A 57,671-nucleotide genomic window follows, 5' to 3' on the forward strand; every position below is an offset into this window, starting at 1 on the left:
TCGGTCTACGAACGTGCTGACTGGAGAAACCTGCAACATAAGGCGAGTGATGCCGTGGTCCAGCATCATCTGATCAATAAGATTTTATTTGCCGACATCGGTTATGGTGCGCCAGACGACGTTATTCCGCCGGCCTGATAGCTGCCTCAGTTTTAGACCATCAGCGCACCAACCTTAACCTTGCTTATACCTTTAGAATTTGCCTGTCCAGTGGGCCGATATTTTATAGTTTCGTCCGATCCCCGGTACACCAGCAAAGACACGTTCGGCACGTGTATCTCCAACATTGTCTACACCGGCTTCAAGCCCAAAACCCTTTAAAGGGCCAGACTGTGGCGACCAGACAGCAAATAGATCAAGCACCGTGTATCCGGGCCGCTTTTCCTCCGCAGCATTAACCCGCGCATGCTTGCCCGCCATATCCAGCCGGGCACCAATCCGGGTACCACCTGCACCTAACTTTATGCCCGCGGTCAGATAATAGCGATCAGGGGTCAACACTCCGACATACGTATCCGTATCCCGATTGCGGCCGGTAATTGTGCTATAACTGGCACGGGCGAATACAAGAGGACTGTCATAGGAAGCCTCTAGCTCTATCCCTTTTAGGCGGGCACGGTTTTGATTCACATTTGAGCTGGTACCCGATGTACAAGCCCCGGCTCCGGGCACAAAACATCCGGGCGTAAACGCGAAATCCACCTGCAAGTCGATCATATCCTTTACAGACGACTGGTACCAACTGGTCTTCAGAGAAAATCTGTCACCCCGCATCAGAATATCATCAAACCGCGTTCCAAAGCCTGCTTCAAACGTTGTCGACTTCTCAGCGAGCAAGTCTGCATTATTGACAAAGAAATTAGGCGCGATCACACCGGGCCCCAACGGGATTTGAAAATGGACGCCATCGGCAAATATTTCATTGAAGGATGGCGCGCGAAAAGCCTGCCCGTAAGCCCCAAACATCATCAGCCACTCGTTCGGTTCATAGGTAACACCTAGCCTGGGGCTAACGCTTTGATCACTGGTCTTCGGGCCACCATCCTCTGAACTGTTTTTGAAATTGTCGTAGCGTACCGACGGAATAACGAGCGCACGCCCCCAACTGCCTGATGCCTGCATTTCAAACTGGGCATACGCGCCAAATGTTTGTGCCTGCGCGTTTGGAACCCCGCCGCGGGTACCATCTGCCGTGTCGGTATCGGTACCAAATTGCCGGTCTTCATAATATTCTAACCCCGCGGTAAAGGCATGTTCTATCACCCCTGTGGTAAATCGTGCGGTATTGAAAAGTGAGATACCGTTAGTGCGCACAGCACGGGTAATTTCGCGCGGTGTATCCTGATCAGCCTCGCCCACCTCTGCCTTTGTGTGATAGGCAATTACGTTAATGTCCAAAAGCCTTTGATCAACCGGTGCATACTGTAAACCGAACCGCAGCGTATCGCTGTTAACATCTTTTGCCATCAGGTCCCCTTCATTCAGGCCCTGACCGTTATTTGGCTCGATGCTGTCGCCCCTATAGCCAATCCAGGAACCAGTCAGTGTCAGACCGTCTGCTACCTCCTTTCTGATCTTCACAAGGCTACTGGCAATGTCATCATCCGCCGCAAGGGTACTGCCGTCTGACAGCTCCAGATCATCACCGCGCCTTAGGGTGACACTGCCGACAGCTTGCAGCGAACCATCCCTTGATTGACCAAAAACATTCAGACCAGTAAGCCATTCTGAACTTGCGCCCTGAAAGCCGGCCCGCAGCTGGATTGCGGCTGTCTCCCCTTTAGACAGCACATCACTTGCATCCAGCGTACCAAGGGAGATCACCCCGCCCATCGCACCTGATCCATAGAGGCTTGAGGCTGGGCCACGCACAACCTCCGCGGACTTTAAAAGACTTGGATCAATGAAGAACTGTCCATCATGGGCGGACAGAAAATTTTGCCGAACACCGTCAAATAGCACCAGGACCCCCACACCCGATGTTCCCCTGATGGACGGGACCTGCCCATTGCGGCGCGGTCCACCGCTGAACTGCACACTGGGCACACCCTGGAATATATCAGAGACAGACAGGGCCATCTGGTCACTGATCTCGTCCTTGCCAATGACAGAAACACTGGCTGGCACGCTGAAACTGGACTGTTCTGTGCGTGTGGCGGTTATCGTGATTTCTTCAAGGGGGGCAGGTGCCTCCGCCATATTCGGCGCCGCCGTCGCAGCGCCAGAGAGCATGAGACTGCTACTGGCCAGTGCGCTGGCCGACATAAGGAATCCCTTTAAAGACGATATAGTGAAATCAATAGGATTATTCATAAGTCTACTTCCAAGCCTTTATTTAATAATGATTATTAATATCATTGTTGACTGTTAGCAGAAAATCCCTTAATTGCAACTAAGAATCATTATTATTTATCAATGTCATTTTTCTTCAGGGAGCTATTAATGAAAACTACAGGGATCAGAAAACTTGCCGTAATGGGGGCTTTGGCCCTCTTGACGGCATGCGGTGTAACATCAGGACAAGATCATGCGATTGCGCCGTCTCTAGGCAATAATGCCACAACGCCACCGCAGGCAGACAGGGACGCGATCTTAAACATGGCCGGCTCCTACCGCGTCACCTTTGATTTCACAGAGACAGTCTCCCTGCAGGAAGGGTATGAGCTGAAGCCACAAAAAATCTCCCACGCACGCGAGGTTGTTTTTGTCATTGAAGACAGACCTGATTTCATCAGTCTGCAGCATATTCTTGTGGCGGCAAGCCGCGAGGAACCGAAACAATATTTCCCGATCAAACACTGGCGTCAGGACTGGCAGTGGCAACCAGACACCGTGCTGTCCTTTGTCGGCGGCAACGGCTGGGAAACACAGAAGGTTTCCACTACAGAAAGCATGGGAAAATGGTCGCAGACCGTTTATCAGGTGGATGACGCACCACGATACAGCGGTTTAGGCGCTTGGCAGCATACGGAAGGCAGAAGCGTATGGGAAAGTGCCCGGTCCTGGCGTCCGTTGCCGCGCCGCGATGCCACGACCCGCGATGATTATCAGGTCATCAGTGCCGTCAACCGCCATGCCATTACCCCAACCGGCTGGGTTCACGAACAGGACAATACCAAACTAGTAACAGACGGCATGACTATCCGTGCACTAGCGGTGGAAGTTGGCGTCAATACCTATACCAAGGCAGATGATTACCCTGTTAGTGTGGCAACCACATATTGGCACAATACCGCCTCATACTGGGCGGATATCCGCACAAAATGGCAGGAAATCGCCTCCAACAAAAACAACTTTTTTGCCCTGAAAGTACAAGGCGAGCCACAGGAACTATATATGCCGCTTCTGGAGCTGGCTTCCACCATCAAGGCAGACGGGTCCAACCTGGATACCGCCATTCGAGATGCCCGCGACATCATTGATGACTATGTCCTGATCACACGGTCCACCCTGCAATCCCGCCTGAACACCGACATAACGTCAAGGTAAAGGGAGCAGGAACCAGTACCCATACCGGGTGCTGGCGGGGGGCAAGGGGATAGTGCAGGTCTCTCAATAGGCACTATCCCCATTGTTCGCTATTATACCATTCCACAGCCTGCCCTGTACTGATTCTAAAATTATGTTTGATTATAAAATTTTAGTCTACTACATGTATAGAAAGAGCAGGAGAGACACATGACCGGGTTACGCGCGCGCCAAAAAGCGGAAAGAAAACAAAAAATTGAGCAAGCTGCCAAGGCACTGGTCGAAGAGAAGGGCTTTACCCTAACCACCATCGAGGAAGTAGCAGCCAAGGCGCTTGTATCCCCTGCAACTGTTTATAATTATTACGGGAACAAGGGCGAATTACTTCTGGCCTTAGTCGCCAAAGGGGAAGAAGGCACAAAAGCACGCCTGAGCGATGTCGAGACACGCGCAGGCAATGAGGCGCCTGAAGTCCTGCTTGCCGACATTATCTGCTCTAACATGCGGGATACACTTGCCTATCTATCGCGGGAAGTATGGGGCCATGTTGTCGCCTATGTTGCCACCACCCCGGACCCGCAAGTCGGCCCCAGATATATGGATGCCATCGCAGACGATCTGGCAAACGCACTGGCATGTGCGCTGACCATTTATATGAAACGCGGTATCCTGAAGGAACTGGACGCGGACCGGTTTGCCTACATGATGACACGGCTTGAGCGAAACCATTTCCTTGGTTTCATCTACCAAAAGTCCTTAACCGAAGAAGATCTATATCAGGGTGTCCGGGAAGAAATTGCATTCCTTATAGAGGCTATCAAACCCTGACGGACCGTAATCTGCGCGGCAAACCTTTGTAGCCCAACTTTTCAGAATTGAACTAACCGATTGATGTTGCTGACTTTTATCAGTGCAATCATTTTTGCATGCCTGCTAATTTAATAGTAAAGATTAATTTTATAGTTGACTAGAAGTTTTGATATGGCACTATTTCAAAAATTTTACAAAGTTGAGGGAGGCCTATATGGCACATAGTAACACCAACATGTCTAAAGCCCTGTTGTCCGCCACGGCACTTTCCACCGTTCTGATCTCTGGTGGCAGTGCTGTATTGGCGCAGGAAGACGGTCAGGTCGTACTGGAGGAAATTCAGGTTACAGCAACACGCCGTGTAACCAGCGTTCAGGATATTCCATATAATATTTCTGCCATGTCCGGTGCTGACATTGACGCTGCTAAAATGGTGGATGCGGCAGAACTGTTGCGGGCAATGGCTGGTATCGCAACCGCTGACCGCGGTGCCCGTAACGCATCGCAAGTCAACGGCATCCGTATTCGCGGCCTGAATGTTGATAGTGCCTTTCGCGGCGATGTGCCTGTAACGTCCGGGCCAACCGTTGCAACCTACATCAATGACACACCGATCTTCTCCAACATGATGCTGAAGGACCTGAATAGGGTAGAAGTACTGCGTGGACCGCAGGGAACCTTGTACGGCTCTGGCGCTTTGGGCGGTGCGGTACGTTACATTACCAACCAGCCAAATTTGGAAGAGTTCGAAGGATCTGTTGCTGGCACCATCAGCACAACGGACGGGTCTGGCGGGCTAAGCTGGACAACCGATCTCGTGCTTAACATCCCTGTTTCAGACAGTTTCGCCCTGCGCGCTGTTGCCAGTCACGTCGATACGGCCGGTATTATTGACTATGTAAACATCTACGAACTGGACGGAAACGGGGCCCCTGTTGTCCCGGGCGATGTCACCGATACAGACGCACGCTATACCTCCGTGAAGGATGCCGACGAAGCAGAAACAGACTTCTTACGCGTTACAGCACTTTTCAAACCAAGCGATGCATTTGACGTATCTTTGTCCTACACCCATCAAAGCGATGATGTTGGTGCCCGCCGCGGCTCTGCCGAAGGGGCTGTGGACGGTGACGGAAATGTCTATGGTCGCTATGAAGCGGGCGCGGTACAGCTGGAGCCAGCAGAAGCAGACCTTGAAATGTTTGCTGCCGAAGTCAATGTCGATATGGGTTTCGCTACCCTGACCTCTTCTACGTCCGTTTATGACCGCGACGGCAGGTCGATCAGCGAAAACACTGGCTTTTACGCACAAAAAGGCTGGCTGGCGAACTTCTACTACAACAGCCCAAGGCCGCTTGCGCGTGCTGACCGTGGTTTCCGTGACAAAGCCTTCATTCAGGAAGTCCGTCTGGTTTCAAACAGTGACGGACCTTTGAACTGGGTTGTCGGCGGTTACTATCAGGACCAGGACCTGGAAGCAGATCAGGTGTCAACTCTTGCTGGCTACAAGGCATGGGCGTCCACCGTTTTTGGCTGGATGTCTGACGGTTACGGTTATTCCGACACCGACAATGACTTTGACTTTGATAGCCTGACACGGGTGAAAGAAAAGGCACTATATGGTGAAATCACCTATGACGTGACCGATGCATTCCACGTAACTGGTGGCATTCGGTATTTTGATAGCTCTGTATCGGCCGATGCGCGTGTTGATCTGCCTTTCTGGAACAGCCTCTTTGCCCCGGCAGAGATTGTTGATCAGAAGTCAGGCAAAAAGGACGCGTTGTTCAAACTGAACCTGTCTTACGACATGAATGACGACACAAAACTGTATGCCACGGTCTCTGAAGGATATCGGCGTGGTGGCGCGACCGCCGTTCCAACAATCGGCTATTTCGCCGAAGATCCGGCATGGCTGTCTTTTGGATCAGACAGCGTCGTCAACTATGAAATTGGTGCCAAGGGTGTGTCGGATGCATTCCGCTATACAGTCAGCGCATTCTATGTTGACTGGACCAATCCGCAAATTAACACGGCAACGTCCAACTGGGGCTTTTTCACTGTCGCAAACGGTGACAAGGCACGCAGTTATGGCCTCGAGGTTGAACTGGAAGGACAGGCAACAGAAGCCCTGCACTACACCGTTGGGTATGCGTATCTAAACTCCAAATTAAGCGAAGATTTTCTTGCCCCAACGGGGTCTGTCATCGCAGCCGACGGCAACTCCCTGCCGGGTGTCCCAAAACATATGTTCAGCGCAAGCGCAGACTATACTGCTGAGATTGGTGGCTATGAAACAATCTTCCGCATTGATGGGTATCTGCAAAGCAAGACCAAAAACTATATCGACAATGATCATCCGTCATTCGGTCAAACCCACAAAGGCTTTGCCCTGATCAATGCCGCAACCACAGTGCGCGTGTCCGATGTTGATATCACGCTGTTTGTGAAAAACCTCTTTAACAACAGAGGTGTAACCGCAAGATACAGCGAATCTTACATGGGAACAGACCCTGCCCAGAACTATTTTGGTAGCGGCGCCAAGGCAGAAATTACTCTGCCGCGCACCTTCGGTCTGGCTGCTAAATACAGCTTCTAAGCAAAGAGTTTGGCGGGAAGGGTTTTCTTCCCGCCTCAATATAACGCATTATCGGTGCCTTATCAGGTATCAAGCGTTGGATCAGACATGCAAATATCGTCCGTCATACCCCAAATCACCGGCCTTGTACGGTCCGGGCAGATCTCAGCCGCCCAGTCGCTGGCAGCAGACTTGACCGCGTCCTATCCCCGGGACAAGGACGCGTGGCTCTGTCGCGCACGGGTGGCCAAAATTGCGGGCGACTTTCAAAATGTCCTTCAGTCCTGTGATCATTTACTGGGGGTATTTCCTGAACTGGATGCCGCGCATATTATGCGGGTTGAAGCCTTGATACAGACAGGGAATATTGCCGCAGCTATCCAGTCCCTTCTCGACCTTAAAAACATGCCGTCCGCCAGTGCCGGCTTTCTGGTTCAGGTTGGTGACCTTTTGACAAAAATGTCGATGTTTGACGAAGCTTTCCCCTGTTATGAAAAAGCCGTGAAGCTGGCACCAGATAACAATGCCGTTGCCTTCAATTATGCTGTTGCCCTGAATTACCGGGGCGATATGGCAGAGGCCGAAAAACAGTATGATACAATACTTGCCCGCAACCCCGCAGATTATGACGCTTACTATAACCGCGCGACCCTTCGAAAACAGACACATGATAACAATCATGTTGCTGAGCTGGAACAGCAGCTAAAGGGCGACATTCCAAACCATGCTGGCCACATACAGGTCGGCTATGCGCTTGCCAAAGAACTGGAAGACCTCGGCGAATATCCTGCCTCTTTCTCCCACTTGCAGGCAGCAGCCACCCTGCGGCGCAAGCATCTGCAGTATGATGTTCGGGCCGATGTTGCGACCATGGCAGAAATCGCGGGTGTCATGGACGCCTCTTTCCTGAATGAATGCGACAAAAACCTGCCGTCACCAGAAGGCGGTCCGATATTTATTCTGGGTATGCCGCGCAGCGGTACGACGCTGGTCGACAGGCTTATCACAAGCCACTCGTCTGCTGATAGTCTTGGTGAAATTAATGATCTTGCAATGGCAATGATGATGCTGGCCGGGCCGGTTAACAGTAAATCGGATTTGATCCGCCAGTCTGCCAACATTGATTTCACAAAACTGGCCGAAACCTACGAGAAGACAACCCGGGCACGCCTGAAACCAACACCCTTTCTGACAGACAAAACCCCCGCGAACTTTCTCTATATTGGGCTGATTGCGCGCGCGATGCCATCTGCACGTATTGTCCATCTGGTGCGCGATCCCGTGGATAGTTGTTATGCCATGTATAAAACGCTTTTCGGAATGGGGCACCCCTTCAGTTACGACTTTGACGATCTCGCTCAATACTACGGCGCATACAGTCAGTTGATGGACCACTGGCGCAGCCACCTTGGTGACCGTATTCTTGATGTGCACTATGAGGACTTGGTCACGAACACAAAGGGCGAAAGCCAAAGGATACTTGGGTACTGTGGCCTTGACTGGGAAGACACGGTTCTGGACTTTCACCAGAACTCGACACCAAGCGCCACCGCCAGCGCTGCACAGGTCCGGGAAAAGGTCTATACGTCATCTGTTGGAAAGTGGCAGCATTATAAGGACGGCCTGAAACCCCTTATAGAGGCGCTCCACGCAGCAGGCATCAACACAGACATAAATCCTGGGGTGTCTCCATGATTGCGGCATCCTTATATCTCATGATGACAGTTGCACCAGGAGGGACCCAGGGGGCAATGCCGGTTTCCAGCCTGCCTGCACCGGTACCTGCGATGATGGCACAGCAATCTCACATACCCCCGTCCGACATGATTACGTACGGCGGTGTGATTGATGGACAGCACTATTTCGGCCCATGTCGCGGCAACCAGCCGTGTGACCGCTTGCCTCTGATGTCTTTCTCCCTGGCGAAATCGCTTGTGGGCGGCATTGGTTTAATGCGGCTCGAAAAACTTTATCCTGGGGCGAAGAACACACATGTTTCCGACTATATACCCGCCTGTGAAAGCTGGGGCGATGTCACATTGGCTGACCTTCTCGGGATGGCAAGCGGACATTTTGTGTCAGCTGCACCGCACATGGACGAGACAAAGGGTTTTGACGCATTCAACAGCAAAAAAACTGCCCCTGAGAAGCTGGATTTTGCCTGCAACAATTACCCCAAACAGGCTGAACCGGGGACGACCTTTGTCTACCGGACATCGGATCACTTTATACTGGGCGCGGCCATGCAGGCTTTCTGGCGGGAAAAGACAGGACGGCCAGAGGCAGATTTCTACCAGGACTTGATCGTACCGCTATGGCGTGCGCTTGATCTATCGGCTTTGACACATACCGTCAGACGAACAGACGACATTCCAAACACAGGCTGGGGTATGGTCTTCACCCGATCAGATATCGCGGCGATTGCCCATGCACTTGCGGCCGATGATCCGCGCCTCGTTGATAGTCTGGATACGGACATGCTGAATGAAGCGTTACAGCACACGGACCAGGTAGCAGGTCTGCCCGCAGGGGACACCCTCCGCTACGCCAACGGCTTTTGGGCATGGGATGCAACCGAGCACTTACAGTGTACAGACAGAACACAGATCCCCTTTATGTCGGGATACGGCGGCATTTCAGTGGTGCTACTGCCTACTGGCGATGTCTATTATTATTTCAGTGACGGCGGCGTGCACCGTTTTGCGGACGCAGTAGCTGCCCTGCACTCTCTGCGCCCCATCTGCAGGAGCAAAAAGTCATGATTGATACTTCAACCGCCCCGATCAAAACAAACCCCAGACATCTGACACCAGACGGGCTGGCTGCCGCAATATTTCTTGCCTTCCTGTCAACGGCTGGACTTTTCTATGTCAATCTGGGCGGGTCATTTCTTTCTGCCTTTGTCGACGGCCTGGGGCTCAGTCGGGAAAGTGCAGGCTATATAACCAGCTCCAACAAATATGGTGCTGCCTTTGGTGCCTTTATCGCTGTGCTATTAGTCAAGCATATGAACTGGCGGAAAACTGCCTATTTTGTCCTGCCGACACTGATACTGACCGATGTAATTTCTTTCCAGATTGCTGACGAAACCTTCCTGATAGCAATCCGTTTCTTTCACGGCTCTATCGGTGGGTTTCTGGTCGGGCTTGGCCTGTCGGTCATTGCACGGATGCAGTCGCCAGAAAAAGGCTACGGCATGTTACTTGCGGTTCAATATACGTTTGGCAGCGTAGGCATTTTCACTGTCCCCAAACTTGTTGGGCTTTTTGGACATGCGGCTGCCTTTGGCGCGCTGATTACCTTCAGCCTGATCACGCTTGCTATGGTGCCTTTCATCCCGGACTATCCACCAAGAGAGAAAGCACCTGCGCGCCCTGACGGTAAAAAGTCGTCTGTAATGCTCGTGCCGTTACTCCTGACGCTGGCGGCTATTTTCCTTTTCCAAACCGCCAATATGGGGGTTGCGGACTATGCTTTTGAGCTGGGAAAAGACAGTGGGTACACCATGTCGGAACTGTCAAATCTGCTGGCGGTTGCCAATCTGATTTCAGTATCAGGTGCCCTTCTGGTCTATAGTGTGGGTACCAGATATGGGCGCCTGCTACCCCTGATGGTCGGCGTCGGACTGGCCGCAACCTTTACTTTGGCCTTTCATTTTTCAGAAATACCTGCCGTCTACTTCATTGCCAATACCGTTACCGGTATGACCTGGGCTTTTTGCATGTCTTATTTTCTGGGACTGATTGCTGCCTTTGACGGCCACGGCCAGATGGCCGCACTTGGGGGAGTTATCTCCAAAATGGGGCTTGCCAGTGGACCGCTGATCGGCGCCATGGTCGTCGGCGAAGGTAATTTCACACTGATAATCAATTTGGCGGCAGGGGCACTTGTTCTGTGTGCCCTGTTCGCCCTGTCACCTGCTTTGCGCCTTGACCGCGCCAATACTTGATAAAGGAAATCAAACCATGTCCGTCTTTACTATCGCGTCGTTGCAACTTGATCTTGCCAGCAGCAACAATATGGACCTGATCCTGAAAAAAGTGCGTACTGCAGTTGCCCGGTATCCCTTCATTCAAATGGTCATGCTGAGCGAGCTGGCGCTGTGCGGTGCAGGCGCTAAATCCGGCACACCCAGGCTTGCTGATGCGCAGGACAGTCTATGCAACCTGGCCAAATCCCTGGGTATTTGGCTTATCCCCGGTTCGATCTTTGAGGACGAAGGGGGCAAGGTCTATAACACCACGCCAGTGATCGACCCGAACGGGAACATCATTGCAACATACCGCAAAATGTATCCCTTCTATCCCTATGAAGCTGGCGTTTCCGAAGGGCAAGATATCTGTGTTTTCGATATCCCGGATTACGGCCGCTTTGGCCTGTATATCTGCTACGACATGTGGTTCCCGGAACTGTCCCGTGCAATGATCAGCAAAGGCGCCGAAGTTTTATTGCACCCCACACTGACCGATACACAGGACCGGGAGGTCGAACAAGCCATGATCCGCGCAACCGCCGCACAGCAACAATGCTATGTCATTGATGTAAACGGCACCGGCCAACAAGGGCTGGGCCAAAGCCTGATTGCCGGACCTGACGGTGAAATTCTCCATAAGGCCAGCACCAAGGAAGAAATCATTCTGACCGAAGTGGACTTTGACCGTGTTCGTCGCGGTCGGGAACGCGGCATTATGGGACTTGGGCAACCTCTGAAAAGTTTCCGCGATGCCAGTCATATCTTCCCTCACGAAGGTATGAACAATCGCGATGAGTATTTCGATACGCTTGGCCCACTGGAAGTCGCAAAACGACCCTAGACAAAATAGTTATTCCTTAAGGTGATACCTGGATCCTGTGCGCTACCCTTAACCGGGCAGCACCCGAGCACAGGATCATTTTTTTATCTGCCAGGAAAAAACACTATAAATTCAGAAGATAGCAGCTAGACTGCCCCAAATAGTGTTTCACCAGTAGCCAAAAGGGTCTTTGTTATGCTTCGAGCGATTTTAATATTCCTTACAGGGGTGTCCTGTCTGATCAGTGCCTCTGTCAGTGCCGATGAACCAGCCTTCAAGAAAGGCCCCGTCTTCCCTGACTACGGAAAAATTGCGGTGGTCAATAACGAATACCCCCTGCCTGATGACTTCAAACTAAAAGTGGCTTTTGACATCATTCCTGCGGCGAAACCGGGGGAAGTTAACCGCGCGCTTGATAAAGCTGCACGATTTATCAACATGCATGTAGATGCTGGTGTACCGCTTGAGAATATTACCGTTGCCCTTGTTCTGCACGGCAATGCCACGCTGGACGCTGCAAATGCTGCCACGTACCGCGAAAAAACTGGACAGGAAAACGGCAATATTGATCTGATCAAGGCACTGAACGCGAACGGCGTTCATCTGTATCTTTGTGGTCAAAGTGCTGCATCCCGCGGCATCACAACGGATAATAAACTGCCAGAAATTAAAATGGCCCTCTCGGCCATGACCGCCCACGCACAGTTGCAGCAGGACGGATACACCCTTAACCCATTCTAATAGACAGTATCATGGTTGCACTCGGGCAGGGCCTTGCCAGCCCGGGTGTGGCTAAGCCTACAGGGAACGGATTTAAAAATCTGAGATGATACCGTTCTTTTCCCAGTCACCGTAGCGTGTTGGCTCTGGCCCTTTTTGGCCCCCAACTTCCCGTGGCTGGGTTCCGGATGTTGTATCCTGTTTGGGGTCTGCATTTACACCAGTGTCAGAAGAAGCAATATCGGCGTCGTCCTTGTCAGAGGGTGTTACAGTAGCTTTGTCAGTCATCAGTCTTTTCCCGCTGTGTCAGTGGATTGGTCCGCTGATACCCTCTTTTGATGCCTTGTTCCAGTAAAAGAGCGCAAAGAGCGCGATTACCGCCGGCAATATCAGCCCGAATTCCCCAGTATAGCGCACCGGAAAATCATACCGAAGTGTCAGCGGGTGAAAGAAAGACAGCACAAAAACATTGTGGGCTGCATGCATCAAAGTAGCAGGCAACACACTGCCGGACGTTATCCGGTAGTATGCCATGGGAAAAGACATGGACACGCACAAAATGGTAAAATTCACCACCTGTATCCAAAGCCCTTCTGGCCCTGCATTATAATTCGCGAAAAGAATGATCGGCATATGCCACGACGCCCATACCAGACCTGAAAATACCGCCGTCCAGAAGAAGGACATTTTGCGGTATAATTGCAGCACCAAAAACCCGCGCCAGCCCAGCTCCTCACCAAACGAAGTGGTGATGTGCCAAAGCATACCTATGGTCCCAAGCAATATGAAGCCCGTGATTATCAACCGGGTTTCAGACCATCCGGCCGCACCCGTTAAATAGGCAACTTCCTTGTAAAAACCTTCATTGCCAATAGCACCAAGTCCAAGCGCCCAGATCAATCCGTACGCCATACCGCCATATAGAAGCGGCAAAAGATACGACCAAAAGAGCGGCCGGGACCGGCAGGGTACAATACCCAGCATATGCCAGTTTTTCCGGAATAGTTTCATTGTCAGATAAGCGGCCAGCGCAGGCGTCCACATCAACAGCGCCAGATAAAACTTCTTTAATCCCATTTCGACAATAATCGTCGACACAATCGCGCACAAAAGTGCCGTGATTGCGAGAAAGGTTCCGATCGCCGGATATATTTTATCTCTATCAAGTAGGGACGCCTGGGTTAACGCCGACATAATCTTTCTCCCATTCCCTTTCAGGATACAAATTTACAATCGAAATTCCAGACAAATTACAGCTACTTGAACCAAAGTTGATCTTACCCACATTATAGAGAAGACCTATTTTGGCATGTTGGAGATTAGTTCGAATGAGTATGATGCGTACTGCAATGTTGATGGCGGCTATGACCGCACTCTTTCTTGTCATCGGCTTTATGCTGGGAGGCACGACCGGGGTTGTTTTTGCGTTGCTTTTTGCACTGGGTATGAACGCATTTGCTTACTGGAATTCTGACAAAATGGTACTTCGTATGCACGGTGCACAGCCTGCTAACGAGCAGAATGCACCTGGCCTGACTGCCATGGTTGCAGATCTAAGCCGCCGTGCAGCACTTCCCATGCCAAAAGTCTATGTCATCATGAGCGACCAGCCCAACGCATTCGCCACAGGCCGCAACCCGGAAAATGCCGCAGTTGCTGCCACATCAGGGCTTTTACGGCTGCTGAACAGAGACGAAGTCGAAGGGGTTATGGCCCATGAACTGGCACATGTGAAAAATCGCGATACGCTGACCATGACCGTTACTGCAACGCTGGCGGGTGCGGTCTCTATGCTGGCGAACTTTGCGCTGTTTTTCGGCAATAACCGGGATAACCCACTGGGCCTTTTGGGATCGATATTGATCATGATTTTTGCCCCTATGGCCGCTATGGTGGTGCAAATGGCTATTTCGCGAACCCGAGAATATGCTGCTGATAAAACCGGCGCTGAAATTTGCGGTAATCCAACAGCCCTTGCAAGCGCCCTGGACAAGCTTGGTCGCGGCACTCGCATGCGCCCGAACCCGGTCGCGGAACAAAACCCAGCGACTGCTCACCTGTTCATTGCCAATCCACTAAGTGGTAAATCGTTCGATTCGCTGTTTTCCACCCACCCAAGAATGGAAGAGCGGATCAGACGACTGACCCTACTGGCATCCGAAATGGGACCTGCGTCCCGCCGGCATCACGCCCCTGCACAGCAGAGGCCTACAAGCGTATGGGAAAACGGCCCGCGACCCGACACTGGAACAGCATCCCGTCCGACAGGGCAGTCAGGCGTCCCAACCACACACGGAGATACATCTGGCGACAGAAAAGGGCCGTGGGGCTAAAAACGCCCCGTTCCATCCCATAGAAGTAGTTACAACGTCTTCAGCAGAGCTTTCAGATCACTATCAGGGCGGGCACCCAGCGCAGAAATGACCTCCGCGGCAGCCAACGACCCAAGACGACCACTATCGGCCAGCGAGTAACCGTTTGTGACGCCGTACAAAAACCCTGCAGCAAACAAATCGCCTGCGCCTGTAGTATCCACAACCGTTGCAGGCGCGGCATCAATCTGGTGGGTTTCTTCTTTCGACAGAATGATACAGCCCTTCTCTGACCTGGTCAGCGCTGCGACCCGCACATGGGGGCGCAGTTTTTCAAGCGCTTCCTCAAAACTGTCAACCTGGAAAAGGGATGTAATTTCAGCCTCATTTGCGAATAGAATATCAATATGATTTTCTACCAGATCAATAAACTCAGACCGGAAGCGATCAACGCAAAAGCTGTCTGACAGGGTAAACGCAACCTGCTTGCCATTTGCTTTGGCAATTTTCATGGCTTTCAATACGGCTTCCTTGGCGCTCTCGCGGTCCCAAAGATAGCCTTCAATATACACCACATCTGCCTGGGCTACTTCGTCTTCATTTACATCCGAAGGCGTAAGCCGACCACAGGCACCCAAATAGGTATTCATGGTGCGCTGTGCATCAGGCGTGACCAAAATCATACTGGAGGCGGTCGACGGACCACTATCAGCAGACGGCGTTGTGAAAGCCACCTCAAGAGTTTCCAGGTCATGACGGAAAATGCGCCCTAACTGATCATCGCGCACCTTGCCAATATACCCTGTGCTGCCACCCATCATCGCGATACCAGCAGCCGTATTGCCCGCAGACCCACCGGACCGCTGTATAGCTGGCGGCATGGCACTATATATCCGGGCCGCTTCATGTTCTTCGACCAGGATCATTGCCCCTTTGGTACAGTCATGCACCTCCAGAAAATGATCATCGACCCGCGCAATAATATCTACAATCGCGTTTCCTATGCAAAGGACCTGCACCATATTCCCTCCAATTCTGTGTAGTGAAAGCCACTCAGACATTGCACAATGGGCACCGGCTTCCTATTTCTGTAAGTATAAATAGCCTAACAAGGCTGAAAATAAAGCTTAAACTAGACAGCAGGGTGGAAAATGATTGCAACAGCACTTAACCGAACATGGCAGCAATTGCTGCATCCGAAATTCAGAAGCGTTTTTTTAACAAGTCTTGCCGCCGCGGGCCTTAGTCTTGTTCTTCTGATTTCTTTAACTGTCGCATACTGGCCCGAAGAATATACATCAGGCTACGAATGGATTGATAATGCAGGTTTCTTTCTGGTTGGCAGTCTGGCTACCTATATCTTGTTTCCGGCCATTTCCACAACCGTGATGAGTATGATTGCAGACCAGATCGCCGATGCGGTTGAGGATGAATATTATCCGCACCGCCGGGCCGACCGCAAGATCCCCATAACAGACGTAGTGCTGTCTTCGGCAAAACTCATGCTGGTGGTAATCGTCTGTAACCTAATTGCCCTTGTGCCGTATATATTCCTGTTTTTCCTGACCGGTGGTATCGGCACCCTTGCCCTGTTTATCGCACTGAATGGCTATCTGATGGGTCGGGAATATTGGGAGCTGGTTGCCATGCGCCACATGCCCATGCAAGATGTCCGGCGTGGGCGGAAGAAATATAAGGAAAAAGTATTCACGGGCGGCGCGCTGATCGCCGGGCTGTTTCTTATCCCGTTCGTCAATCTGCTGGCCCCCATCATCGGAGCCAGCGTCATGACCCACATTTTCCACCATTTGGCTGATGACGCCTAAGGAATTATGCGCTATTCAGGATAGGTTCATCCATAACAGTATATCGCCGGTACTGTGGAATGACATAAATACAAACGAGAGGGACACCGTGTGACAAAAAACAAGATAGTGCTTCTGTGGGGGTTCGCCGCTGGTCTTGCTGCCTGTTCAACGGACACGCCTGCCCCGACTGTTGTGGCAGAAGCCCCGCCCGAAGTAGCCAAAGAAACTGAAAACACCGTTGATGGACCCATCATTGCCAAGGTGGAGACCGGTCAGGTTTTCGAACAAGCCGCCCCTCTGATGGATTTGGCGGACCCGGGCGAACTGCAGGGGAAAACCCCCGCTCAGGTGCAGACAATCATGGGGGAACCCGATCTGGTCCGCAGAGACGGTTCCATGCAGGTCATGCTGTTTGAAACAAATCAGTGCGTTCTGGATGTAGTTTTTTACGAGTCCAGCGTAGGGGAACATTTCAGAGCATCTGCTATTTCCGCCCGGTCGCGTGACGGCAAGGATGTAGATGCGGTCCAGTGTCTCGAAACCATGTCAAACCGTGCAGCCGGCCGTTAGGAGTATCCTGAATGACTGCCAAATTCGATGTCAAACTAATCGTAAAGCTTGCCGTATGGAGCTTGGTTGTTGGGGCCGTTCTCTATTCCTTGGAACTTAGTCCCGGTGAGATTTACGGCTGGATTGGTGACACGATCGCATCTCTGTGGGGATGGCTTGTGGGCACGGGCCTTGAATATATTCTACTGGGCGCGACCATTGTGGTTCCGATTTATCTGATCTCCCGCTTGCGCAGTCGCTCTTCCCGGTCCTGATTGCAGCCACATGCATACCGACCCCTTTGAGCCAGACGATAAAAGACAGGTTGCGCCAGCAACTGCGCGCAACCGCGATCCGATTTTGGCCGTCCTTCAAAAACACCTACCGCCATCTGGCTGTCTGCTGGAAATCGCCAGCGGTACCGGCGAACATGCCGTCTATATGGCCCCGCACTTTCCTGCGTATAGCTGGCAACCAACGGATATTGACCCGGCACGTCTGGAAAGCATTGACGCATGGCGAAAGTCGGCAAAGGCGGACACTGTCCAGCCTGCAAGAAAATTTGACGTGCTGGCTGATCCGTGGGACTTCCCCGACCTGGCAAAGCCAGTAACAGCCGTATTGGCCGTCAATCTCATTCATATTGCACCGATTGCCGTCACCCATGCCCTGTTTGAACAGGCGGGCAGAAATTTGCAGGCAGGCAATTTCCTGATTACTTATGGCCCCTATAAACGCGGAGGTGCCCACACCGCACCGTCCAACGAAGCCTTTGACCAGTCCTTGAAGGCGCGCAATCCCAATTGGGGAATTCGTGACATGGAATATGTTACGGAAACTGCGGCCGCACATGGCTTTGAACTGGCCGACTGCGTCGATATGCCGGCGAACAACTACACTCTGGTTTTCAAAAAAGTCTGACGTCTCTCGGGCATGGGCCCGGTACAGGCACACAAACCCAAATTACTGAGACGCGTTTGAAGCGGTTGCAGCCTGATCGTTTGCCTCTACACCGACGTCATAATGACGGCTGTACCGTTTGGCTATTTTTTCTACCGGCAGCAACACAAAGACATCTGTTGTACCGAACTGGGCATCAACCACCGCACCGTCACCGATAAAACAGCCGATACGCAGATACCCTTTCACCAGTGGCGGCAAAGCACGACGGGCCCGGCGCACATCCACTTCCTCTGCTGCCATGGTATTCATCGGTACATGCAGGTGATCCAATGCTTTCACCCGAAAGTCGTCTGGTACAACATGATTGTGATACAAATACGCAAAAGCTTCTTTAAATTCTTCGGGGTCGACACCAGGAAAACTGGCGCAGCCAAACATATACGCGATATTGTGTTCTTTGAGATACTCCGCAATACCCTTCCACAGCATATTGATGGTGCTGTTCGCCCGGTAATCGGCATGAACGCAGCTTCGCCCCAGTTCAAGCAACTGTTTACCGTCTCCGATACGGTCTTTGAAGTCACCACACAGCAGCGGCGAGAGATCATATTCACCGGCTGAATAAAACCCGCTGTTACGTTCCGCTACTTCCTGTCGTAACAGTCTGTAGGTACCAACAATCTGCTTTTTACGAGGCTTGTCATGATCAATGACCAACAGATGATCGCAAATCGGATCATAGATATCTATGTCCCGCCGCGTCAGTTTCATCTTGATATCTGGCATTGCTGCCATCTCTTCATAGAAAATTTTGTAGCGCAGCTTCTGAGCTGCCTTTATTTCCTGAAACGAACGAGCCAGCCGAACCTCCAAAGATCCCTGCCGAACATAGGAGCGTGCACCGGCCATTGCCTGGGCGGCAGCAATTCTTGGTCGTAATATCGCATATCTTTTCATGACTGAAGTTTGCCTCCCTGACAAGTCTGTCTCATGACAATATGGCGACAAAAATGTTACGGTACACGGTGTCCTTCCGTAGCCTTTTTGGCTGTATTTCCAACATCTCTATACCATAAAAAGCCCAGGATAACCAAACCAGGCACCGCAAGAAATGTGGAAAAAATGAAGAAGTCTATCCACCCCATGCTTTCAGCCCAGCTGCCTGAAAACGCCCCCAGTATTGACCGGGCCTGATTGGACAGTGACGACAAAAGCGCATACTGGGTTGCGGTGAAAGACAGATTACACAGGCTGGACAAATAGGCGATAATCACCGTGTTGCCGAGACCAGACGCAAAGTTTTCTGCACCAATCGTGATTGCAAGGGCTGTCACATCATTACCTTGTGTCGACAACCAGGCAAAAACCAGATTGGTGACCATCATCAGCACACCTGTGAACATCAAAGACCGGTAGACGCCAGCACGGAAATATAAAACACTGCCGAAGGCAATCCCGACCCACAGGGCAATCGTACCAACAAGTTTGTTGGCATTTGCCATCTCGCTTTCCGTGAAGCCCAGTTCCACGATCAGGGGCCCCGTCATAATCGCAGCCACCGCATCCCCTGCCTTCATCGTCAGAACAAACAATAATATCAGGATAGCATTTTCGCGGGTCAGAAACTCTTTAAACGGCAGGACAACAGCATCATAAAACCAGGCCCCCGCGCCTTTGCGTACAACTGACGGCAGATGTGCATTTTCTTCTTCTATGTAGGTTTCATCGCCCAAAGACGGCTCCCCTACCCACAAAGCAGCAACCAGACCCGGCAATACAAGAACACTCAGACATGCTATCGCCGCAGACCAGCCAATATATTCTGCCGCCATCAAAACCCCGTATCCAGCAATCAGATTACTGGCCCGGTAGCCAAAAGCGATCATGCTTGCACCGTGCCCCAGCTGTTCCGTTTGCAGGATTTCAATCCTGTAAGCATCAATGACAATATCCTGGCTGGCCGATAAAAACCCGATACCAATGACCGTCAGGGCAATCATTTCCACATCTGTTTCAGGATCAAGCTGTGACATTACAAGAATAAGAGCAACCAGCAAAACCTGGATCAGAAACAGCCACGACCGGCGCCGGCCAAACAGATGGGAAAACCGTCCAAGACCCAAACGGTCCACAATCGGAGACCATAAAAACTTCCACGCATAGGGTGTCGTCGCCAGTGCAAACATGCCAACTGTCGTTTTATCCACTCCAAACCGTGACAACCATATGCCCGTCAACGAAATAACGAGAGTTAGCGGAAAACCGCTCGACATCCCCAACAGGAAATTAGCAAAAACCGGTTTATCGAAAAACGGCCGTAGCCCGGCCAAAAAACCAGTGCGACCGGGGCGGATAACCGTCACGACGTTGCCACCCGGCTAGGGTCAAGCGTAATCCAAAGTCCACGCGAAATTGCATGCAGGGTACCATCCCTGCCGACAAGCGCCGTACCGCAATCGCGTTTCCTGCCATTTTTTGCAATGGTCCAGCCAACGATAAGAGCATCACCTTCACAGCGCAGCGGGGCAAGTATCTTTGTCGTCATCCGCGCAAGAAGGGCCATATCCCCTATGGAACAGGCAAAATACCCCGGACAGTCCAGCGCCGCCCATATGTGACGCTTATCAACCATGCCGTCACTGTCAGCAAAACCCGCATCAAGTGTCCAACGGCCGGCAACGGCACCTTCATGCCCGTCGATGGGGTGTGTATAGATGCACAGGCCGTCCCCGTGGTCCCTGTCAGGCCCGCAGACAAAACATGTAGAAAAGGGCGACTGCTCAGACATGCCGTACGTATCAGGCAAACCGTCCAGCACCGCAGCGGCATCAATTTCAAACGGCAACTCAAGATCAAGGTCGACTTTACGCGCCTCGCCGATCAATTGATCACCAGCCAATAGCCGGCTGGATTCGCCGTCACTTTCAAGCACAAGGTCAGCTTCAAGAGGAGGCGGCACCTTCAAGGTTGCTTCGGCAGCGCCGGAAATCGGATCAGCCAGAAGGCCACAAACATATCCACCATTACCCGTAGTTGGTGGGCCATTAAATTGCCGAGAAATTACAATATTCTTCTTCATAGCATCCCCTTCCGATTAATTTCTTTTTAGCGTTTGCACCACCGAAAGCAAGTAAGGCTTTCATCCCCGGCAAAATTATGGTCAAAGAGCAGCATGAGCAAGACGAACAAAAATTCTGGTGTTATTGACCCTACTGGCGGCATAACGTCCCTGCCTGCTGGTATGGATGTGCGGCTGGTGGCCGCAGGCGTGCTATTTTCCGTTCTGCACAAAGGGCAGGCACTGGACACAACATTTGATGCCTATGTGAACCATACCCTGCTGAACCCCAAAGACAGATCGCTTGCCTATCAGATTGTTATGCAGACCCTGCGCCGCAAAGGCGGGCTGGAAGCTGCGATCACACCCCTTTTGAAAAATGGCTGGCCAGAAGGCGCACGCTGGTTCCCGATCATTCTGATGACAGCCGCGACCCAGATACTTTTGTTACGAACCGCCGACCATGCCGCAGTTGATCTGGCCGTTGGCCTTCTTAAACGGATCAGAAACCGGGAAAACGGTCTTGCAAACCTGATGAATGCGATACTAAGGACCATCATCCGGGAAAAAGAAGCACTGAGTAAACAGCTGGACACTGTTGGCGGCGAGCATCTCCCTGCATGGCTATCACAGAGCTGGGAACAAACGTACGGTGCTGACACGCGCGACGCTGTCGCAGCCACGCTGACGACAGAACCATATCTGGATATTACTTGCCGATCAGACGCAGACGCCGCCAAGTGGGCCGAAGCCCTGGACGCAAATCATCTTTTTGATACCTCAATCCGCAGAGACGCCGCAGATGTGACCGCCCTTGACGGATTTCAACAGGGCCAGTGGTGGGTTCAGGATTTTGCCGCCAGCATGCCTGTGCGGCTGTTTGGCTCCATAGCAGACAAACATGTCCTCGATCTATGTGCTGCGCCAGGCGGTAAAACACTGCAACTGGCTTCGCTGGGGGCCCGCGTCACCGCCGTTGATCGGAACCCAGGCCGGCTAAAACGCTTGCAGGCAAACCTGAACCGTACCGGACTGCAGGCGGACATTATCACGGCTGACGTCACCACATACACACCGGACGACCCTGCTGATCATATTCTCTTGGACGCCCCTTGTAGTGCGACAGGAACTTTTCGCCGGAACCCTGATGTTCTTTGGACCAAATTTCCTGAAGATGTTGCAAAACTGGCGACACTGCAGAAACGGGCACTACAGCAGGCATTCTCGCTGTTACCAAAAGGTGGAACATTGATTTACTGCGTCTGCTCGCTAGAGCACAGCGAGGGCGCAGACCAGATCAATACATTCCTGCAGATAGAGCCAGCCGCAAAACGGGTCCCAATTCAGCCAGACGAACTGGTTGGTTTTCCTGAATTAATCAGTGCAGACGGAGACCTTCTTTGTCTACCGTCCATGCTGCAGGACAAAGGCCATTTGGACGGCTTTTTCGCGGCGCGCCTGACACGGGTCTAAAAAACCATCATAATCACGCTCTATCCCTTGCAGGCTGGTCGAAACGCTGATATTCAGACCAGCATGACTAGTGCTGTTAAAATATCCCCTTCGATCCTGTCTGCCGACTTCTCAAAGCTTGGCGAGGAAGTGCGCGCGGTTGACGCCGCAGGCGCAGATTATATTCATATTGATGTGATGGATGGTCACTTTGTGCCGAACATTACAATCGGACCAGATGTCGTGAAATCTTTGCGCCCTCACAGTGCGAAAGTTTTCGATGTACATTTGATGATTGCTCCGGTTGATCCATACATCGAAGCCTTCGCAGAAGCCGGGTCCGATATTATCACGGTCCACCAGGAAGCAGGCGCCCACACCCACAGAACACTGCAGAAAATTCGCAGTCTGGGGAAGAAGGCTGGCATCTCGCTCAACCCTGCGACACCGGAGACGACGCTCGAGTATCTCTATGAGGAACTGGACCTTATTCTGGTAATGTCCGTAAATCCTGGTTTCGGCGGTCAGAGCTTCATCAGTAGCCAGCTGCGCAAGATCGAGGCAATCCGTAACCGTATTGACGCGCTTGGACTGGATATTGACCTTGAGGTCGATGGCGGTGTGAACCGTGAGACCGTTCAAAGCGTGATTTCCGCCGGGGCGAATGTTCTGGTTGCCGGCAGCGCTACTTTCAAAGGTGGCCCGTCAAAGTATGCAGAAAATATTAAAGCCCTAAAGGGCCAATAAACAGGGATTGCGGCGGGCATGACAACTGCGGCCGATAGATATATTGATCCTCCGACTGCGGCAGATGCTTCAAGTCATACCCTTGAACGTGCATCCGGTCCGGGTGCTGTTCTGTCTCTTCTGAAATCCCTGTCATATAAACTGCGCTCTGTTGGGTACGGCAACAAATTTTATGCCTACCGTTTGAATGGCCGTCACCCTGTCCAGTTGATGGCAAGCCCGGATGACCCGGCACCGGGCAGTGCAGTTGCCGGTTCGGCGCTTCTGGGCGGCCAGATGTCCTTCGGAAATGAGCATGTAGATCTGGAAGACAATTTCTGGCAGGTCTGCGGTACCCGCTCTGAAAGTTTTCAGGCCTATGCCCACAGTTTTCACTGGCTACAGGACCTGGCGCAGGTGGGCGACCAAACCTACGCCCGCGAGATCGGTGAAGCCATCGCCAAAAGCTGGCTGAGGCATTTCGATAGTTGGGACCCCATAAGCTGGCAGGCCGAAACATTGGCCCGGCGCATCATTAACTGGATTGCCCACGCACCGACCATTTTATCATCAACCGATCTTGTTTACCGTTCACAGATACTACATTCTCTTGCGCGCCAATCACGGCATTTGATGCGGGTTATTGCTGACGTTAACCCCGGCTTGCCAGAAGTATATAGCGCTGCGGCCCTGACAATCTCCGGGCTGGTACTCCCGGGCGGTCTGCACTGGGCGGAGAAAGGGCAAACTGCGCTGAATAATGTTATGTCTCGCTACATATATGCGGACGGTGGCCCCGCAAGCCGCAACCCGGCAGATGCCATACGCACCATGCAGTTGCTGATATTAGTGCGGGAAGCCTACAACGAAACAGCACGGGAAGTACCGCCTTCTGTTCTGATGACACTGGACCGGCTTGGTCCTTTCATTCGGGCCATGCGACACGGTGACGGAACATTTGCACAATTTTCTGGTGTTTCGGCCGAAGGTGGACACGGCACGGACGCCATCCTGGCGGCAAGCGGTGCGGGCGGCAAACCCATTGAAAATATGTCCCGCAGCGGCTACCAGCGCGTAACGGCAGACCGCGCAGTGCTTTTACTGGACTGCGGTCCACCACCAGCCACTGCCTTGTCACAGAAAGCGCATGCAAGCACTGGCGCCATCGAATTTTCCAACGGTTTTGACAAAATCTTCATCAATATGGGCCCGGCGGTGGATACACCAAACCTTGGCAACCTAGAGATGTTGTCGAGAACAACTGCGGCGCATTCCACGCTGACCATGGGCGACAGAAATTCCAGCCAGATATTGGAAAATGGACTGATTGGAAAAGGTGTCATCAGCACCAATGTTAACCGGGAACCACTGGATACCGGCGTGCATCTAACAATGGATCATGATGGTTACCTGAAACGTTTTGGTGTCATTCTGCAGCGGAGTCTGTTCCTACGCAGCGACGGCCTGCGGTTGACGGGTCAGGACCAAATCCATGTTGAATCTGCCAGAAAACTAAAAGACACAATGGGGGTTCTGCGGTTCCATCTACATCCGTCAATGCTGGCAACACAGGCGCCTGATAGGCGCATTGTCCTAGAGACAAAAAGCGGTGACACATGGATTTTCGCGGCCGAGGGTGGCCATATCACGCTTGATGATTCCTTATACATGCCGCGGCCAGACAGTCCGATGGCAACAAAACAGATTGTTGTGTCCATGGAAGACACAAACGGCAAGCCTAGCCACTTATGTGACTGGGCATTGGAAAAAATACTTGTCTAGGGTTTTCCGTCCCCTGGGCCTGATGAAATCAGGGTGCCCCCAACCGGGCCCCATTATATAAGCTACGATCAAAGGCTAAGTTCATGACTGATATTGTTCCCGTTAAACGCGCTCTATTGTCCGTATCCGACAAAACCGGCCTGACCGACCTTGGACAGGCACTGGCTGATCTGGGTGTTGAAATCCTCTCTACTGGTGGGTCTGCAAAAGCCCTGCGCGATGCCGGTATTCCTGTTAAGGAAGTGGCCGACCATACAGGCTTCCCGGAAATGATGGATGGCCGGGTAAAAACCCTGCACCCAACTATCCACGGCGGCTTCCTTGCCCTACGTGATAACCCGGACCATGTCAAAGCAATGGAAGACCACAACATTGGTGGCATTGATCTGGTTGCTGTCAATCTTTACCCGTTCGAAGCAACAGTGAAATCCGGTGCGGATTTCGATACTTGCATCGAAAATATTGATATTGGCGGCCCGGCCATGGTGCGTTCTGCAGCGAAGAACCATAAGTTTGTCACCATTGTTACAGACCCGTCCGATTATGCAGCCGTTATTGACGAGTTGAAAGCAACAGGCGGGACCAGCCACAAAACCCGCCTGAAAATGTCCGCAAAAGCATATAGCCGGACCGCCGCCTACGACACAGCGATTTCGCGCTGGTTTGCTGAGCAAAATGACACACCCTTCCCCGACCGTCTGTCCACTGCCGGCGAGAAGGTTCAGGAATGCCGTTACGGGGAAAACCCGCATCAGGTTGCTGCCTTCTACAAAACATCAGAAGAACGTCCCGGCATTGCAACAGCGGTCCAGCATCAGGGTAAGGAACTATCCTATAACAACCTGAATGATACGGACGCTGCCTTTGAATTGGTTAGTGAATTTGATCCGGCCACACCAACAGTCGCGATCATCAAGCACGCCAACCCATGCGGCGTTGCAACAGGCAACACCCTGCAGGAAGCATATGAGAAAGCCCTGAAATGCGACCCTGTATCTGCCTTTGGCGGTATTGTTGCCCTTAATCAGACGCTGGATGCTGCAACGGCAGAAGAGATCATCAAAATCTTCACCGAAGTCATCATCGCACCTGCCGTTGAAGAGGATGCCAAAGCAATCATCGCAGGCAAAAAGAACCTGCGCCTTCTGACAACAGGCGGCCTTGCTGACCCTACGCAGGACGCGAAGATGGTTAAATCGGTTGCTGGCGGCTTTTTGGTACAAAACCGCGATACGGGCCGTATCACACTGGACGACCTGAAAGTTGTAACCGAACGCAAGCCTTCCGACGCGGAACTGAAAGACATGCTGTTTGCCTTCCAGGTTGGCAAGCATGTGAAATCAAATGCGATCGTTTATGTGCGTGACGGCATGACAGTTGGCATCGGTGCCGGTCAAATGAACCGCCGTGACAGTAGCCGGATCGCAGCCATTCGCGCTGGTGAAGCCGCAGAGACCGCAGGTGAAAGCGAAAGCCTGGCCAAAGGATCTGTTGTAGCATCCGACGCCTTCTTCCCGTTTGCAGATGGTCTACTGGCAGCAGCAGAGGCAGGTGCAACCGCGGTAATCCAGCCCGGTGGCAGCATGCGTGATCAGGAAGTTATCGACGCTGCGAATGAAGCAGGCCTTGCCATGGTCTTCACAGGCATGCGCCATTTCCGCCACTAGACGGATGCCTGTCAGGAACTGCTGACACCAGACATGATAAAACCCGGCCAAGTGTGCCGGGTTTTTCTTTGGTCTGCCATTCCAAGCGCTGGAACAGTAATATGATTGGCTATCAGAGAGTTTTGGCCTTGTAACGGCACAGATCGACGACCGGGCATTTGCCACATTCCGGCTTTCGTGCCTTACAGATGTAGCGCCCCAAAAGGATCAACCAGTGATGGGCATGCTTGCCGTATTCATCGGGAACTGCCTTGATCAGCTTTTTCTCAACCGCTAACGGGGTTTTCCCTGGCGCAAGACCAGTCCGGTTACCAACCCGGAAAATATGGGTATCAACCGCATGGGTGTGCTGACCAAAGGCGATATTCAGGACAACATTCGCTGTCTTCCGTCCAACACCGGGTAGCTTCACCAGTTCTTCACGCGTTTCAGGAACCTTAGAGCCGTGCTCAGCAATCAGCATTTCGGACAGCGCCAGAACATTCTTTGCCTTGGAATTATAAAGACCGATTGTTTTGACATGGTCGATGATGCCGTCAAGGCCAAGCGCAACCATCTTTTCCGGGGTGTCGGCGATCTTAAAAAGCTCTTTGGTCGCTTTGTTTACGCCTTTATCCGTGGCCTGTGCCGATAATACGACTGCAACCAGCAGCGTAAAATCGTTCACATAGTCCAGTTCCCCTTCCGGTTCGGGGTTTTCTGCATGGAGGCGGGAGAAAAACTCCCGCACATCAGCTTTTTTCATGAAACTGCTCTTATCGCTCGCTGAAGGCAACCTGCAGGGAATTGCGTACTGGCCGCAACAGGTATGCAAGCAAGCTTTTCTCGCCAGTTTTAATGTCAGCAACCACGGTCATACCGGTTGCAATCAGGTTCGCTTCGTTTTTGCCAACGTGATTTTTAGAGAGCTGCACCCATGTTTTAAAATAGGCCTGGCCCTGATCATCAATGAAAGTGTCAGGCGAAATGCGAACAACAGTGCCTTCAACACCGCCATACTGGCCGTATTTATATGTATCAACGCGGATCAAAACATTCTGACCCAAAATAACATGGCCTACATCCCGCGGCGAAACCCGTACTTCAGCAACCAGAGAATCCTGTACAGGAACAATAGACATCAACAGATCCCCCGGACGCACCACAGCGCCCTTCTGGTTCGCCACGAGACCGTTTACACGGCCTTCGATAGTTGCGCGCACACTCGACCGATCAATCTGATCCCGAATAGCCACCATACGTTCATCAAGCGAACCGATTTCGCCATTCAAGCGAGATATCTGTTCAAGCGAATCTTTTCTAAGCTGCTCATCAAGCTCCAGCTGACGGGACTGTGTTTCCGCCAGCGATGCTTGTGCCCGCGCCAGATCTGTTTTCCGGCCTGCCAATTCAGCCGCAGCGTCCCCGAGAACGCGCTCTGCTTCCAACCGCTGGATTTTGGCGCCAAAGCCTTCTTCTTCCAGTTCCTTACGGATGTCCACCGTCTGCTTCAAAGCTTCGGTTTCCGAAATTCTGGCTGCTACTTCTTCCTGAAGGCCAGACACCTCTGACCGGCGGGACCGAACCTGTGCTGCGACCGCTGCTTTCTGCGCTGACCAATTGGCAAAAGACGTTGCATACGCGCCCATTTCATTCGCTACAATTGTTGGATATGCATCCGCCAGTGCTGAAAAGTCAGGATCACGGCCTTCCACCAGTGCTTCTAAACGTTCCCGTTCTGCCACCAGTGATGCGTGCCGCGCAGACAGGGATTTCAGTTCACTGCGGAATTTTGTGTCGTCGATTTTCAGGACAATATCACCGTCCTTAACCTTCTGACCTTCTTCCACCAGCACTTCCTGAATGATCCCGCCTTCAAGGTTCTGAATTGGCTGTACCAGTGTTGTCGGGATAATTTCACCCGGTGCAATTGCTTTTTCGGCAAATGTTGCAAGCGCAGCCCAAACAAAGAAAACAATAATCAAAAGAATGATCGCGCGCACCGACATTGTCAGTACCTGCGGTGGCTCTGTTTCTTCAAGCTGGATGGCCCGTGTCAGCAAAAGCGCGTCATGGCGACTGATGTTGCCAGCGACTTCACTGGAACTCAGTTTTACCAAAGCTGTCTTTTTATCCTGTGCGTTCTCGGTCATGACTTAACCTCCAGCCATTTTCTTAAATACTTCATCCGGTGTACCCGCATGAACCGTCTGACCCTGATTGAGCATTACAAGCCGGTCTGCCAGACGCAGATGACTTGGTCTATGGGAAACCATAATGATTGTTTTCTTGCCTTTCAGTGCCTGCAGCGTCTCCATCAGGGCCTTGTCACCCCGATCATCCAGTGCATTGGCAGGCTCATCCATCAACAGGATGGTCGCATCGGCAATATAGGCGCGGGCAAGAGCAAGCTTTTGCCGCAAACCGGAATTAATCTGCCAGACATTCTGGTCACCAACCCGTGTGTCAAAGCCTTGTGGCAGATTTTCCACATCTTCAAGCACGCCAGCCATCTGACAAGCCTTACGCAGATCATCATCACTGGCCACCGGATTACCGAGGCGAATATTCTGGGCAATCGTGCCGTGGAACAACTTACACTGCTGCGGTACGTAGGCCATCGACCGGCGCAGTTCGGCCGGAACAATCTGGCGGATATCAACACCGTCGATAGAGATGTGACCAGCCTGCGGTGATTGCAGCCCCAGAAGCAGGCGCAAGATCGAGCTTTTTCCAGAACCGTTAGAGCCGGATATTGCAATAAAGTCCCCCGGATTAGCCCGGAACCCCACACCCAACAGCGCAGGTTCCCCCTGCTGGGTATATTTGAAAGACACCCGAACAAATTCAATTGCGCCGTGCCATGCACGCTGCACACCTGATGTCTGGTTATTTGGCTTCGGTTCTTCGCGCAGACGCATCAGATTGTTAATCTGCGAGATAGACACTTTCGCCTGTTCTGCGCGGGCAAAAGTCAGGAATAAATTCTGGATTGGTGACAATATACGCCACGTCAATGCCATAGACGCAATAAGCGCACCGATCGTAATTTGCTCACTGATCGCCATATGCAAGCCAACCGCCAGCGTTACAATGCCGGACAAGGTCATAATCGCAGATGCCAGTGTCTGAAACAGGAAGGATATCTGCGCTGCTTCGTGCGATGTTACCGCCGCGTCGGCGGACAATTTACGGTACCGCCGGTTCCAGACGTCCTCAACTGAGGCTTCCTTGATTGTCCGCATATTTGAAATGCTTTCCACAAGGAAACCGTGCCTGCGCGCCCGGGCAATACTGGATTTTTTCACCAGTTTGCTCATCTTCGGGGTAATGATAAACCATGCAATTGCATAGAGTATAGCCATACCGAGCGGCACTAGGGCAAGCGGCCCTGCAATGATGCCCAGCACAATCAGGAACATCACAACAAAGGGCAGTTCAAATCCGACAGTTACTAGTAAACTGGTGAATAATTCACGCAGGCTGTCAAAGTCTTTTAGTTTGGACACCTGATCCCCAAGCGATGCCATTTCTGTCATCGCAGGCGGGAGATTAAGAATTTTCTCAAACGCACTAACTGCAACAATATTTTCAACCCTGCCGCCAACATACGCCAAAAGTCTTGCGCGCAGTATTCGGAACCAGAAATCAAAAATAAAGGCGATCCCCATACCAACCGACAGACTGAGCAAAATGTCAGTAGCCCTGATCGGAATAACCTGATCGTACACACCGAGAATGAAGATCGGCACAGCAAGCGCCAAAACATTCATAAAGAAAGTAATAAGAAGAATACGGCGCATGGACGGACCAAACCGCCACACCACATCCATAAACCAGTTCGCAGAAGGCGCTGGCTGCGCTTTCACGCCTTCCTGACGATCTTCAAGCTGCTCAACAAAATAGCAGTGCCCCTTGGCACCCAGATCCGTCAGCAGAACTTCTTCACCCGTCTCACCGCTGTGCGCCCGTATCTGATCCTGCTCCCGCGACAACAGGACAAACGGCTGGTTATCACTGTCTACAAACAGGCAGGGATACAAACGGTCGTCTACAGATCCCAGTACACGGCTAGTGGATTCCTGAGTAGGATACCCCAGAACCGCCATAACATTCTGAATTTCGCTTAGATCAAGCGTATCGGCAAAATGCGGCAGTGCCTCAAAAAATTCTCTAAGCGAACCGCGCCAATACAAAGCCTTCAGCCAGGGAAACAAACAACCGGAGAAAGCAGACTTGGCTTCAAAACTGCCGTAGCTGCCCTGTCTCAGGGCATCGGCCAGCATGTCAACATTGCCTGTGGACAGGCGTGGTCCTTTATCCTTCTTGTTCAGGGACTGTGCGTCAATGGTCATGCGTCATCCCCTTTTTTGTCTGTAGGTTGCGCCTGCGTATCTTCTGCACCCTGCACCGTCTTGGCCGGCGCCTTAGTGGATGCGGATAAATCTTTTTGTATAGACGGCGTCACTTCAAGAAGCTCCCCTTCTTTCAGGGTAAATTTCCTGTCAGCCATATTCAGAAGCGACGGACGGTACGTCACCAGTACGATGCCGGTATTGCCGTGCAACTGGTTTAATACTTGTTTTAAATAAACCTCGCCCGCCTGATCAAGTGCTGAGTTCGCCTCATCAAACAGGATAAAACGCGGTTTCAAAGCAAGTGCCCGTGCAATGGCAACACGCTGGGCAACGCCGTGCGGCAGAGTGTTCGCCGCGGCTTCGCCGACGCGAGTTTCGTACCCGTCTGGCATACGGGCGAAAATCTCATCAAGGCCAAGCCATGACGCAATCTCAAGCGCATCGTTAAGATGCTCTTTCGGCCGGAAGAATGTCAAATTCTCCAGAATTGTGCCGCGCATCAGGACCGGCTGTGACGGTAGATACGCGATCTGCCGTTTCACAGTATCAAGATCAAACTCGCTCGACGGGCTGTTATTGACCAGCAACTGCCCTTCTTCTGGATGTAAACGCCCCATCAACAGATGCAACAGCGCCGTCTTGCCGGAACCGTTCTCACCCTGAATACCGATCATCTCACCCCGTTTGATATCAATGGAGGCATTATTAATGACCATCGGCATGGTATCGTTAAACCTGAAAGAAGCCTGATCAAGCGTCAGTGTTTCCACATCTTCAACCCTGGTGCCGGTTGATGTCCGCTCCAGCGGCAAATCGTCAAGGTCGCTTAATTTCTCTTCTGCAACCAGGATAGACTGATACTTGGTCCATAAATTTAGGACCCTCAGAACAGGCTGGATCGTACGCCCTGCAAGCAAAGTACAAGCAGCCAAGCCACCAATTGAAAGTTCTTCATTGATGATCATCATGGCACCAAAAGCAACCGTCAGTACAATCGCCAACTGCCCGAAAAAGCCAGAGATAGACTGGCCAAGTGTGGCCAACATGTTCACACGGTGGCCAGCATCAACGTTATTTTCCATCAGGCGTTCGTACCGGCGAAGCATCAAGGACTCCATCGCCAGCCCCTTGACCGTATGGATACCGCCCAGCGTTTCGATGATGAAATTATACCGCCTGTCATCCCAGACACTCCGGTCCCCAATAGCATCACGAAGACCGCGACCAATCCAAATGGCAAGTATCCCTGCCAAAATCAGCAACACCACCGGTACAACAACCAGTGGGCCAGCGATATATGCAATCAAACCAAGGAAAATAAGGACAAAAGGCGCATCAATCAGCGCAATAGACGCCTGGCTGGCATAAAAGTTCCGAACGGCCTCAACCCCTGCAATCCGGTCCAAATGATGACCAGCGGGGACTTCTTCAACTGACTCAAGCTTGCTATCCAGCAACTTGGTCAAAGCATGTGACCCTGCCTGATGCTCAAACTTCGCACCTGCCCAGCCTGTCAACCAGGCACGAGCAACCTTCAGCAGAATTTCCAGAAGTAAAACAACAACAATACCAATAAAGAGGTAAGTAAAGGTTTCGGTCGCTGAATTTGGAATAATCCTGTCATAAACCTGAAGAGTCATCATAGGCAATGCCAAGGACAACAAGTTTATAAACAGTGAACTGACTAAAACACTGGACCGGTTTAACGGAATATAGTGCCGCCACAGATTTTTCAGATCATCAGAGACATCTCTGCCCTGCTTATCAGATTCATCTGATGGTACGTCTTCTGGCGCTTCCACTGAAGTATCTGCCATTTTTCCCATACTCATTTATCGATAACACCCCAAAATCGACACTTTTCAAACCCCTGTTTATATTCTGAAAACTGTCAAGAACTTTACCTGCATAGCATACTCTCGGTCCTATAATGCAAGGGAAATCCTGCATGGGCCCAAAAAACACTCTGACCGGGTCAAGGCCTTATGTAAATTGAAACTTTTTAAAATTCTAATTAATTTTTAAATGATCTTTGTGTTTTTTTTAATAGAATTACTCCATAGTGTGAACTGGAATAAAAAGAGTGATTCCATTTTCGGAGTCATGGTACAGTTGTTTAATAACGAGTAAATATAGGTATCGGGATTAATAAAGTGGCTGATGAGACGAATAAAAACCAGAATGAAGACCTGAACAAAGATCAGAATCTGTCTCAGGAAGAACTGTCTCTGCGGGATGAAGTAGCTCCTGCACCGCAGACTGATGCAGAGTTGTCTGAAACTCAGGATCTCGAACCAAACGACGATACCAGTATCCCATACGCGCACACAGGGTCTAATCCAGTTGGTGACGCTGAACGCAGTGCGGCTATCGAGCCTACAGACACCCTTGCAGGTGGCGAAGAGCGTGACGAAGTAGAAGATCGCCCGGAAGGTACATCAGAAATTGTACCGGAACCAACCCCACGCGAAAACACCTATTATGAAGATGAAGACATCCCGGTCCAGCCTGTTACCACTGAGCTGCCACTGGTTGATGTCCCTGCAAGTGACATTGATTTAGAGCAAGGGATCGACCGGGAAGAAAGTCAGGAGGAAGAGCCACAGTTCCGCTCTTTCACAACATCAGAATTTTCAGAACCTGAACCAGAACCTGAGCCAGAACCTGAGCCAGAACCTGAGCCTGAGCCAGAACCTGAGCCGGAGCCAGAGCCAGAGCCAGAACCAGAGCCTGAACCTGAGCCGGAGCCAGAACCTGAGCCAGAGCCAGAGCCAGAACCAGAGCCGGAGCCAGAGCCGGAGCCGGAGCCTGAACCTGAGCCGGAGCCAGAACCTGAGCCAGAACCAGAACCTGAGCCAGAGCCTGAGCCAGAACCTGAACCTGAGCCAGAGCCTGAACCAGAGCCTGAGCCTGAACCAGAGCCAGAGCCTGAACCAGAGCCTGAACCAGAGCCTGAACCAGAACCTGAGCCTGAACCAGAACCTGAGCCAGAACCTGAGCCTGAGCCAGAACCTGAGCCTGAGCCAGAACCTGAGCCTGAGCCAGAACCTGAGCCTGAGCCAGAACCTGAGCCAGAACCTGAGCCTGAACCAGAGCCTGAACCAGAGCCTGAACCAGAGCCTGAACCAGAGCCTGAACCTGAGCCAGAACCACAACCTGAGCCGCAGCCAGAACCACAACCTGAGCCAGAGCCGGAGCCTGAGCCAGAACCTGAGCCAGAACCTGAGCCAGAGCCTGAGCCTGAGCCTGAGCCAGAACCTGAACCTGAGCCAGAGCCAGAACCTGAGCCTGAGCCAGAGCCGGAGCCTGAGCCAGAGCCGGAGCCGGAGCCAGAGCCAGAACCTGAGCCTGAACCAGAACCTGAGCCGCAGCCAGAACCACAACCTGAGCCGCAGCCAGAGCCACAACCTGAGCCGCAGCCAGAACCACAACCTGAGCCGCAGCCAGAGCCACAACCTGAGCCGCAGCCAGAGCCACAACCTGAGCCGCAGCCAGAGCCACAGCCTGAGCCAGAACCTGAGCCGGAGCCGGAGCCTGAGCCTGGACCGGACCCAGAACCGAATCCAGAACCGGAGCCTGGACCAGAGCCTGAGCCAGAACCTGAGCCTGAGCCAGAACCTGAGCCATCGGATAAATCCGATAAGTCGGATAAATCCGATAAGTCAGATAAGTCGGATAAATCCGATAAATCCGATAAGTCTGATAAGTCTGATAAGTCTGATAAGTCTGATAAGTCTGATAAGTCTGGAAAATCTGACAAGGACGATGAAGGCAATGACAATAATGGTCACGGCAATAACGAAGACGGAGTTGATAGTAGCAATCCCGGCAAAGGTGGCCCAAGCGATGATGGCCCAGACGATGAGATCAAGGGCGGTCAGGAAGAAGACCAACTGTTCACTTTCGAAGAAGGCGACGGAACCGTGGTCGGCAACGAAGGCGACGGCTGGACTGATACACTTGACGTGTCCGGCATAGAGGGTGCGGGCGCACCATCAAGCTGGACCCTAAGTCTGGACGAAGGGCAGGTCGTTGAAGTAGGCGATACCTACATTGAGTTGACCCAGGACGCGAGTGGCACCCTGACTACCGAAGATGGTACAACCATTGACTTTGAAAACATTGAGGCAATTACCGGGAACTAGTGCAGGTACTATATGTTACCCCTGACCGGTCGTGATGGGATAAGGCATTAAAAACGTGGCCCAACAGCTAACACAAGATGATGTCAGCAGGCTTTTGATAGATGCCAATATCCTTGATACACGCTATCATACACCAAATACATGGGCTCCTCTTGGTCGAGAGGAGTCCAATTTTATTTGGAAAGCCCAAAACACATCGGGGCAGGATATTGTCATTCGCGTACCAAAAAAACCGCGCAGCAGAAACGCAACTGCTAGTGAAACCTATAATCAAAGACTGGCAGCCGCACATGATCTGGGCCCCCATGTTCTTTTTAGTGATTCAGAAACCGGTATATTGGTCAGCGACTTTCTGGACGGTAAAACCATCACCCCGGGCGACTGTGCGGTCCCTTCAATCCGCAGAGATATCCTTCTAGCAGCTAAAAAACTGCACAAACTGCCGCACACATTTCAGCATACACATTCTTATTTAACAGGGCTTAGGAAACGGGCACAAACATATCTTGATAGCACTGCGCCGTCCTTATCCCTGCAGGTGGACCAGCATACCGCCTATACGTATCCTCTGGTCGAAGCACGCATCATACAATTAACCAAACTTCTGGAGATTAACAGGCCTGCAAACTGCCCCTGTCATTCTGATCTGGTTACCCACAATATTCAGCAAAGGAAAGACGGCACCATCCAATTCATAGATTGGGAGCTCTCTGGCATGGGGGACCCCCACGAAGAAGTTGCAAACTTTCTCTGGTCTGCCACGCTTTCCACCTCTGATCTGCGAGAGGCGCTTGACGTATATTTTGCGCCAGACGACTTTTTTGGTCGCGCCCGCACAGTCCTTTTTCTTGGCATTATCCCTTTTGATTGGGTCCTTCGTCACGGCCTGAAAAGCCTGGAGCCTGACCTAAGCTTAAAGGCCAGACAATCAGCCAGAAAACGCCAAAAGCGCCGCTTTCGGGAAGTCTGTGACATGCTGTCTCTACAATCCTTCGCGCGGGCACAAACGTATCTGGAAAAACGGCCAAAACCCTAGAGGAGGACCCTACCGGCGAGCTAACAGATCCACCGTCTCCACTAAGCGTTTCAAGTCTCTTGGTTCAGATAATCTGTGATCACCGCCCGGCACCAGAATGATATCCACATCCCCGTAAACTATAGTATCTGCAATATCAAGGGCGGTCTGCCACGGCACGTCTGGATCGTCGGTGCCCTGTATCAGTCTGACCGGAAAATCCAGATGCAGTGGCGATGCAAGCACCCGGTTCCGGTACCCGTCATCAAACAGTGCCTTGGTAAAAACATAGGGATCAGGGCCATAGTCGCTTTCAATATAAACCCGCCCCTTGGTCAGAACATCCTGTTGTTGATCAGGCGATAGCTCTGCCCAGTGGCGCCCGGTAAAATCAGGCGCCGCAGCGATCCCTACTAGCCCGGCCAGCCGCCCCGGCCGCACCTTCGCCAGTAGCAAGGATATCCAGCCGCCCATAGACGACCCCACAAGGATTTGTGGCCCCTCCGTCAACTGGTCAAGAACAGCCAAAGCATCCTGCGCCCACAACCCGATTGTACCGTCAGCAAATGCACCGTCCGATGCCCCGTGCCCCTGATAGTCAAACCGCACAAATGACCGACCAGCGGACAGGCAGTATTCCTCCAGCGCCAGGGCTTTGGAGCCTTCCTTGTCGCTCATAAAACCGCCCAGAAAGATCACGCCCGGCCCTTTGCCGCGTATCTGATTATAGGCGATACGTGTACCGTGTTTTGTTTGCAGAAATTTTTCTGACGTCATGCCATCCCTTTCGCGTCCGGTGGAACTTTTTTGCAATATGTGTCCATTTATGACCAAACATGCCGAAATCGACACGGAATTCAATCAAAAACACAGGCGAATTATTGACTTCCTGCCGCCACAGGGGTAATGCCGCAAGTTCAGGTTTTTTATGTAAGCAAGGATACATATCATGAGCGATACTGCTGGTAACCCTTCTCCGGTCAATTTGCGCCTGCCAGATGGTAGCGTGCGCACCTTTGATGGACCGGTAACGGGTACAACACTCGCCGAAGATATTGGTCCGGGCCTCTTGAAAGCAGCGCTTGCCATCTATGTTGATGGTGAACTCTGGGACCTCTCTCGCCCTATTGAAAAAGACAGTGACGTTGCCATCCTGACAAAAAAGGATGAAGCCGCGCTGGATCTGCTGCGCCACGACTGCGCGCACGTGATGGCCGAAGCTGTGCAGGAACTGTTTCCGGGTACACAGGTTACTATCGGGCCAAACATTGAAGATGGTTTCTTCTATGATTTCGCCCGCGATAAACCCTTCACCGAAGATGACCTTGAAGTCATTGAAAAGAAGATGCACGAAATCATCGGCCGGGATGAAGCAATTGAGCGCGAAGTCTGGGACCGAAACGAGGCCATCGACTATTTCAAAAAAATTGGCGAGCACTATAAAGCCGAAATTATCGCTGATCTGCCTGACACAGAGACAATCACTGTGTACCGACAGGGTGAATGGCTGGATTTGTGCCGTGGCCCGCACTTGCCGTCCACTGGTAAACTTGGTGATGCCTTCAAACTCATGAAAGTTGCTGGTGCATACTGGCGCGGTGACAGCAAAAACGAAATGCTGACACGGATTTACGGGACTTGCTGGGCCGACAAGAAACAGTTGAAAGCCTACCTGCACCGTCTGGAAGAGGCGGCAAAACGCGACCACCGCAAACTGGGCCGCGAAATGGATTTGTTCCATCTGCAGGAAGAGGCACAAGGGTCTGTTTTCTGGCACCCACAGGGCTACACTGTCTGGCTGCAGCTTGAAAACTATATCCGTAATCGCCTGAAGGATGCCGGCTATCAGGAGATTAAAACACCACAACTGCTGGACAGTAAATTCTGGGAGCAGTCAGGCCACTGGGAAAAATTCCGCGAAAATATGTTTGTGGTACCCGACGAAGTGCCAAGCACAGATGAAGGGGCACCAATTGTCTCCGCTGATGCCCGGTTGATGGCGCTGAAACCAATGAACTGCCCAGCGCACGTTCAGGTCTTCAAGCAGGGTATTAAAAGCTACCGGGATCTACCAATCCGCTTTGCCGAGTTTGGCTGCTGTCACCGGAACGAAGCCCACGGTGCCCTGCACGGGTTAATGCGTGTGCGCCAGATGACACAGGATGATGCCCACATTTTCTGCCGTGAAGACCAAATCACATCAGAAAGTGTTGCCTTCTGTGATCTTCTGTCCAGCATCTATCGTGATCTGGGCTTCCCTGACTTTAAAGTGCTGCTGGCGACCCGTCCGGATGTACGCGCAGGAACGGACGAAGTATGGGACCGTGCAGAAAAGGGCCTTGAAGAAGCTCTTAACACCGCCGGCATTGAATTTGATTATGCACCAGGCGAAGGTGCCTTCTACGGCCCTAAACTTGAATTCCACCTATCTGATGCGATTGGTCGTACCTGGCAGTGCGGCACACTCCAGCTGGACTTTGTTCTGCCGGAGCGCCTTGACGCTACCTACATTGGGGAAGACGGCTCAAAACACCGCCCTGTCATGCTGCACCGGGCCGTGCTTGGAACGCTTGAACGCTTCCTCGGCATCATGATTGAACATTATGCAGGACGACTGCCGCTGTGGCTGGCACCGACTCAGGTCGTTGTTGCAACCATTACCCAGTCTTTTGATGCATACGCGCAAAAAGTAGTGGACCAGTTGGAAGCCAAAGGTATGCGGGTAAAAATTGACCTGCGTAACGAGAAGATCAACTATAAAGTCCGCGAACACAGCCATGCCAAAGTACCGGTCATTCTGGTTGTCGGCCAGCGCGAGATGGAACAAAATCAGGTTAGCGTGCGTCGCCTTGGGTCAAAAGACCAGACGGTTGTTGATCTTGATACCATCGTCACTGAACTTTCAACTGAGGCAAAAATGCCTCAAGGATAAGCTTTCCCTTTGAAGGTGATAAAAAATCTTCGCCTTCAAAGGCGTTCGCGTCTATAGTAGCGAACGATTCGGGCAAATGCCCAGAAAAACAAGAGGAGATATGAACATACGTAACGGGAGATTTGCGGAACCCCCCAAAACGGACGGACCGCGTGTAAATGATCAGATCAGAGTCCGAGAGGTTCGTCTGATTGGTGCCGAAGGTGAAAATCACGGCGCTGTGTCAATCGATGAGGCAAAAAGACTGGCAGCTGATGCCGGCCTTGATCTAGTAGAGATTAGCCCCAACGCATCCCCACCGGTATGTAAAATCCTCGACTATGGCAAGTATAAGTACGAGCAGCAGAAAAAAGCCTCTGCGGCACGGAAAAAGCAAAAGACCCAGGAAGTTAAGGAAATCAAGATGCGTCCTGGCATCGATGTCCATGACTATCAGGTCAAAATGAAGAAAATCCATCAGTTTATCGGCAATGGCGACAAGGTTAAGGTAACCATCCGTTTCCGTGGTCGTGAAATGGCGCACCAGGAACTGGGCATGGAAGTTCTGACCCGTGTTGGTAGCGAAATGGAAGAAACCGCTAAAATCGAGGCCCGTCCAAAGATGGAAGGCCGTCAGATGATTATGGTTATCGCGCCGAAATAAGCGTGTCTCTATGATAAACACACGAAAAGCCGTTCCTGCAGAGCGGCTTTTTTATTGCCCTTCGCATACGGAATCATGCCGACTGTACCAGCAGTCAGTTTGAAATGCGTTATCTATTAAACAGCCGCCCCGGCGCTGACCGCGGCACCTGTTGCCTTGACACGATAGCCGCCATGCACAAGCGCTTTTGCCTGCCGTGCCCATAGTCGCTTGCGAACGCTATAGACTTTTCACAAGCTTCCATCACAGGATTTTCAGTTGCCAACCAGTCTTTTAGTAGCAACAATGATTGAAAAATCAGGAGGAATGCGTGCGCGATCTAGCCGCCATTGAAACATTTTGCCGGGCCATCGAAGACGGAAACCTGACACGTGCCGCCAACAGCCTGCATATCACCAAATCGGTTGCCAGCAGACGTATTCGCGCCCTTGAAGACAGTTTGGGCGTTAAGCTTCTGAACAGAAACACGCGCGGTGTGACACCAACCGACGAAGGGTTGGTCTATTATGAACGCTGTACAAAAATTCTTGAAGACCTTGAAGAAGCCGGCCAGGCAATCCAGCAGACGGAAACACACCTGACCGGCACACTGCGCATCACCGCTCCCTTTGATTATGCCAACCTGCACCTTGCGGAACCTATGTCAGCATTTTTGGCACTACACCCCGACCTGAAACTGGAGATGCAATCAACAGATGCCAAAACTGATATAATAGCCGGTGGCTTTGATATGGGCCTGCGCATAACCGGCGATCTGGTTGATAGCAGCCTGAAAGCACGTAAAATAGCACCGGTACATTCACATGTTCTTGCCAGCCCAGACTATTTAAAACAGCACGGCACCCCACAGCACCCAGATGACCTGAAAGATCATAACTGTATCTTTTATTCAAATATCTCCGTATCTGAACAGTGGCGGTTTCATATGGGCGGCACAGGAACCGAGAGCGTTCGGGTAAAGGGTCGTATCACCGTTAATTCTGGTATGCTGCAAATGGCAATGGCCCGGAACGGGCTGGGCATCGCTGCCCTGCCAGATTTTTTCTGCCACCGCGCGATTGAAAGCGGGGAACTGGTTACCATTCTTACCGACTATCCCCGTCCAGAAATATTTCTCTACGCCTTATATCCTGAAAGCAAGCACAGTCAGGCAAAAGTCCGCGCGTTGATTGATTTTCTACTGGAATGGAACAAAACCCATAGCCATAATATCGATGGCAGCTACTCCTAGATACCACTCGATACGGCTGCCGTTATTGTTGCGTTTTTTGCAACGCTGTATCGGCTATTTGCCCTCTTTTGTTTCATAAACAAACGTCTATCTTCACCTTTAACAGAAAAATGCTGTGCGAAAGGCTGCAGGCCAAACGCACACCAGGACAGAAAGGATAGGATAATGGGATTATTGATAGACGGCACCTGGCACGACAAATGGTATGACACCAAGGTAAATGAAGGCCGTTTCAAGCGTAGTGAGAGCCAGTTTCGCAACTGGGTTACAGCGGACGGAAGTGCCGGTCCAAGCGGTGAAGAAGGCTTTAAGGCTGAGAAAGGCCGCTACCATCTGTATGTGTCCTATGCCTGCCCCTGGGCGCACCGCACCCTGATTGTACGGGCCCTGAAGGGACTATCTGATTTTATCAGTGTTAGTGTCGTCGCACCGCTAATGCGCGAGAACGGCTGGACGTTTGATAAGAGCGGCGACAGCACAGGTGACGATCTGTACGGCCTTCAATATCTGCACCAGATTTATACCAAAGCCGACCCAAACTATTCGGGGCGGGTAACAGTACCGGTTCTGTGGGACAAAAAACGCCAGACAATTGTATCAAACGAGTCGTCAGAAATTATCAGAATGCTGAACAGTGCCTTCGGTAGTCTGGGTGCGACTGGACCTGATCTATCCCCTGAAAGCCGCATGCAAGAGATAGACACCCTGAACGCCCGCATCTACGACAACGTCAATAACGGTGTGTATAAAGCTGGTTTTGCCACCAGCCAGACAGCCTACGAAGAAGCAATCTCGCCCTTGTTTGAAACACTGGACTGGCTTGAAAAAGAACTAGACAGCAAGCGCTTTCTGCTGGGAGATACGTTATCAGAGGCTGACATACGTCTCTTTACCACCCTGATACGGTTCGACCCCGTGTATGTCGGTCACTTCAAGTGCAATCTTAGAACGCTTGAAAGCTATGAAAACCTCTGGGCCTACACCCGTGATATCTACCAGCAGTCTGGTATTCGGGAAACTGTCAACATGGACCACATCAAAGGTCACTATTATGCCAGCCATACCATGATCAACCCAACAGCGGTCATCCCGGCAGGACCTATACAGGACCTGGACGCTCCCCACACCAGACACCAGCTGTAGCGATAAGGAAAGCACATGACCATACGATCTATTATCAGCATTATGCGCGCCCATACCCAAAACGAAGGGGCTGGCGCAACCGTTCACCGGACTGTCGGTGCCCGCGGCTTGATGAACCTTGATCCTTTCCTTTTATTGGATGAATTCGAACTGAAGGCAGGAAAAGGGGGATTCCCAAACCACCCGCACCGCGGCTTTGAAACAGTAACCTATATGCTGCAAGGCGCCATTGAACATAAAGACAACAAGGGAAACCAGGGCATTATCCGCGCCGGTGACGCCCAGTGGATGACGGCCGGACGCGGGCTTATTCATTCGGAAATGCCCAAGAGCACTAACGGGGAGACTGTCCACGGCCTGCAATTATGGGTGAACCTGCCTGCTGCCAATAAAATGGATGCACCGCGATATCAGGATGTAGTCGCATCAGATCTGCCGCAGGTCACAGAAAAAGGGTTCACCGTCAAGGTTCTTTCAGGCACGTATGCCGGACAGACCGGCCCTGTATCGGGGCTTGTTCTACAACCACAATATCTCGACATAAGGGCAGAAAGTGACAGTTTATTTGAGCACACACTGCCAACATACCATCAAGCCTTTATCTACGTTTTAACCGGGTCCGTCCGTATCGGTAAAAGTGAAGGACTGGCGCGAGATCTGCTGATTTTAAGTGAGGGCGACACGGTATCCCTGAATGCCCGTGCCGGCACCCGGTTCATATTAGTATCAGCAGCAAAAACCGAAGAGCCGGTTGCCCGGTATGGTCCATTTGTTATGAACACTCGGGCAGAAATTGAACAGGCTATCACTGACTATAATTCTGGCAGGTTTTAAAAGACCACAGTGACCACTAACGCCTTAGCTCTACATGCAAAAAGGACCCCATATGGGGTCCTTTTCACTATCTATGTAACGTTTTCTAGCGCAGGATAGAGCGCAAATGACGAGCTGCAAAACTCAGTTTAGCAACCGTCAGCGTGCCCGATGCATTCAAGTCATCTACCAGACGAGACGCACGGATAATCCGGGTTTGCTCTTGCTTGAGCCACGTACCGGTCGCATCTTCCGCTGTTTTCTTACCAGCATTTTGACAGACTTCCATCACCAGTGCGCGCTGCTGGTCTGCCAGATCCTCGACAACCGAGCGAATGGCAAGGCCATCCCAGTGGTCGTCAGCGGCGATGCGGTCTGACCGCTGGATCAGCCAGTCAAAGCCAATTGCATCCCCCAGCGAGAAATAAACCTCAGCCGCATAATCAACGGACTTCTGTGTTTGATCCGCGACAGAAATGATATCCGCACCAGAGCGCAAGACTTCAAAACCCGCCACAAACGTTGCAAGGGCGTGTGGTACGCTTTTCTTCTTGAAGAAGTCGCGCCGTGCAACAAACGCCTTTTGTACCGGACCACTTAGAATATCTGCACTGATGTTAAACAGCTCATTCACTGATGGCTTATATTTGGCAACAACCTCACTGATCTTGAACGGATGCGGCAGGTTTCTAAGAACCCACAGCACCTGGCTTTTCAAACTGGCTGACAGGCTTTGGTGCATTTCATACTGAACATCAGAAGATACCTTATAGTCCAGATCATTAATCGCATCCCAGCGGTCCTGCAGGCTATATATCTCCCGCACGGCCACGAAGGCTGCAACAATATCTTCAACACCCAGACCGGTTTCTTCCTTAACCTCATAGACAAAGGTCAGACCGCCCCAGTTCACTACCTCGTTTGCCAGTACGGTTGAGATAATTTCACGCCGCAGCTGGTGATCGCCAATGCCGTCCGCATAGGCTTCCCGCAGATCGGTTGGGAAACCCCATTCAAGTTCAGGGCGAAGCACATCATCATCAATCAGTTGACTGCGTTCCAGAATAGTCTGCAGGGACATTTTCGCATAGGCCATCAAGATCGAGATTTCAGGCCGCGACAATCCCTTGTCATTTGCAGCAAGCTCGGAGAACCCTTCATCAGACGGCAGGTTTTCAATCTCACGATTAAGGTTGCCATCCCGCTCCAATGCCCGGATCAACCCAAGATGATTTTCCCGCGCAGAGTTTGCCTGCCGTTCAGCAAGTGATATCGCCTGTGTCTGGAGGTAATTGTCAGACAGAACAATGTCACCAACCTGATCGGTCATTTTCACCAACAGCGTATTGCGGTCTTCGCGGTTCAGTTTCTTCTTCGACATTATGTCCGCCAGAAGAATTTTGATGTTCACTTCCTTATCGGAACAGTCAACACCCGCGCTATTGTCGATAAAGTCCGTGTTAGCACGACCACCTTTGCGGCAATATTCGATACGGCCACGCTGTGTCATACCAAGGTTACCGCCTTCGCCGACAACACGGTATCTAAGTTGGCTACCCGTAACCCGGATCGCATCGTTGGCGCGGTCGCCAACCTGAGCATCCGTTTCCTCAGATGACCGAACATAGGTACCGATACCGCCAAACCACAGAAGGTCTGCTTCGGCACGGAGGATAGCATTGATCAATTCGGTCGGCGTCATCTGTTCTTTGGTAACGCCAAGCCATTCCTGAATTTCTTTCGAAAGCTTGATCGACTTATCAGCACGGGAGAAGACACCGCCACCCTTGGAGATCAGTTTGGTGTCATAATCATCCCAGCCGGTCCGCGGCGTATCAAACAGACGTTTCCGTTCAGCCCATGCCGCATCCAAATCGCCTGGATTTGGATCGATAAAGATATGCAGGTGGTTAAAGGCTGCCTTCAAAGCGATCGTTTTAGACAGCAGCATGCCATTCCCGAACACATCACCGGACATGTCGCCAACACCCACAACCGTAAACGGATCTGTTTGTGTATTGATACCAAGCTCCCGGAAGTGACGCTGAACACTAACCCATGCACCACGGGCAGTGATACCCATTTTCTTGTGGTCATAGCCCTGCGACCCACCGGACGCAAAGGCGTCATCAAGCCAGAAACCATGATCCTGCGAAATACCGTTCGCAATATCCGAGAAGGTCGCCGTACCCTTATCTGCAGCCACAACCAGATACGGATCATCACCGTCCCGGCGCAGAACCCCTTTCGGTGGTACGATTTTACCTGCCTTGATGTTATCGGTCAGTGACAATAGTGTCGTAATGAAAGACCGGTAACAGGCAATACCCTCTGCCATAAAGGCTTCGCGGTCACTGATTGGTGGCAGGTTTTTAGGATAGAAGCCGCCCTTCGCACCCTGCGGCACGATAACAGCGTTCTTCACCTGCTGCGCCTTTACAAGGCCCAGAACCTCTGTCCGGAAATCTTCCCGACGGTCAGACCAGCGCAGGCCGCCACGGGCAACAGGACCACCACGCAAGTGAACACCTTCCACCTGTGGTGAATAGACCCAGATTTCGGCATATGGACGCGGCAGTGGCGCTTCTTCGACCAATGTAGAGCGGATCTTGAAGCCAAGCGCACGCTCATCCACATCTTCGAGCACACCTTCCTGATAATAGTTGGTACGCTGCGTTGCCTTGATCACATCAATATAGGCGCGCAAAATACGGTCCTGATCGAGGCTTTTCACGCTTTCAAGCGCTGCAATGATGTCTTTTTCAATGGCCGCGGCATCTGCATCACGGGACTTGCCTTTATAGGCAGGGTCAAACTGCACCTTGAACAGTTTCACCAACAGCGACGCCAGGTCACTATTGTCGACCATACAGTCCGCGATGTAATCCGGCGTGTAGCCCATACCAAGCTGACGCAGATATTTGCCGTAAGCACGCAGAACCAGAATTTCATTCCAGGTCATTGCAGACTTGATCACCAGCTCGTTAAAGCTGTCATTCTCGAGGAAACCATCCCACACACGCTGTGCCAGGTCTTCAACCAGTGGCTTCAGCACTTCGAATTCAAATTCGATGCCGTCAGCACGGTGCAGGGTAAAGTCATGGATGTGTGCGCCTGACTTGTCCGCCATTTCATAAGAATGCTCGCCAAGAACCATAAATCCAAGATTTTCCAGGACCGGCATACAAACACTGAGCGGTATCATATGTTGACTGTGATGGATTTTCAGACGGTAGCGATCTGGCCCGTCAGCAAGGTGCCGGTAGAAATCGACCCGCATCTCGTCTGTGCCTTCCAGCTCTTCAAGTTTGGCAATATCATAAGCCGCCTGCGCAGGCGTGAATGCCTCACGGTATGCCGCTGTAAACCGGTCTTTATACTCAAAGTTCAGCCTATTACCGACTTCCTCGCCGTTACGCTCTACAAGGTTCTGACGCAAACGGTCAGACCAACCAAGTGCTGCTTCGGCAATTTTCTCGTTAATTTCGCGCGGGTCAACTTTTGGCACCTCGCCCGGCTTGGTCCGGATGATAAAGTGCCAGCGTGCAAGCGGATTATCTTCCAGCTTCGCATAGTAAACCGACACTTCACCATTGAAAGCCGCACACAGAATTTCTTCAACCGCGATCCGCAGGCCTGAATTATAGGTCTCCCGCGGGACGTAAACGAGGGCTGAAACAAACCGTTCAAACCGGTCAGGACGAATGAAGGCCTTTGGCCGCGGACGTTCAAGTAGCTGAATAACGCCCATCGCCGTGTTATACATACGGTCTTCGCTGATCTGGAATAATTCATCCCGCGGGAATGTCTCCAGAATATGATTGAGTGCCTTCCGGGCATAGGTACGGTCCTGGAACAACGCCCGCTTATTAACCGCTTCCACCTTTTTCCGCAAAAGCGGGACTTCATGCGCAAACTTGGAATAAGCCAGTGACGTGAAAAGACCGATGAAACGCCGTTCGCCGACAGCTTTGCCGTCAGCATCGAAAATTTTCACACCGATATAATCCAGGTGCGACACCCGGTGAACCGTCGACTTTACGTTCGCCTTGGTGATAATGACCGGCTCAGGCTGCTTCAGGAAATGCATGATCTCCGGCGACATAGGGGTCAGACCGTCTTTATCGCGCAGGACATTACGGTCCTTATCGCGCAGAATTCCCAGACCAGAACCCTTCACCTGCGAGAATGTAAACTCGCCTTTGTCATCTTCGAAAGTATATTCCCGGAAACCAAGGAAAGTGAAATGGTCCGCACCAAGCCAGCGCAGAAAGCGAATGGTTTCATCCACATCATCCTGATCAAGTGGCGGCGGATTAACGGTCAAAGACGCCACAGTTTCATCAATCTTCGCCAGCATGCCTTTCCAGTCGCTTACAGACAGGCGGACATCGGCAAGGACCTCTTCCAGCGTTGTCTGGATCGTTTTCAGCACCTTGGCATCTGACTGTGAGTCAATCTCGACGTAAATCAGACTTTCATTTTTGCCGTTCTTGCCACCGATTGATAAAAGATTACCTTTGTCATCACGCTCTACACTGAGAATAGGGTGATGCATCATATAGATGCGGCTACGCAGGGAAACAGCAAGGGCACCCGTGATCGAATCAACAAGAAACGGCATATCATCATTGATGATCTGGATAGTCGTACAGTCACCCTTCCAGTCAGCGACTTTACTACGCATGTTCAATAACTGCACATAGGCTTTACCGGGCTTTCTCTTCTTGAAGGCGGTAAAATGCTCCTGCGCAATGGCGAACAGTTTGTTGATATCATCATTAATCAAATCATCCGGAGTCGATTCGAAATAAAACCCATCAGCAAATGACTGGAAGAGCTTGAGCTCGTCGCCGGAAAAGGCTTTTTTTGCCAACGCCTCAATCTCTTTCAATGTAGTTGCTCTGGTACGGTTTGTAGTCACTGGACTATCCCTTTGTTTTCCTTGTTTTAAATCTAAGGAGGTTATTAATTACGTGAGGTTTTTTGCTATTTTACGGATAGCGGCATCCAGAGATGCCTCTCCCAGATCCAACTGGGATACTGCTTCTGCGCCGCCGTCCTTTTTACGAACAAGAACGACGGAGAATTCCTGATCAAGCTTCAGGGACGACAGATCCAGTGCCGGGCTTGCCCGCAACGCCTCCATCGCTTCTTCCTGAAGCTCATGTGCCGGATGGCCAATAATACCACGTCTGCGTAGTCTTTCTTCGCGAACACAGCCTTTGATACCGCCGGGAAAATCATTTAAAAATTCTGCCAGATCATCAGAGGTAATCCCCTTATAGGCAGCATAGGACAGGGCCGATGCATATTCGGTTATGCGCGTTTTATCATAGTCCAGCCCAAACACTATCTTCAGAATAGGGGTGAACGGCGCACGGGCCTGCATCTTCAGCCCCTTTGCCTTCAACAGGTCTTTAAACTCTGCCGCATGGTCCTGCGCATACTGATACAGTTCCATCGCATGGGCCAGCAGTTCATAAAGGGCTATTCGCGACGCCGCATCAGACCGGCCCGCCTGTACATCCACCGTCTCTAGCCGACCAAGCAGGGCTGCAATACCGTCTGGCAGTGGGGCGCTGTCATCATCCGCCTGATCAGAAGGGGGGTCAAAAGCCACATCAGCCTCCCCGTCCGCAACACCCTCGGCATCAGAAGCAGTGTCAAAATCCTCCTCCGGATTGTCATCCATATCCGACGAAAAGCTTTCCGCGTCAGGTACCGCATCTGTCGGGGAAAGACCTGCATCCAGCACTTCATCACCAGTTAATTCAACAATACCGGCTTCGACCAGTGCCTCCAGGCTGAAGGCTTCTTCTTCAATGTGCTTGAAGTTGGTTACAATCAACAGAAACTGCACCCGGTCGCGAACACCCGTGAAAGGCAGGAAAATACCCCGGGACAACACACGGTTTTCCTCAAATTCAAACTCTGCTGGCTGATAGTCATCGGCTTCGGCATTCATTTGCGCGACCAGTTCGCGTGCAAATCCAGATTCAGGGAACATTGCCAGATCGGAAAAGCGCTCCACAGGCGCGTCTATCAGCTCGTTTACACGTTCACCAACATAGCGCACCAGAAATTTTCCCGGCGTGCTGACATCCAGTAGAAGACAATTGGGCTTGAAGGGTTCAAGTCCATCCGCGTTCAAATCTGCAAATTTAGGAAAAGGGTCATCGCCTTTCAGGCCAAGCCAGAAATCATAGGCCTTAATATGAAGGCGGCGCTCCAACCCAGTTGCCGCGCCATCGTCTTCAGAACCAGAAGTCTGTGTAAGCTCTTCTACAAGAGTGTCCGATTCTGTAATGTCCGTTTCATCCATGGCGAGAACCAATTATTGCACAGGCATCCCTGTTTCTTGCTTTCACTAGTTTAAAACACCAGTTGCACCATTTAGCAAGCAAGATCGTACCTTTTAAGACGACTATTATAGAGTAATAAAAAAATCCAATGCGTTAAAGAGACTAGCCCAGCGGTAAAACTGTCCAACCCGAAATTGCTCGAACCCGCTTGCCCTTATTGTATTTCTGGTCCAAAAATACAGAAAATATAAAAATGGAGAGGGAGTCCAGATACATGAATGAACCGAAGTGGAACAACCTGACACAGATGTTCTTTGCGCAGGCAAAGACTTTTGGTTCTGCGCCAATGCTTTTCGAAAAACGGGATGGAGCATGGCAATCCCTTTCCTGGGCTGACGTTGCAGAACAGGTTGCACGGTTGGCGGGCGGCCTGAAGTCCCTTGGCGTCACCAAAGGGGACCGCGTTGTTATCGTCAGTGAAAACCGGCCGGAATGGCTGATTAGTGACATGGCTATTATGGCGCTCGGTGCTATTTCTGTGCCGTCTTATACAACCTACACAACACGCGATTATGTGCATATTCTGGACAATAGCGGTGCCAAAGCAGCGATTGTGTCAACCCGGCAGCTGGCGTCCACTTTTCTTAAAGCCGCGCATCAGGCCGATGATCTGCAACATGTCATCACAATCGAAGACCCAAAACTTGAACAGCGCCTGAACGTCGAAGTTCATTCCTGGGAGAACGCAACCGCCCCCACCGAAACATCCGTTGAAACATTGTCCCATGATGCCGAAAGCGTGCTGCGCAGTGATATTGCCTGCCTGATTTATACAAGCGGTACTGGCGGTGCGCCCAAAGGGGTGAAAATCCACCACGGAGCAATCCTGCATAATGTTGAAGGGGCGCGGGAAGTACTGCGTCCGCTAGGGTTAAATAATAACGCTTTTCTGTCCTTCCTGCCTCTAAGCCATGCGTACGAGCATACAGCCGGCCAGTTTTTACCCATCTTTACCGGGGCATCCATCTGGTATGCAGAAGGTTTGGAAAAGCTGGCAACCAACATGGCGGAAGCCAAGCCAACAGTTATGGTCGTTGTACCGCGTCTGTTTGAATTATTGCGCACCCGTTTGGTACGTCAGGTCCAGCAGGAAGGTGGCCTGAAGGCCAAGCTGTTTGATACCTGCATCGCGCTAGGCACCAAACGGGCGATTGATCCGTCATCCCTGACAGTGGGCGAGAAAATAAAAAATGCCCTCCTGGATATTTCTGTTCGCAAACAGGTCCGCAAAAAATTTGGCGGCAGGGTTAAGGCGCTGGTCTCTGGCGGCGCGCCCTTGTCCCCAGATGTTGGATACTTTTTCGCGTCCCTTGGCCTGCCGCTTCTTCAGGGCTACGGCCAGACAGAATCCGGGCCGGTGGTGGCGGTAAATCCACCCGCAGCGCCAAAAATGCATACCGTCGGAAAACTGCTGGAAAATACCGAGGTGAAAATCGCAGAAGACGGCGAAATACTGGTACGCGGTGAACTGGTAATGCAGGGCTATTGGCAGGACGACACCACAACGGCGAAAACAATCATTGATGGCTGGTTGCATACCGGCGACATCGGCCGCCTGGATGAAGATAATTATCTGGAGATCACCGACCGTAAGAAAGACATCATCGTTAACGACAAGGGCGATAATGTCTCTCCCCAGCGAATTGAAGGATTGCTGGCGCTTGAAGATGAAATTGCCCAGGCAATGGTCTACGGCGATCGTCGCCCCCACCTGGTTGGCCTGATTGTGCCCGATGTTGAATGGCTGGCTGAATGGTCTAAAGCCAACAACAAACCACGCACACTAGCAGAATTGAAGGATGATCCTGATCTGCGCAAAGCACTGAATGCTGCGGTTACGCGGGTCAACAGCCGTCTGTCCAATCTGGAAAAGGTACGGAAGATTGCGATTGCCGACGAAGCATTTTCGGTTGAAAACGAGCAAATGACCCCAACCCTGAAAGTACGGCGCCACATCGTCAACAAGGTCTATGCAGACGCGCTCGAGGAGCTCTACTAGCTTTATTACCTACACAATCAAAAAGTGCTGGCCCAAAAGCCAGCACATGATTTTTCCTGATAAACTAGTCTACTGATCTGCAGAAACAGGGGAAACCTGATCTGTGATTGCACGGAATACCGCAATCGTTTCATCCAGATGGTTGCGGAAAGCAGGGTCTACGCTCGTCCGGGCAATGACAACACCTGCCTTTTCAGAAACCCAGATATACTGCCCCCAAATCCCCATGGCGATATATTCACCGTCATAATCCTTGGGCACCCACCACTGATATTGATACCCGCGATTGCCGCCCACATGCTCCGGCTCCAAATGCGGTTTGGACGGTCTGGTCGCACGCTTGACCCAGTCTTCGGAGATAAGCTGTTGCCCATTCCAGACACCGCCATTGATATAAAGCGATCCCAGTTTCGCATAGTCCCGAAGAACAGCGTTCAGGCAGCAAAAACCAATCGGTGTTCCGACACCGTCTGTGCTCCAGTAAGCGTCAGCTTCCATGCCCAGTGGCTTCCAGAGCTTTTCAGACAAATATTGTTCTACCGGCTTTCCTGTAACTTCGCGCAATATCCAGGACAAAATATGGGTATCACTGCTACGGTAATAAAAACGCTCACCGGGGTCTTCGAGCTTCTCATAGCCTGCCAAAATATCATCAAGGGAATCCCCCAAAAGCCATGTCCGGTACAGAACCTTCTGGGCATCAGAGAAATTAAAGGCCGTGTTGGACCCTGCCTCCCCATAACTTTCTGAAAAATCCACGCCGGACGACATTTGAAGCACATCTTCAATAGTGGCAGCACCATAAGCCGTCCCCACCAGGTCAGGTACATAGATTTCAACGCGGTCCTCGACCGACTGGATCAAACCATCTTCAATCGCCATACCAATCAGCGTTGATACAAAGGATTTCGCCACTGACCAGCTGGTATGTTTTGACGCGCGCGTTTCCCCCAGACGGTACATTTCATGGATGATAGTCCCGTCTTTGATAACCAGCAAACCAGTTGTCTGTGTTTTATCAAAAAAGCTGTTCAGCTTCTTGCTTTCACCATCATATGTATAGCTGTTACCAAGCGGTTGCATCGCCTCCGGATATTCAAAGACCGTATCGCCTTTCGGTACGGAAACATACGGATAAAGCGTATCCATATTGCGGAAATTTTCTACGCGCTTATCTGGCTCGAAGGTGCTGGCAAGTGTTGATGGCGGATAGTCTGACCACGGCTGAAAATAAAATACTACCAACCCCACAAACAAAACGATCAACGTTCCAAAACAATACTTAAAAAATCGGACCACTAGTTCTCTCCCCCTTCTAGACAATCCCATGCCATCAGTTTGCACACAAAAAAAGCCCCGGCAACATTTTTGTCCGGGGCTTGATGGGATAGATTATTCTCAGGTCATCAGGACACTGAGTGCATAACCCGCTGTGGGAAAGGGATCTCAATACCGTTTTTATCAAACTCTTCCTTCACGGTTTTGGTCGTGTCAAACTTCACACCCCAATAGTCACTGGTTGCACACCAGACACGCACCGTAATGTCAACGCTGCTATCGCCCAAATTGCCGACAACAATTACTGGCGCAGGATCATCAAATGTCCGCGCATCAGCTTTGAGCACATCGCCAATAACAGCCATTGCCTTGTTGATGTCATCCCCGTATCCAATGCCGAACACCATATCGACCCGGCGCGTGTCGTGATAATTGAAATTTTTAATCGATGCGCCCCAAACAGAGCTGTTCGGGATAATGATCCGAATATTGTCAGCCGTATCCATTTCAGTGGTGAAAAGATTGATTGCCTTGATAGTCCCCGAATGGCCGGCAGCATCAATGAATTGACCCACTTTGAACGGGCGAAACACCAACAGCATAACGCCGGACGCCAAATGTCCAAGAGTTCCCTGCAGAGCAAGACCAACAGCCAAGCCCATAGCACCAAGAACAGCAACAAAACTTGTCGTCTGGACGCCAAATTTTTCCAGTACAGCTACCAGTGTAAAACCAACAATCGCGTATTTAGCGGCACTCGCCAGAAACGTTCCAACCGTTGTGTCCATCTTTTCTGATTTCACAGAGGCGGCCATGATCCAATTTTTGACCTTGCCTGCGATCCAGAAGCCGATAATCAGAATGATAATCGCACCTACAACACTCATGCCGTAGTTTGTTACCGTTGCCATCACCAGATCCAGCATTTCCTGCATATTCTGCTGCATTTCTTCCTGCATCATTATTCTCCTGCCCGAACTTGTTATAAGCCCTTGTTTTGCATATGGGTACCGGGCAAATCTAACCTAATTGGTAAAGTCTGCACAAGGGAAATGATTAACGAATTGTAAATATTCACTTGCATACCTCTGGAACGCATTAAAGATCAGCATACCGAAAGGTCAAATTTCTTGTATCCCTCTGAATTGTTGCTACTGTATTTTTCCAGTGGAGAGGAACAAGGAGAGGCCAGCGTGAAATTCACCGAACAACATAATGCCATACGAGAAACCGTTGCCCGGTTCATTGATAATGAAATCAACCCCCATGTAGATGCGTGGGAAGAGGCAGGAATTTTCCCCGCTCATGAGGTTTTCAGAAAAATGGGAGAGCTTGGGTTACTGGGCATTACAAAACCGGAAGAGTATGGCGGACTGGGCCTGGATTATAGCTATCAGGTTGTCTTTTCCGAGGAACTGGGCCGTATTGGTGCGGGCGGTGTCGCCATGGCCATCGGTGTTCAGGTTGATATGGCAACCCCGGCGCTTGCAAAATACGGCAGCGACGCCCTGCGAGAGAAGTATCTAACCAAAGCCATTTCAGGTGAGGCCGTTTTCAGCATCGGCGTCAGTGAACCGCATGCCGGATCAGACGTGGCTCAGATCAAAACAACCGCCGTCAAAGACGGTGACGACTATGTCATCAACGGCACCAAAATGTGGATCACTAACTCCACGCAGGCCGACTATATCTGCCTGTTAGTAAATACCAGCGACGGCCCAGCCCACAAAAACAAGTCGCTAATTATCGTGCCAACAGATACCCCCGGAATCAGTTTTTCAGAGCGCCTGAATAAATTTGGTATGCGCTGCAGTGACACCGCACAGATTTTCTTTGATGATGTACGCGTTCCCCAATCAAACCTGATCGGCGATGAAGGTATGGGCTTCACCTATCAAATGCAGCAGTTCCAGGAAGAACGGCTGCACGCAGCAGCCGCTGCGATCAAGGGAATGGAATGCTCAGTCCAGTCCACCATTGAATATACCCGCGAGCGTATTGCTTTTGGCAAACCCCTTTTGGACAATCAGGTCATTCATTTTCGGCTTGCTGAACTTCAGACCGAAATCGAATGCTTGCGTGCCCTGACCTATGATGCCGTTGAAGGCTATATTAACGGCGAAGATGTCACCATGAAAGCGTCTATGGCCAAACTGAAGTCCGGTCGGCTGGCACGCACCGTACATGATGCCTGTATGCAATATTGGGGCGGGATGGGCTATATGTGGGACAATCCTGTCTCCCGGGCCTTTCGTGACAGTCGTCTTGGCTCCATCGGGGGCGGTGCCGACGAAGTCATGCTGGGGATTATTGCCAAAAAAATGGGAACCCTACCCCGCGGATAAGGCAAAGTGTGCAGAAAAATCAGGGCAGGATACTAGCAAGTCGCCTGCCCTCCAGTCTGCCAATTTCAGGAATGTCATTGCGGGACCATCCAATCCCTTCTATATCCTTGGGGGAGTGTAACAAGGATTTCCCCCATGACTGATATACCCCCATGCCCAAAATGTTCTTCCCCCTATGCGTACGAAGACGGCACATTACTGATCTGTCCTGAATGTGCGCACGAATGGGCGCCCGGCACGGACGCCGCAGAATCCGACGACGTCATCAAAGACTCGAACGGTAATGTTCTGCAGGACGGTGACACGGTAACGGTTATCAAGGATCTAAAAGTCAAAGGATCTTCCTCCGTTGTCAAAGTCGGCACGAAAGTGAAGAATATCCGACTGGTTGGCGGCGACCATGATATTGATTGTAAAATTGACGGCATAGGGGCAATGAAACTAAAGTCTGAGTTCGTCAAAAAAATCTAAACACCCGCAGGAGCTGGTTAGTGAAAACGTACGGCAAAGAGATACTGCAGGAAAAGCCCTTCTCGACTTTGTGGGCAGCATGGTCTGCCGCGCGTGAAAAAGGTGAGCTTATTCCGCCGCGTACAGCCCTGCGTCTTCAGGACCTTGCTGCTATCACCTCTGATCTGGCTGTCCTGCAAAGTGGTGGTGACGGCGAATTTTACTTTCAGTTGCAAGGCCAGGATATGGCTGACCGAATTCAGCGGACAGCAAAGGATGAAGCTATCTCGGACCTGATGGCACCTTCTGCACGCGATACCACCAATAAAATTCTGGCCGACATTATCGATACCCCACAAGGCGGGTTGGTGATCTTTGATGCGCATTATACATCGGGGAAACACTGTATAGTCGGGGTGCTGTATCTGCCGGTACTGGACCAAACAGGCATGGTCAGAAAACTTATAGGGGTCTATCACCCGCTTGAAATTCTCGGCTACAAGGCGCCAATTGCAAAAACCCGGTCTGGTGGTGAACTATTGATCTCGCACCCCATTGATATCACCCCGTAGATAAAAGAAGAGCGTTTGCGTGCCCGACCCATCCCCACCCCAGGAAACTGCTGATCTGGTCAAATTACGGCTTCGGTGCAGGGTATTATTGCTGGCGTCGATCGTGCCCCTGGCTATTTCCTGTTTTCATCTGTTTACAAACAGTGGCGCATGGCTTGAAAATGGCTGGATGCATCTGGCGCTGGCGTCGGGTATGATCCTGTGGGCGATCGCAGAAATTCACCGGATTACTTATGTCCTGCGAGCGGGTCGCTGGTTCTGGTGGTAAGAACACTATACTCTCCAAAACGACAAAAGCCTCCATGGCGGCAAATCGTTAAGTTGAAATACTGGACCTGATGACTATCACATAGTAATTTGAAAAGGCATCGGGGGGAGCCAATGTTTAGAAGCATTTTTAGAACATATAAACAATTCTATAGGTTTAACGGCAGAGCATCAGTGTATGAATACAAAGCTTATACACGTCAGATGTGGTTTCTATTAGCGCTGGCGTTTTTTGGGGTTGGATCATATTTGTATATGGGCGGCACTTTTAATAACAATCCAAGCGCTCCTTGGGTATTCTTTACACTCATGGTTTCAACCCAGATTGGATACCCTGCGCTTTGTGTCAGACGCCTTCATGATATAGGGCGGTCAGGATGGTGGATATTTGTTCCTCTAGTCAACTGGCTATGGATGACAATGCCATCACAAGATGGCGAGAACGATTATGGCCCACCATCGGGGGTATAAGCATTACTCTCTGAGAAGACCCACCGAGTATTTATACTCATTGGTCATCCTTCGAAAGTAGCCATTAATCGCGTCATTTTCTTCTCCCCCGTCAAACCTTTACGATTGATATTCAAGACAATGACAGCAAGATAAAATTGCATTGGGGGACATTAATGGGCACGTCAACGAACTTTCAGTTCAATGTGAACTCTGAGCCTAAACTTGGAAAGCGTTGTTGCTTTGCTAAGCTACTCACAAACCTATACGGCTAAGACACATTTACAGTTCAGAATTGACGACTGGATGCATCTGGCGCCGGTTCTGGTGGTAGCAACACCATACTTTCCAAAACGACAAAAGCCTCCACAGTGGGAGGCTTTGCTGTCATCTGGGTTTCCATATTAATGGAGCGGGCGATGAGATTCGAACTCACGACATTCACCTTGGCAAGGTGACGCTCTACCCCTGAGCTACGCCCGCTCTTCATTAATAAGGGGTGCAAGCAAGTGCGCTTGCGAGGCGGGATAATAGCTATACCTCTCCCCTTTGCAACATAATTTTTAAAAAATCTGCATTTTTTGCATAACCTTTTGTTTATTATTGTTTTTTTATGGATTTCCATGCCTCGTATTTCTTAGCAACGCCTTTGAAACGACGGAATCGGGTATCGGACACCGCCTCCGGCCAAGACCAGACAGGTCTTCCCGCCTGCAAACACCCGCGAACAGAGAATTTTACCGCGTTCAGGCATTTTCCCTTTAAAAACTGTAAAGATGCCTTATGTCTCTGAGTATATGAATGCTCCGCACGATGCGGTGCCGGCCTAATAACGATAGGCAAACCCTAAGTAAGAGAGACCGTATGTTAGACGCACCCGCCCTGATAAAAGATACCGATATCAAATCCTTTGCTGCGGATGTTATCGAAGAATCATCCAAACGACCTGTTATTGTCGACTTTTGGGCGGACTGGTGCGAACCCTGCAAACAATTGATGCCTGCCCTCGAGGCAGCTGTGACCGACGCTGGTGGTGCCGTCGCAATGGTGCGGGTCAATG

The 57,671-nt window shown here is 51.3% G+C and carries 49 protein-coding genes and 1 tRNA gene (2 of these 50 only partly in view); 32 read left to right on the forward strand and 18 right to left on the reverse strand.

The genetic code is table 11. The annotated features are described in order from the left end of the window. On the forward strand, positions 1-138 hold the 3' portion of the coding sequence (locus tag IE181_RS03065; RefSeq protein WP_191250075.1) for a PAS domain-containing protein. Its footprint begins 444 nt before the window's first position; the window shows 138 of its 582 coding nt (coding positions 445-582); its start codon lies beyond the left edge, outside the window; it ends in the stop codon at positions 136-138. A gap of 54 nt (positions 139-192) precedes the next feature. Here the strand turns inward: IE181_RS03065 and IE181_RS03070 are convergent, their stop codons facing one another. Beyond that, positions 193-2,265 carry a TonB-dependent receptor domain-containing protein gene (locus IE181_RS03070; RefSeq protein ID WP_191250076.1) on the reverse strand — a complete coding sequence of 691 codons (2,073 nt, stop codon included), beginning with the start codon at positions 2,263-2,265 and terminating at the stop codon, positions 193-195. A gap of 177 nt (positions 2,266-2,442) precedes the next feature. On the opposite strand from IE181_RS03070, the gene IE181_RS03075 reads away from it, so the two are divergent. From IE181_RS03075 to IE181_RS03110, 8 genes are all read left to right on the forward strand, one after another. Next, complete coding sequence (locus tag IE181_RS03075) at positions 2,443-3,489, forward strand: DUF6607 family protein (protein WP_191250077.1); 1,047 nt, start codon at positions 2,443-2,445, stop codon at positions 3,487-3,489. Between the two features lie 189 nt (positions 3,490-3,678). Beyond that, the gene (locus IE181_RS03080; protein ID WP_191250078.1) at positions 3,679-4,296 is read left to right on the forward strand and encodes a TetR/AcrR family transcriptional regulator; all 618 of its coding nucleotides are present in this window, start codon (positions 3,679-3,681) and stop codon (positions 4,294-4,296) included. A gap of 196 nt (positions 4,297-4,492) precedes the next feature. Continuing rightward, entirely contained in the window at positions 4,493-6,877 is a 2,385-nt protein-coding gene (locus IE181_RS03085) for a TonB-dependent receptor (protein WP_191250079.1), read from the forward strand. 87 nt (positions 6,878-6,964) lie between these two features. Further along, the gene (locus IE181_RS03090; protein WP_191250080.1) at positions 6,965-8,551 is read left to right on the forward strand and encodes a tetratricopeptide repeat-containing sulfotransferase family protein; all 1,587 of its coding nucleotides are present in this window, start codon (positions 6,965-6,967) and stop codon (positions 8,549-8,551) included. Beyond that, the gene (locus tag IE181_RS03095; RefSeq protein WP_191250081.1) at positions 8,548-9,618 is read left to right on the forward strand and encodes a serine hydrolase domain-containing protein; all 1,071 of its coding nucleotides are present in this window, start codon (positions 8,548-8,550) and stop codon (positions 9,616-9,618) included. Before IE181_RS03090 ends, IE181_RS03095 begins: the two co-directional genes overlap by 4 nt. Further along, on the forward strand, positions 9,615-10,805 hold the full coding sequence (locus tag IE181_RS03100) for an MFS transporter (RefSeq protein ID WP_229819114.1): 1,191 nt from the start codon (positions 9,615-9,617) through the stop codon (positions 10,803-10,805). The genes IE181_RS03095 and IE181_RS03100 overlap by 4 nt, the downstream gene beginning before the upstream one ends. A 16-nt stretch (positions 10,806-10,821) precedes the next feature. Continuing rightward, complete coding sequence (locus IE181_RS03105; protein ID WP_191250082.1) at positions 10,822-11,670, forward strand: carbon-nitrogen hydrolase family protein; 849 nt, start codon at positions 10,822-10,824, stop codon at positions 11,668-11,670. A 174-nt stretch (positions 11,671-11,844) separates the two neighbouring features. After that, complete coding sequence (locus IE181_RS03110; protein ID WP_191250083.1) at positions 11,845-12,390, forward strand: DsrE family protein; 546 nt, start codon at positions 11,845-11,847, stop codon at positions 12,388-12,390. A 72-nt stretch (positions 12,391-12,462) separates the two neighbouring features. On the opposite strand, the gene IE181_RS14590 is transcribed toward IE181_RS03110, so the two are convergent. Both IE181_RS14590 and IE181_RS03120 read right to left on the reverse strand, forming a co-directional pair. Continuing rightward, positions 12,463-12,657 carry a DUF1674 domain-containing protein gene (locus IE181_RS14590; RefSeq protein WP_229819116.1) on the reverse strand — a complete coding sequence of 65 codons (195 nt, stop codon included), beginning with the start codon at positions 12,655-12,657 and terminating at the stop codon, positions 12,463-12,465. 18 nt (positions 12,658-12,675) lie between these two features. Further along, positions 12,676-13,563 (reverse strand): CPBP family intramembrane glutamic endopeptidase, encoded by an 888-nt coding sequence (locus IE181_RS03120; protein ID WP_191250084.1) that lies wholly within the window; start codon positions 13,561-13,563, stop codon positions 12,676-12,678. A gap of 134 nt (positions 13,564-13,697) precedes the next feature. Here IE181_RS03120 and htpX point away from each other — a divergent pair, with 134 nt between their 5' ends. Beyond that, positions 13,698-14,702 (forward strand): zinc metalloprotease HtpX, encoded by a 1,005-nt coding sequence (gene htpX, locus IE181_RS03125; RefSeq protein WP_191250085.1) that lies wholly within the window; start codon positions 13,698-13,700, stop codon positions 14,700-14,702. A gap of 29 nt (positions 14,703-14,731) precedes the next feature. Here the strand turns inward: htpX and IE181_RS03130 are convergent, their stop codons facing one another. Beyond that, a complete protein-coding gene (locus IE181_RS03130; protein ID WP_191250086.1) occupies positions 14,732-15,703 on the reverse strand; it encodes an adenosine kinase in 972 nt (323 codons plus the stop codon). Between the two features lie 129 nt (positions 15,704-15,832). Between IE181_RS03130 and IE181_RS03135 the strand changes: the two genes are divergently transcribed. The 4 genes from IE181_RS03135 to IE181_RS03150 all read left to right on the forward strand — a co-directional run bounded on the left by IE181_RS03135 (position 15,833) and on the right by IE181_RS03150 (position 17,959). Next, positions 15,833-16,507, forward strand: coding sequence for an EI24 domain-containing protein (locus IE181_RS03135; RefSeq protein WP_191250087.1), 675 nt, complete (start codon positions 15,833-15,835; stop codon positions 16,505-16,507). 90 nt (positions 16,508-16,597) lie between these two features. Further along, positions 16,598-17,059, forward strand: coding sequence for a hypothetical protein (locus IE181_RS03140; protein WP_191250088.1), 462 nt, complete (start codon positions 16,598-16,600; stop codon positions 17,057-17,059). A gap of 11 nt (positions 17,060-17,070) precedes the next feature. Further along, a complete protein-coding gene (locus IE181_RS03145; RefSeq protein WP_191250089.1) occupies positions 17,071-17,313 on the forward strand; it encodes a DUF6460 domain-containing protein in 243 nt (80 codons plus the stop codon). Positions 17,314-17,323: 10 nt separating this feature from the next. Next, positions 17,324-17,959, forward strand: a complete 636-nt coding sequence (locus IE181_RS03150; protein WP_191250090.1) for a DUF938 domain-containing protein — start codon at positions 17,324-17,326, stop codon at positions 17,957-17,959. 42 nt (positions 17,960-18,001) lie between these two features. Here the strand turns inward: IE181_RS03150 and olsB are convergent, their stop codons facing one another. From olsB to IE181_RS03165, 3 genes are read right to left on the reverse strand one after another with little or no spacing between them, the layout of a single operon-like run. Then, complete coding sequence (gene olsB / locus IE181_RS03155; RefSeq protein ID WP_191250091.1) at positions 18,002-18,898, reverse strand: l-ornithine N(alpha)-acyltransferase; 897 nt, start codon at positions 18,896-18,898, stop codon at positions 18,002-18,004. Between the two features lie 56 nt (positions 18,899-18,954). Beyond that, complete coding sequence (locus IE181_RS03160; RefSeq protein ID WP_191250092.1) at positions 18,955-20,304, reverse strand: AmpG family muropeptide MFS transporter; 1,350 nt, start codon at positions 20,302-20,304, stop codon at positions 18,955-18,957. Further along, positions 20,301-21,020, reverse strand: coding sequence for a hypothetical protein (locus tag IE181_RS03165; RefSeq protein WP_191250093.1), 720 nt, complete (start codon positions 21,018-21,020; stop codon positions 20,301-20,303). The genes IE181_RS03160 and IE181_RS03165 overlap by 4 nt, the downstream gene beginning before the upstream one ends. A 93-nt stretch (positions 21,021-21,113) precedes the next feature. On the opposite strand from IE181_RS03165, the gene IE181_RS03170 reads away from it, so the two are divergent. From IE181_RS03170 to purH, 4 genes are all read left to right on the forward strand, one after another. Further along, positions 21,114-22,472 (forward strand): RsmB/NOP family class I SAM-dependent RNA methyltransferase, encoded by a 1,359-nt coding sequence (locus IE181_RS03170; protein WP_191250094.1) that lies wholly within the window; start codon positions 21,114-21,116, stop codon positions 22,470-22,472. A gap of 63 nt (positions 22,473-22,535) precedes the next feature. Beyond that, positions 22,536-23,198 carry a ribulose-phosphate 3-epimerase gene (gene rpe / locus IE181_RS03175; RefSeq protein WP_191250095.1) on the forward strand — a complete coding sequence of 221 codons (663 nt, stop codon included), beginning with the start codon at positions 22,536-22,538 and terminating at the stop codon, positions 23,196-23,198. An 18-nt stretch (positions 23,199-23,216) separates the two neighbouring features. After that, positions 23,217-24,959 (forward strand): heparinase II/III family protein, encoded by a 1,743-nt coding sequence (locus IE181_RS03180; RefSeq protein WP_191250096.1) that lies wholly within the window; start codon positions 23,217-23,219, stop codon positions 24,957-24,959. Between the two features lie 83 nt (positions 24,960-25,042). Further along, positions 25,043-26,626 carry a bifunctional phosphoribosylaminoimidazolecarboxamide formyltransferase/IMP cyclohydrolase gene (purH, locus tag IE181_RS03185; RefSeq protein ID WP_191250097.1) on the forward strand — a complete coding sequence of 528 codons (1,584 nt, stop codon included), beginning with the start codon at positions 25,043-25,045 and terminating at the stop codon, positions 26,624-26,626. 112 nt (positions 26,627-26,738) lie between these two features. On the opposite strand, the gene nth is transcribed toward purH, so the two are convergent. Genes nth through IE181_RS03205 form a run of 4 tightly spaced genes read right to left on the reverse strand, consistent with a single transcriptional unit; the run spans position 26,739 to position 32,780 of the window. Further along, positions 26,739-27,371: an endonuclease III gene (gene nth, locus IE181_RS03190; RefSeq protein WP_191250098.1), complete on the reverse strand. Its 633-nt coding sequence runs from the start codon at positions 27,369-27,371 to the stop codon at positions 26,739-26,741. Positions 27,372-27,381: 10 nt separating this feature from the next. Beyond that, entirely contained in the window at positions 27,382-28,758 is a 1,377-nt protein-coding gene (locus tag IE181_RS03195; protein ID WP_191250099.1) for an HlyD family type I secretion periplasmic adaptor subunit, read from the reverse strand. Between the two features lie 3 nt (positions 28,759-28,761). Beyond that, positions 28,762-30,960 (reverse strand): peptidase domain-containing ABC transporter, encoded by a 2,199-nt coding sequence (locus tag IE181_RS03200; protein ID WP_191250100.1) that lies wholly within the window; start codon positions 30,958-30,960, stop codon positions 28,762-28,764. After that, complete coding sequence (locus IE181_RS03205) at positions 30,957-32,780, reverse strand: peptidase domain-containing ABC transporter (RefSeq protein WP_191250101.1); 1,824 nt, start codon at positions 32,778-32,780, stop codon at positions 30,957-30,959. Before IE181_RS03205 ends, IE181_RS03200 begins: the two co-directional genes overlap by 4 nt. A gap of 336 nt (positions 32,781-33,116) precedes the next feature. Here IE181_RS03205 and IE181_RS03210 point away from each other — a divergent pair, with 336 nt between their 5' ends. Together IE181_RS03210 and IE181_RS03215 are read left to right on the forward strand one after the other, a co-directional pair. Then, the gene (locus IE181_RS03210; protein WP_191250102.1) at positions 33,117-35,108 is read left to right on the forward strand and encodes a hypothetical protein; all 1,992 of its coding nucleotides are present in this window, start codon (positions 33,117-33,119) and stop codon (positions 35,106-35,108) included. 55 nt (positions 35,109-35,163) lie between these two features. Continuing rightward, positions 35,164-36,144: a phosphotransferase gene (locus tag IE181_RS03215; RefSeq protein ID WP_191250103.1), complete on the forward strand. Its 981-nt coding sequence runs from the start codon at positions 35,164-35,166 to the stop codon at positions 36,142-36,144. A gap of 9 nt (positions 36,145-36,153) precedes the next feature. Here the strand turns inward: IE181_RS03215 and IE181_RS03220 are convergent, their stop codons facing one another. Next, positions 36,154-36,900 (reverse strand): alpha/beta fold hydrolase, encoded by a 747-nt coding sequence (locus IE181_RS03220; protein WP_191250104.1) that lies wholly within the window; start codon positions 36,898-36,900, stop codon positions 36,154-36,156. A gap of 172 nt (positions 36,901-37,072) precedes the next feature. Between IE181_RS03220 and thrS the strand changes: the two genes are divergently transcribed. The 5 genes from thrS to IE181_RS03245 all read left to right on the forward strand — a co-directional run bounded on the left by thrS (position 37,073) and on the right by IE181_RS03245 (position 42,906). Next, positions 37,073-39,055, forward strand: a complete 1,983-nt coding sequence (gene thrS, locus IE181_RS03225; RefSeq protein WP_191250105.1) for a threonine--tRNA ligase — start codon at positions 37,073-37,075, stop codon at positions 39,053-39,055. A gap of 100 nt (positions 39,056-39,155) precedes the next feature. After that, the gene (infC, locus tag IE181_RS03230) at positions 39,156-39,698 is read left to right on the forward strand and encodes a translation initiation factor IF-3 (protein ID WP_229819117.1); all 543 of its coding nucleotides are present in this window, start codon (positions 39,156-39,158) and stop codon (positions 39,696-39,698) included. A gap of 310 nt (positions 39,699-40,008) precedes the next feature. Next, positions 40,009-40,929: a LysR family transcriptional regulator gene (locus tag IE181_RS03235; protein WP_191250107.1), complete on the forward strand. Its 921-nt coding sequence runs from the start codon at positions 40,009-40,011 to the stop codon at positions 40,927-40,929. A 165-nt stretch (positions 40,930-41,094) separates the two neighbouring features. Next, positions 41,095-42,072 carry a glutathione S-transferase family protein gene (locus IE181_RS03240; RefSeq protein ID WP_191250108.1) on the forward strand — a complete coding sequence of 326 codons (978 nt, stop codon included), beginning with the start codon at positions 41,095-41,097 and terminating at the stop codon, positions 42,070-42,072. Positions 42,073-42,087: 15 nt separating this feature from the next. After that, the gene (locus IE181_RS03245) at positions 42,088-42,906 is read left to right on the forward strand and encodes a pirin family protein (protein WP_191250109.1); all 819 of its coding nucleotides are present in this window, start codon (positions 42,088-42,090) and stop codon (positions 42,904-42,906) included. Positions 42,907-42,991: 85 nt separating this feature from the next. On the opposite strand, the gene IE181_RS03250 is transcribed toward IE181_RS03245, so the two are convergent. Next, positions 42,992-47,809 (reverse strand): NAD-glutamate dehydrogenase, encoded by a 4,818-nt coding sequence (locus tag IE181_RS03250; protein ID WP_191250110.1) that lies wholly within the window; start codon positions 47,807-47,809, stop codon positions 42,992-42,994. Between the two features lie 48 nt (positions 47,810-47,857). Then, positions 47,858-49,210: a PAS domain-containing protein gene (locus IE181_RS03255; RefSeq protein ID WP_191250111.1), complete on the reverse strand. Its 1,353-nt coding sequence runs from the start codon at positions 49,208-49,210 to the stop codon at positions 47,858-47,860. A gap of 254 nt (positions 49,211-49,464) precedes the next feature. On the opposite strand from IE181_RS03255, the gene IE181_RS03260 reads away from it, so the two are divergent. Beyond that, entirely contained in the window at positions 49,465-51,249 is a 1,785-nt protein-coding gene (locus IE181_RS03260; protein ID WP_191250112.1) for an AMP-dependent synthetase/ligase, read from the forward strand. 69 nt (positions 51,250-51,318) lie between these two features. Here the strand turns inward: IE181_RS03260 and IE181_RS03265 are convergent, their stop codons facing one another. After that, entirely contained in the window at positions 51,319-52,548 is a 1,230-nt protein-coding gene (locus IE181_RS03265; RefSeq protein WP_191250113.1) for a serine hydrolase domain-containing protein, read from the reverse strand. Positions 52,549-52,655: 107 nt separating this feature from the next. Further along, positions 52,656-53,486 carry a mechanosensitive ion channel family protein gene (locus IE181_RS03270; protein WP_229819120.1) on the reverse strand — a complete coding sequence of 277 codons (831 nt, stop codon included), beginning with the start codon at positions 53,484-53,486 and terminating at the stop codon, positions 52,656-52,658. Between the two features lie 234 nt (positions 53,487-53,720). Here IE181_RS03270 and IE181_RS03275 point away from each other — a divergent pair, with 234 nt between their 5' ends. The 5 genes from IE181_RS03275 to IE181_RS14740 all read left to right on the forward strand — a co-directional run bounded on the left by IE181_RS03275 (position 53,721) and on the right by IE181_RS14740 (position 56,632). Continuing rightward, positions 53,721-54,872 (forward strand): acyl-CoA dehydrogenase family protein, encoded by a 1,152-nt coding sequence (locus IE181_RS03275; RefSeq protein ID WP_191250114.1) that lies wholly within the window; start codon positions 53,721-53,723, stop codon positions 54,870-54,872. Between the two features lie 135 nt (positions 54,873-55,007). After that, positions 55,008-55,343, forward strand: a complete 336-nt coding sequence (locus IE181_RS03280; RefSeq protein WP_191250115.1) for a zinc ribbon domain-containing protein YjdM — start codon at positions 55,008-55,010, stop codon at positions 55,341-55,343. Positions 55,344-55,363: 20 nt separating this feature from the next. Continuing rightward, positions 55,364-55,894: a PAS domain-containing protein gene (locus IE181_RS03285; RefSeq protein ID WP_191250116.1), complete on the forward strand. Its 531-nt coding sequence runs from the start codon at positions 55,364-55,366 to the stop codon at positions 55,892-55,894. 19 nt (positions 55,895-55,913) lie between these two features. After that, on the forward strand, positions 55,914-56,162 hold the full coding sequence (locus IE181_RS03290; protein ID WP_191250117.1) for a hypothetical protein: 249 nt from the start codon (positions 55,914-55,916) through the stop codon (positions 56,160-56,162). A 113-nt stretch (positions 56,163-56,275) separates the two neighbouring features. After that, positions 56,276-56,632, forward strand: a complete 357-nt coding sequence (locus tag IE181_RS14740) for a DUF805 domain-containing protein (protein WP_191250118.1) — start codon at positions 56,276-56,278, stop codon at positions 56,630-56,632. Between the two features lie 268 nt (positions 56,633-56,900). Here the strand turns inward: IE181_RS14740 and IE181_RS03300 are convergent, their stop codons facing one another. Next, the gene (locus tag IE181_RS03300; RefSeq protein WP_191250119.1) at positions 56,901-57,047 is read right to left on the reverse strand and encodes a hypothetical protein; all 147 of its coding nucleotides are present in this window, start codon (positions 57,045-57,047) and stop codon (positions 56,901-56,903) included. After that, positions 57,020-57,094, reverse strand: a tRNA-Gly gene (locus IE181_RS03305). Before IE181_RS03305 ends, IE181_RS03300 begins: the two co-directional genes overlap by 28 nt. A 381-nt stretch (positions 57,095-57,475) precedes the next feature. Here IE181_RS03305 and IE181_RS03310 point away from each other — a divergent pair. Continuing rightward, positions 57,476-57,671, forward strand: partial view of a tetratricopeptide repeat protein gene (locus tag IE181_RS03310; RefSeq protein WP_191250120.1) — the start only. 725 nt of this gene lie beyond the right edge of the window; the window shows 196 of its 921 coding nt (coding positions 1-196); the start codon lies at positions 57,476-57,478; its stop codon lies off the right edge, out of view.

This window comes from Kordiimonas sediminis (genome assembly GCF_014656395.1).
Taxonomy (GTDB): domain Bacteria; phylum Pseudomonadota; class Alphaproteobacteria; order Sphingomonadales; family Kordiimonadaceae; genus Kordiimonas_A; species Kordiimonas_A sediminis.

Excerpts from the sequence above, each read along its gene's own strand:
- IE181_RS03180 (WP_191250096.1), top strand. The coding sequence starts at position 23,217 with ATGACAACTGCGGCCGATAGATATATTGATCCTCCGACTGCGGCAGAT.
- infC (WP_229819117.1), top strand. The coding sequence starts at position 39,156 with ATGAACATACGTAACGGGAGATTTGCGGAACCCCCCAAAACGGACGGA.
- olsB (WP_191250091.1), bottom strand. The coding sequence starts at position 18,898 with ATGAAAAGATATGCGATATTACGACCAAGAATTGCTGCCGCCCAGGCA.
- IE181_RS03200 (WP_191250100.1), bottom strand. The coding sequence starts at position 30,960 with ATGACCATTGACGCACAGTCCCTGAACAAGAAGGATAAAGGACCACGC.
- IE181_RS03130 (WP_191250086.1), bottom strand. The coding sequence starts at position 15,703 with ATGGTGCAGGTCCTTTGCATAGGAAACGCGATTGTAGATATTATTGCG.
- IE181_RS03280 (WP_191250115.1), top strand. The coding sequence starts at position 55,008 with ATGACTGATATACCCCCATGCCCAAAATGTTCTTCCCCCTATGCGTAC.
- IE181_RS03070 (WP_191250076.1), bottom strand. The coding sequence starts at position 2,265 with ATGTCGGCCAGCGCACTGGCCAGTAGCAGTCTCATGCTCTCTGGCGCT.
- IE181_RS03260 (WP_191250112.1), top strand. The coding sequence starts at position 49,465 with ATGAATGAACCGAAGTGGAACAACCTGACACAGATGTTCTTTGCGCAG.
- IE181_RS03080 (WP_191250078.1), top strand. The coding sequence starts at position 3,679 with ATGACCGGGTTACGCGCGCGCCAAAAAGCGGAAAGAAAACAAAAAATT.
- IE181_RS14590 (WP_229819116.1), bottom strand. The coding sequence starts at position 12,657 with ATGACTGACAAAGCTACTGTAACACCCTCTGACAAGGACGACGCCGAT.
- IE181_RS03095 (WP_191250081.1), top strand. The coding sequence starts at position 8,548 with ATGATTGCGGCATCCTTATATCTCATGATGACAGTTGCACCAGGAGGG.
- IE181_RS03110 (WP_191250083.1), top strand. The coding sequence starts at position 11,845 with ATGCTTCGAGCGATTTTAATATTCCTTACAGGGGTGTCCTGTCTGATC.
- IE181_RS03220 (WP_191250104.1), bottom strand. The coding sequence starts at position 36,900 with ATGACGTCAGAAAAATTTCTGCAAACAAAACACGGTACACGTATCGCC.
- rpe (WP_191250095.1), top strand. The coding sequence starts at position 22,536 with ATGACTAGTGCTGTTAAAATATCCCCTTCGATCCTGTCTGCCGACTTC.
- IE181_RS03165 (WP_191250093.1), bottom strand. The coding sequence starts at position 21,020 with ATGAAGAAGAATATTGTAATTTCTCGGCAATTTAATGGCCCACCAACT.
- IE181_RS03085 (WP_191250079.1), top strand. The coding sequence starts at position 4,493 with ATGGCACATAGTAACACCAACATGTCTAAAGCCCTGTTGTCCGCCACG.
- htpX (WP_191250085.1), top strand. The coding sequence starts at position 13,698 with ATGAGTATGATGCGTACTGCAATGTTGATGGCGGCTATGACCGCACTC.
- IE181_RS03150 (WP_191250090.1), top strand. The coding sequence starts at position 17,324 with ATGCATACCGACCCCTTTGAGCCAGACGATAAAAGACAGGTTGCGCCA.
- thrS (WP_191250105.1), top strand. The coding sequence starts at position 37,073 with ATGAGCGATACTGCTGGTAACCCTTCTCCGGTCAATTTGCGCCTGCCA.
- nth (WP_191250098.1), bottom strand. The coding sequence starts at position 27,371 with ATGAAAAAAGCTGATGTGCGGGAGTTTTTCTCCCGCCTCCATGCAGAA.
- IE181_RS03075 (WP_191250077.1), top strand. The coding sequence starts at position 2,443 with ATGAAAACTACAGGGATCAGAAAACTTGCCGTAATGGGGGCTTTGGCC.
- IE181_RS03135 (WP_191250087.1), top strand. The coding sequence starts at position 15,833 with ATGATTGCAACAGCACTTAACCGAACATGGCAGCAATTGCTGCATCCG.
- IE181_RS03105 (WP_191250082.1), top strand. The coding sequence starts at position 10,822 with ATGTCCGTCTTTACTATCGCGTCGTTGCAACTTGATCTTGCCAGCAGC.
- purH (WP_191250097.1), top strand. The coding sequence starts at position 25,043 with ATGACTGATATTGTTCCCGTTAAACGCGCTCTATTGTCCGTATCCGAC.
- IE181_RS03270 (WP_229819120.1), bottom strand. The coding sequence starts at position 53,486 with ATGCAGGAAGAAATGCAGCAGAATATGCAGGAAATGCTGGATCTGGTG.
- IE181_RS03205 (WP_191250101.1), bottom strand. The coding sequence starts at position 32,780 with ATGGCAGATACTTCAGTGGAAGCGCCAGAAGACGTACCATCAGATGAA.
- IE181_RS03145 (WP_191250089.1), top strand. The coding sequence starts at position 17,071 with ATGACTGCCAAATTCGATGTCAAACTAATCGTAAAGCTTGCCGTATGG.
- IE181_RS14740 (WP_191250118.1), top strand. The coding sequence starts at position 56,276 with ATGTTTAGAAGCATTTTTAGAACATATAAACAATTCTATAGGTTTAAC.
- IE181_RS03120 (WP_191250084.1), bottom strand. The coding sequence starts at position 13,563 with ATGTCGGCGTTAACCCAGGCGTCCCTACTTGATAGAGATAAAATATAT.
- IE181_RS03240 (WP_191250108.1), top strand. The coding sequence starts at position 41,095 with ATGGGATTATTGATAGACGGCACCTGGCACGACAAATGGTATGACACC.
- IE181_RS03245 (WP_191250109.1), top strand. The coding sequence starts at position 42,088 with ATGACCATACGATCTATTATCAGCATTATGCGCGCCCATACCCAAAAC.
- IE181_RS03195 (WP_191250099.1), bottom strand. The coding sequence starts at position 28,758 with ATGACCGAGAACGCACAGGATAAAAAGACAGCTTTGGTAAAACTGAGT.
- IE181_RS03090 (WP_191250080.1), top strand. The coding sequence starts at position 6,965 with ATGCAAATATCGTCCGTCATACCCCAAATCACCGGCCTTGTACGGTCC.
- IE181_RS03100 (WP_229819114.1), top strand. The coding sequence starts at position 9,615 with ATGATTGATACTTCAACCGCCCCGATCAAAACAAACCCCAGACATCTG.
- IE181_RS03170 (WP_191250094.1), top strand. The coding sequence starts at position 21,114 with ATGAGCAAGACGAACAAAAATTCTGGTGTTATTGACCCTACTGGCGGC.
- IE181_RS03255 (WP_191250111.1), bottom strand. The coding sequence starts at position 49,210 with ATGGATGAAACGGACATTACAGAATCGGACACTCTTGTAGAAGAGCTT.